The following is a 53,730-nucleotide window of genomic DNA, read 5'->3' on the forward strand; positions in this document are numbered from 1 at the left end:
TCGTGTCCAGTTGCCGTGCCGGTGGGCTGGCCAGCTGGATCTGCAGTGCCTCGGCCGGACCGCTCACCCGTACCGGCAGCAACCCCGCAGCGCATTGCTGCAGCAGGGCGCCGTCGCGCGGTTGCGCCAAGCCACAGCTCACCGCGGCCCAGGCGGCGCCGACGCTGGGGTGGCCAGCAAATGCCAGCTCGCGGGTCGGGGTGAAGATGCGGATGTGGTAGTCGGCACCCGGCGCGCTGGGGCGCAGGAAGAACACCGTCTCGGACAGATTCAGCCAGGCGGCCAGGGCCTGCATCTGGCGGCTGGAGAGCCCGTCGGCGTCCAGGATGACGCCCAGTGGGTTGCCGGTGCCGGGGCGGGGGGCGAAGACATCGAGCTGCAGGTAACGGAGGACGGCCATCTACGGGGATATTGCGCTTAGAATCAAAGGTTCCGCCCCCGAGGGCGGCTTCCCCACATTCTACATAGCCAATCCATGTCAGCTTCCCCCCTTGTCGATCGTTGGATCGTACTGAAGTTCGGCGGCACCTCGGTGTCGCGTCGTCATCGCTGGGACACGATCGGGAAGCTGGCGAAAAAACGTGCGGAAGAGACCGGCTCGCGCGTGCTGGTAGTGGTGTCGGCGCTGTCCGGGGTCACCAACGAACTGACCGCGATCGCCGATGGCGCGCCGGACAGCCGTGATCGCGTGGCGGCGCTGGTCGAGCGCCACGAGGGCTTCCTGGTTGAACTGGGCCTGGGCCGCGAAGTGCTGGCCGAGCGCCTGGCGGCGCTGCAGGGCCTGCTCGACGACGCGCGTGCGGCCACCCGTCCATTGGACTGGCAGGCCGACGTGCTGGGCCAGGGCGAGCTGTTGTCCTCCACCCTGGGCGCGGCCTACCTGCACGCCTCGGGCCTGGACATGGGCTGGATGGATGCCCGGCAGTGGCTGGATGCGATGCCGCCGCAGCCGAACCAGAGCGACTGGTCGCAGCGCCTGTCGGTGAACTGCCAGTGGCGTGCGGATGCGGAGTGGATGCAGCGCTTCCGCGCGCAGCCGACCCGCCTGCTGATCACCCAGGGCTTCATCTCGCGGCATGCCGATGGCGGCACCGCCATCCTCGGCCGTGGTGGCTCGGATACCTCGGCGGCGTACTTCGGTGCGCTGCTCGGCGCCAGCCGCGTGGAGATCTGGACCGACGTGCCGGGCATGTTCAGCGCCAACCCGAAGGACGTGCCGGACGCGCGCCTGCTGACCCGCCTGGACTATTACGAAGCACAGGAAATCGCCACCACCGGCGCCAAGGTGCTGCACCCGCGCTCGATCAAGCCGTGCCGCGATGCCGGCGTGCCGATGGCCATCCTCGACACCGAGCGCCCGGAACTGCCGGGCACCAGCATCGACGGCAGCGCCGCGCCGGTGCCGGGGGTGAAGGCGATCAGCCGCCGCAACGGCATCGTGCTGGTGTCGATGGAAGGCATCGGCATGTGGCAGCAGGTCGGCTTCCTGGCTGATGTGTTCAACCTGTTCAAGAAGCACGGGCTTTCGGTGGACCTGATCGGTTCGGCCGAAACCAACGTCACGGTGTCGCTGGACCCGTCCGAGAACCTGGTCAACACCGATGTGCTGGCCGCGCTGTCGGCCGACCTGTCGCAGATCTGCAAGGTGAAGGTGATCGTGCCGTGCGCGGCCATCACCCTGGTTGGCCGTGGCATGCGCTCGCTGCTGCACAAGCTGTCGGACGTGTGGGCCACCTTCGGCCGCGAGCGCGTGCACATGATCTCGCAGTCGTCCAACGACCTGAACCTGACCTTCGTCATCGACGAAGCCGATGCCGATGGCCTGTTGCCCGTGCTGCATGCCGAGCTGATCGACAGCGGTGCGATGCCGGTGGAAGAGGCCGAGGTGTTCGGCCCGCGCTGGCGCGAGATCGCCGGCACCGTGCGCCCGCGTGGTACGCCGTGGCGGCGGGGTCAGCGTGCGCACCTGCTGCAGCTGGCCGATGCCGGTACGCCGCGCTACGTCTACCACCTGCCGACCGTGCGCGCCCGCGCCCGCGCGCTGGCCGCGATCAAGCCGATCGACCAGCGTTACTACGCGATCAAGGCCAACAGCCACCCGGCCATCCTGCAGCTGCTGGAAGCCGAAGGTTTCGGCCTGGAATGCGTGTCGCACGGCGAGCTGAAGCATGTGTTCCAGCACCTGCCGGAACTGTCGCCCAAGCGCGTGCTGTTCACCCCCAGCTTCTGCCCGCGCAGCGAGTACGAGGCGGCGTTCGCGCTCGGTGTGACCGTGACCGTCGACAACGTCGAAGCACTGCAGCGCTGGCCGGACCTGTTCCGCAACCGCGAGCTGTGGCTGCGTGTCGACCTGGGCCGTGGCGAAGGCCACCATGCCAAGGTCCGTACCGGCGGCAAGGACTCCAAGTTCGGCCTGCCGATCGCCCGCGTCGACGAATTCGTGCGCGCGGCCACCGACCTGGGCAGCCGCGTGGTCGGCCTGCACGCGCACCTTGGCAGCGGCGTGGAGACTGCCCAGCACTGGCGCCTGATGTGCGATGAGCTGGCCGGTTTCGCCCGCCGCATCGGCAGCGTGCAGACCATCGACATCGGTGGCGGACTGCCGATTCCGTATTCCGCCGAGGACGAGCCGTTCGACCTGGATGCCTGGGCCGCTGGCCTGGCCGAGGTCAAGGCGCTGCATCCGGCGTTCCGCCTGGCGATCGAGCCGGGCCGCTACCTGGTGGCCGAGTCCGGTGTGCTGCTGACCCACGTCACCCAGGTGGTGGAAAAGGAGGGCGTGCGTCGCGTCGGCCTGGATGCCGGCATGAATGCACTGATGCGCCCCGCCCTGTACGACGCATGGCACGACATCGAGAACCTCAGCCGTCAGGGTGGTTATGCCGAGGCGGCATTCGATGTGGTCGGCCCGATCTGCGAATCCAGCGATGTGTTCGGCAAGCGCCGCAAGCTGCCGGTGTCGACCGCGCCGGATGACGTGATGCTGATCGCCGATGCCGGCGCCTACGGCTATTCGATGGCCAACACCTACAACCAGCGGATGCTGCCGCGCGAAGACGTGATCGAATGATCGCCGCGCGCGCCCTGCACCCGCCCACCGACACGTCCCGCGCCCTTGCGCGGGTCCGTGCCTGACCGGATACACCATGACTGCTTTCGACAAACACCAGGTTTCCCGCTTCCGCTTCGTCCGCTGCGAATTCGCTGCGGAGACCGGCGTGGCCAAGCTGGTCTACGCCTTCGATGACGGCCCGGAGATGGTGGAAACCATCACCGTGCCGGGCGCCCCGTTCGTGCTGGACGAGGCGCGTGCCGCCGCCGTGCAGCGTGCGCTGCAGCTGCTGCACCTGATTGCCGGTGTCAGCTACTACAAGGCCGGCGTGCCGGAGACGGTCAGCATCGACAGCTATGCCATCGATGCCGATACCGCGGCGCTGGTGGAGACGGTCTACCTCAATGGCCTGGGCGAGTTCGCCTACCGCAACGGCCTGAACCTGCGCGGGCGTTTCCGCCTGCCGGTGCAGGGCGAAGCGGTGCAGGCACCGGTGCTGGGCCTGCAGCCGCACGCACTGGTGGCGATCGGCGGCGGCAAGGATTCGCTGGTCAGCATCGAAGCGCTGCGCCGTGCCGGCGTGGACGAAACGGTGACCTGGATCGGTGGTTCGCAACTGATCCGTGCCTGCGCCGAGCGCACCGGCCTGCCGATCCTGAACCTGGGCCGCGCGCTGGCGCCGGAACTGTTCGAGCTCAACCGCCAGGGCGCGTGGAACGGGCATATCCCGGTTACCGCGGTGAACTCGGCGATCATGGTGCTGGCCGCGCTGTTGCAGGGCGTGGACCAGGTGGTGTTCTCCAACGAACTTTCGGCCAGCTACGGCAGCCAGATTCCGGGCACCGGCGAAGTGAATCACCAGTGGTCCAAGGGCTGGGCGTTCGAGCAGGCGTTCGGCAGCCATGTGCAGGCGCACGTCGCGGCGGACCTGCAGTACTACTCGCTGCTGCGCCCGATGTCGGAGCTGGCGGTGGCCCGCCAGTTCGCCAAGACCGATTTCTACGACGCGCATTTCTCCAGCTGCAACCGCAATTTCCACATCCTCGGCGAGCGCCCGGTGAACCGCTGGTGCGGCGTCTGCCCGAAGTGCCACTTCGTGTTCCTGGCGCTGGCCCCGTTCATGCCGAAGACGCGCCTGGTGCGCATCTTCGGCCGCAATCTGCTGGACGATGCCGAACAGGCCGGTGGCTTCGACGCGCTGCTGGAATTCCAGGACCACAAGCCGTTCGAGTGCGTGGGCGAGGGCCGCGAATCGCGTGCAGCGATGGCGACCTTGGCGCAGCGGCCGGAGTGGAAGGAAGATGTGCTGGTGAAGCGCTTCTGCAACGAGATCCAGCCGCAGCTGGATGCCGCCGAACTGGAACTGGCGCCGCTGCTGCAGCTGCAGGGCGAGCACCGCGTTCCGGCTGCGCTGTGGGAACGGGTCCGTGAAGATTTCGAAGCTTGAGGGAAAGCACGTTGCGCTGTGGGGCTGGGGCCGTGAGGGCCGCGCCGCGTTTGCGGTGCTGCGTGAGCGCCTGCCAACGCTTGGCCTGAGCTTGTTCTGCCCGGCCGCTGAAGCCGAAGCCGCGCGTGCGGAAACGCAGGGCGCGCTGGACGTGCGTGGCGAACCCTCGGCCGATGCGCTGGCCGCGTTCGATGTGGTGATCAAGTCGCCCGGCATCAGCCCTTACCAGCCGATCGCGCTGGCGGCGGCAGAGCAGGGCACCACCTTCATCGGCGGCACCGCGTTGTGGTTTGCCGAACACGCGGCCGACGACGGCATCGTGCACGACACCGTGTGCGTGACCGGTACCAAGGGCAAGAGCACCACCACCGCCTTGGTCGCGCACCTGCTGCGTGCCGCCGGTCATCGTACCGGCCTGGTCGGCAACATCGGCCTGCCGCTGCTGGAAGTGCTGGATCCGCAGCCGGCACCCGAGTATTGGGCGGTGGAACTGTCCAGTTACCAGACCGGTGAAGTGGCGCGCAGTGGCGCTCATCCGCAGGTGGCGGTGGTACTGAACCTGTTCCCCGAACACCTGGACTGGCACGGCAGCGAACAACGTTACATCGAAGACAAGCTGCGGCTGGTGACTGAAGCTGCGCCGCGCATCGCCGTGCTCAATGCCGCCGATCCGCACCTGGCGGCACTGTCGCTGCCCGATAGTGAGGTGGTCTGGTTCAACCAGCCGCAGGGGTGGCACATGCGCGCTGACATCGTGCATCGCGGCGAACAGGCGGTGTTCGATACCCGCAACACGCCGCTGCCGGGCCGCCACAACCGCGGCAACCTGTGCGCGGTGCTGGCTGCACTGGAAGCGCTGGGCCTGGACGCGGTGGCGCTGGCACCGGCGGTGCAGGATTTCCGTCCGCTGCCGAATCGCCTGCAGCGCATTGGCGTGGCCCATGGCCTGACCTACGTCAACGATTCGATCAGCACCACGCCGCATGCCAGCCTGGCCGCGCTGGAATGCTTCGCCGGGCAGCGCATCGCGCTGCTGGTGGGCGGGCATGACCGCGGCCTGGACTGGACCGATTTCATGCAGCACATGGCGCACGACGTGCCGCCGGTGGAGATTGTGACCATGGGCAGCAACGGCCCGCGCATCCACGCGATGCTGCAGCCGCTGGCCGATGCCGGCCGCTTCGGCCTGCACGCCGCCGGCGACCTGCCCGAGGCGATGGCGCTTGCACGCGCGGCGCTGGGTGCGCAGGGCGGGGTGGTGCTGCTGTCGCCGGGCGCGCCCAGTTTTGGTGCCTACCGCGATTACGTGGCGCGTGGTCGCCATTTCGCCGAACTGGCCGGATTCGACCCGGACAGCATCAGCGCGATTCCGGGGTTGGGCATCGCCTGAGGGTAGTGCCGGCCGCTGGCCGGCAACCCAGCGGGGAATTCATCCACACATGGCGTGGATCTACTGGTCTTCGTCGATGAACGCGTAAACGCCATCGATCAGCTGCTGCAGGTACGCATCGAAGCTCGGTGCGATCACCGCGTAGCTGTCCGGATCGTGCAGGTAGCGCACCACCTGGCCGACGGTGCCGCCCGGTGCCGGATCGAAATCCAGATACAGCATCGAGGTGCCACCGTTGTTCATGCAGTGCGAGAAACACAGCCGGCGGCTCATCGGCAGATCCGCATCGATGCCCTCGCCGAGAATCTCCGGCTCGTCATCCAGCCACTCTTCGTAGATGGAACGGATGCTGTCGTCCCACCGCTGCTGGTCCTCGAAGATCTGCGCGACCGATCGCAGGTAGTACGGATAGCCGCCGTCCTCGACATCCGAGCCGAGCATCAGCACGCAGACCTTGCCCGCGGGGTACTCCCGGTAGTGGGTGCCATCCACGCGCGACAGCAGCTCCACCAGGCTGCCCGGCACCTGCGGCCACTGCACACGCAGGCGCTGCAGGTCTTCGGCGCTGGCGCCCTGGACATGTGCCCACTGCGGGGCATCCTCGGCAGGCAAACGCGGGATCAGGCCAGACAGAAAGCGATCAACAAGATTCATGCGAAAAAAGGGGACGGAGGGGATTAAGTCGTATCCAACCACACCTGCGTCACGCCGCCAATGCAGAATGCGACGCGGGAGGGGCTATTACGGCTTAATCCCCTCCGTCCCCTTTTTCTTGCGGAGCAGGCGCATGAATCGTTGGCGATGCGGTGTGGCGGTGATCCTGGGGCTGGCGGCGATGCCGGCGTGGGCGGCGATGAAGACGCAGCCGGTGGAATGGAAACACCAGGGCACGACCTTCAGTGGCGTGCTGGTCTATGACGACGGCGAGCATGACAAGCGCCCTGGCCTGGTGATGGTGCCGAACTGGAAGGGCGTGAACGAATCGGCCATCGAGAAGGCCAAGCAGCTGGCCGGTGACGACTACGTGGTGCTGGTGGCCGATGTCTACGGCAAGGGTGTGCGGCCGAAGACCGATGCCGAGGCCGGGCCGGTGGCGACCAAGCTGCGCAACGACCGGCCGTTGCTGCGTGCCCGCGCGCTGGAGGCGGTGAACGTGCTCAAGGCGCAGGCCGGCAAGGTGCCGCTGGATGCCAGCCGGATCGGCGCGGTGGGCTTCTGTTTTGGCGGCACCACGGTGCTGGAGCTGGCCCGGGCCGGTGCGCCGCTGGCCGGTGTGGTGAGCCTGCACGGTGGATTGGGCTCGCCGTTGCCGGCGCAGGCCGGTGGCAGCCATCCGTCGGTGCTGGTGCTCAATGGCGCCGACGACAAGAGCGTGACCGCCGAGGACATCGCCGGTTTCCAGAAGGAAATGAACGCGGCCAAGGTCGATTGGGAGTTCACCAACTACAGTGGTGCGGTGCACTGCTTTGCCGAGCGCGATGCCAACAGTCCGCCGGGCTGCCAGTACAACGAACGGGCGGCCAAGCGCGCATGGAAGGCGCTGGATGAGTTCTTCGAGGAGCGGTTCCGGTAAACAAAGGCGTGCCGACCAAGGTTGGCACCCACCGATGTTCCAGTGCCGACCAAGGTTGGCACCCACCGATGTTCCAGTGCCGACCAAGGTTGGCACCCACCCATGTTCCAGTGCCGACCAATGGTCGGCATCCACCCACAGCCGCGGTAGGTGCCGACCGTTGGTCGGCACACCTCAATCGATCAATGCGAGCGCTGCACCGCGTAGCGGGCCAGGCCGCGCAGGGCGGCGACCGCGTCGTTGTCGCCCAGGCCATCGAGCGCGCGCTCGGCGGCTTCGGCGTATTCCTCCGCACGCGCGCGGCTGTACTCCAGGCCGCCGGTGGCGCGGATCGCAGCCAGCACTTCCGGCATCGCCGAGGCGTCGCCGTCCTGCACGATGGTGCGCAGGCGCTCGCGGGTGGCGTCGTCGGAGTGGGCCATCGCGTGGATCAGCGGCAACGTGGCCTTGCCCTCGGCGAGGTCGTCGCCCAGGTTCTTGCCCAGTTCCTCGGCGTTGGCCGAGTAGTCCAGCACGTCGTCGGCGATCTGGAACGCGTAGCCCAGGTGCATGCCGTAGTCGAACAGGGCCTGTTGCTTGGCTTCGTCCACGCCACTGGCCAGCGCGCCCAGGCGGGTGCCGGCGGCGAACAGCACCGCGGTCTTGCGCTCGATTACGCGGAGGTACGCGGCTTCGTCGGTATCGGGGTTGTGCACGTGCAGCAGCTGCAACACCTCACCCTCGGCGATGCGGTTGGTGGCATCGGCCAGGATCTGCATCACCGACATGCGCTCCAGTTCGACCATCAGCTGGAAGCTGCGCGAGTACAGGAAGTCGCCGACCAGCACGCTCGGTGCATTGCCCCACAGCGCGTTGGCGGTGCTGCGGCCACGGCGCAGGCTGGATTCGTCCACCACGTCGTCATGCAGCAGGGTGGAAGTGTGGATGAACTCGATGATTGCCGCCAGCTGGTGGTGATCCGGGCCGGCCTGGCCGACCGCATGGCCGGCCAGCATGACCAGCATCGGGCGCAGGCGCTTGCCGCCGGCGGAAATGATGTGGTCGGCGATCTGGTTGATCAGCACGACGTCCGAGGACAGCCGGCGCCGGATCACGGCGTCGACGGCGGCCATGTCGGCCGCAGCAAGCGACTGGATCTGGGGCAGGCCCAGGGCGGGACGGGTGTCTTCGGTGATGGTCATGCGATCAGGCTTTCAGGCTCGCCGTTGATTATAGGCGTTGCCCGTGAACTCCGGGCGCAAACCGGACTGGCACGCCGCTGCGGCGTGGTCACGCCAGCGGCCAGCGTGAATACGTATGCAGGCTGCGCCATGCCCTGGAGGCCACCGCTAAGCTTGCCGGAACAGGATTTCGGCCCGCTTCCGGTGGGCCCTGCATGCCCGGAGGGGGGCTGTCGATGTCGCACTATCCATGGTGGCGCGGAGCCGTCATCTACCAGATCTACCCGCGCAGCTACCTCGATGCCAACGGCGACGGGGTGGGTGACCTGCCGGGCATCATCGAGCGGCTGGACCACATCGCCGCGCTGGGCGTGGACGCGATCTGGATTTCGCCGTTCTTCAAGTCCCCCATGGCCGACTTCGGCTACGACATCGCCGACTACCGCGACGTCGACCCGCTGTTCGGCAGCCTGGACGACTTCGACCGGCTGCTGGCCAAGGCCCACGGCCTGGGCCTGAAGGTGATGATCGACCAGGTGCTGAGCCATACCTCGATCGAGCACGCCTGGTTCCGCGAGAGCCGCCAGGACCGCAGCAATCCGAAGGCCGACTGGTACGTGTGGGCCGATCCGCGCGAGGACGGCACTCCGCCCAACAACTGGCTGTCGCTGTTCGGCGGCGGCGCCTGGCAGTGGGAGCCGCGCCGTGAGCAGTACTACCTGCACAACTTCCTGGTCGACCAGCCGGACCTGAACTTCCACCACCCGGACGTGCAGCAGGCCACCCTGGACAACGTGCGCTTCTGGCTGGACCGCGGCGTGGACGGCTTCCGCCTGGACGCCATCAATTTCTGCTTCCACGACGCGCAGCTGCGCGACAACCCGCCAAAGCCCGCCGACAAGCGCGTGGGCCGCGGCTTCAGCCCGGACAACCCGTACGCGTACCAGTACCACTACTACAACAACACCCAGCCGGAGAACCTGCCCTTCCTGGAGCGCCTGCGCGCGCTGCTGGACGAGTACCCGGGCGCGGTGAGCCTGGGCGAGATCTCCTCGGAGGACTCGCTGGCCACCACCGCCGAGTACACCCGGGACGGCCGCCTGCACATGGGCTACAGCTTCGAACTGCTGGTGGACGACTACAGCGCGGCCTACATCCGCGACACGGTCTCCCGCCTGGAAGCGGCGATGACCGAAGGCTGGCCATGCTGGGCGGTTTCGAATCACGACGTGGAGCGGGCGGTCAGCCGTTGGGGCGGGCACCCGGCCGACCCGCGGCTGGCGCGGATGCTGGTGGCGCTGCTGTGCTCGCTGCGCGGCTCGGTGTGCCTGTACCAGGGCGAGGAGCTGGGCCTGGCCGAGGCCGAGGTGCCGTTCGAGGCCCTGCAGGACCCCTACGGCATCACCTTCTGGCCGAACTTCAAGGGCCGTGATGGCTGCCGCACGCCGATGCCGTGGACCGATGCGCCGCTGGCCGGTTTCACGTCCGGCCAGCCGTGGCTGCCGATTCCGGCCGAGCACCGGGCGGCGGCGGTGGCGGTGCAGGAACGCGACCCGCACTCGGTGCTGACCGCGTTCCGGGCATTCCTGGCCTGGCGGCGTAGTCAGCCGGCACTTCTGCATGGCAGCATCCGTTTCATCGAAAGTGCCGAGCCAGTGCTGCTGTTCGAGCGTATGCTTGCAGATGAAACCCTCCTGCTGGCCTTCAACCTGTCGGCCGAGGCGGTGAGCCATCCGCTGCCGCCGGGCAACTGGCAGCAGGTGACGGTACCGGGCCCGGATGCGGGCACGGTGCAGGGCAATGAACTCCAGCTGCCGCCGCGCGCGGTGTATTGCGCCCGACGCAGCTGACCGTTTTCTCCGGTGGCGGTACTTGCGGGGACGGGGCCGAAGCGCCCCGTCCCTTTTTTGTGGGTGGGCCTGGCCGACCAACGGCCGGCATCCGCGCAGAAGAAAACCCGCTGCCTGCGCAGCGGGTTTCCGGTCCTGCTCCCCATGTGTTGCCGGCCAGCGGCCGGCACTACCCGGTCGTGATCAGAACTTGTAGTTCACGCCCAGCATGTAGGTGCGGCCCCACTCGATGTACTCCAGCGGGCGGTCCTTGCTGCCGGCATAGGTGCGGTACGGCTCGTTGGTCAGGTTGCTGCCCTGCAGCAGCAGGGTCAGCCCGCGCAGGCTGCTGCTGTCGCTGAAGGTGTAGCTGACCTGTGCATCGGTCACGTTCTCGCCCACCACGTAACGCAGCGTGCGGTTGCCGTTGAAGTTGCCGATCTCACCAATGAAGTCCGAGCGGCGGCGCTGGCTCACGCGTGCTTCAAAGCCACTGCGCTCGTAGTAGGCGGTGAAGTTGTACACGCGCTTGGACAGGCCCGGCAGGCTGATCGGGCCACTGCCCACGCTGGAGGCGCTTTCCGGATCCAGGATGGTGATGTCGCTCTTGTTGAAGGTCGCGCTGGCCTGCACGCCGAAGCCGCGCAGGCTGTCGGTCAGCATCTCCAGCGGGAACGACCCGGTCAGCTCCAGCCCCTTCAACGTGCCGCCCTTGCCGTTCTGCGGCGTGGAGAAGATACCGGTGGTCAGCACCGGTGCGGTCATGCCCGGCGGCGGCACGTAATTGCCCAGCAGGCCGCTGAAGTCGTAGTTGTCCACCGACTGCGTGTAGACGTAGCTTTTCAGGTCCTTGTAGAAGATCGCCGCTGCGACGTAGGCCTTCTCGCCGAAGTACTTCTCATAGGACAGGTCCAGCGCGGTCGCGCGCCACGGATCCAGCAGCGGATTGCCGCCGCTGCCACCGGGGCGGCCGTTGTTGGTATCCACACCGAACTCCAGGCCGGCACGCATCTGGTCCACGCGCGGGCGCGCGACCTGCTTGGCGGCGGCGAAGCGCAATGTCTGCTGGTGCGGGAACATGAACACCAGGTTCAAGCTCGGCAACCAATCCTTGTAGGTCTTGCCGGCAGAGAAGGGCTGGATGTTGCTGCCCGCCGGCTGCGAGCTGTCCCAGTAGCGCGAATCCGAGCTCTGGTCGGTGTGCTGCATCTGTACGCCGATGTTGCCGCGCACGCCGACCACGCCGATGTCGGTGTTGATGTTCAGGCGTGCCCACGCGGTGGTGATCTTCTCCTCGACCGTCCACGACTTGGGAATCAGGTAGTCCAGGTTGTCGACCGGGTTGAAGGTCATGTAGCGACCCACCGCCGCCGGCACGTTCCACGAGGGGATGTAGCCGATGCCGGCGAAACCGAGGTTGACCGGGCGGTACTGCAGGTCCGGGGCGATGGTGGATTCACCCTGAGCACCGAGCAGGATGTTGCCTTCGGCCTGGGCCTTCTGCTTGCGGCGGTCGGCATAGTTCACGCCCACGTCCACATCCGAGAACCAGCTGGACATGGCTTCAGGAACCGGCAGCGTCGCCGCCAGCTTGGCGCCCTTCAAGCGGTCTTCAACTTCCGGCACCTTGCCGTAGCCGGAACCATAGATCGTATTGGTCAGGAAGAGGCTGTCCGGATTGGAATAGTCGCGCCCCGGCGTGATCTGCGAGAAGCTGTTGTTGTTCACCACCAGGCCGATCGTATCGAACTGCGGGCGCGGCACCAGCTGCAGGTTGTTTTCCAGGTTGATCTCGCGGCGGGTCGCCTTCGAGTAGTTCAGGTCGGCGACCAGTTTCACGCCGCCGACGTTGAACTCGTTGTTCCAGCCGAACGCGTCGATCTTGTCCTTGCGCTTGTTGTACATGCCGCGGACCAGCGGGTACGCATTGCTGATCGTGCCACCGGTGAAGCTGCCATCGGCATTGCGGCCGACATTGCTGAACACCGGCAGGATCGCGTTGGGATTGTTGCTGTCCTCGCCATTGCCACTGAGGCTCAGCTCGAACTGGTTGGCGGTGTCGATCTGCTCGGCTTCGGTGTGGAAGGCGTCGAAGGTGCTGGTCCAGCTGTTGCTCGGGCGGAACTGGATCGTCGCCATCACGCCGTCGCGCTTGTTGTTGCCGGTACGGCGCAGCGCCTTGATGCCATCGGTGAAGTAGGTGCCTGGCGCGATTCCGCGACGCTCGCCCTTGTCGGTGTGCTCGGTGGTCCAGGGCTCGTAGAGGCCGACCTGGTTCTCCTGGATCGGCATGTCGCTGTGCGCGTAACCGATGGCGATGCCCAGGGTGTTGTCGAAGAACTGGTCGATGTAGCTGGCACTGAAGCGGTTGCCATACGGATCGATGTTGGCGGCGCGGCCCAGGGAGCTCTTCTGGTAGCGGCCGCTGACCGCGATCACGCGCTCGCCGAAGCTGAGCGGGCGTGCGGTCTGCATGTCGATGGTGCCCGACAGGCCCTGGCCGACCAGGGCCGCGTCCGGGGTCTTGTAGACGGTCACGCCGTTGACCAGCTCGGACGGGTACTGGTCGAACTCGACACCGCGGTTGTCGCCGGTGCTGACCACTTCACGCCCATTGAGCAGGGTGGTGGCGAAGTCGGGTGACAGGCCGCGCACGCTGATCACCTGCGCACGGCCGGCAACGCGCTGGGCGGCCAGGCCGGGAAGGCGCGAGATGGATTCGGCGATGCTGACGTCGGGCAGCTTGCCGATGTCTTCGGCGGAAATCGCCTCGACCACCGAGGTGGCGTCCTGCTTGATCGCGATCGCGTTTTCGATGCCGCGGCGGATGCCGGTGACCTGCACCGTATCCAGGTTGGTGGCGGCGGTGGCGGCCGGCGTGGTGGTGCTCTGCGTGGACTGTGCAGACGCCAGCGTCGGCGCCAGGACAACGGCCAGCGCGATGCTCAGCGCGCTGCGCTTGTGGTTCAACATTTTCCCCTCCCAGGCAATGTTGCAGATCGATTCGTGAACGTCCCGGAGTGACCGTGGACGTGCGACGCGGTGGCCGCTGTCGTCGCCGCTATGGTAGGCAGCGCGTTCTTCGCGGGAATCACCCTGCATACGTATTCAATGCCGTTTGCAGGGGTGTAATCGCTTTCAGGTGCATCGTTCTGTAGAGCCGAGCCCATGCTCGGCTGCGTTCCGGTGCTGCGCACCGCCGCCCGAGCGTGGACTCGGGCGCTACAGCGGCGCGCAGGCAGGAAGACGTTCAACGGATAGGCGTGAAGCGAATGGCCTGCCCACCGCCCGGTGCCAGTACCAGCGTCACTGCATCGGCGCTGGTCACCTCGCGGGTTTCGCGTGCGAACGCGAACGGGTTGCTGCGGAAATCAGCGCCCTCGCCATCGCGGTAGATCTCGGCGCGATAGCGCACGCCGGGTTCCAGGAAGCCCAGCGACACCGGCAGCACGCGGCCGTGTTCATCGGTGATGCTGCCGAGGAACCAGTCGCGGCTGTTGCGGTCGCGGCGCACGATCGTCACGTAGTCGCCCACCTCGCCATCGAGCACGCGGCTCTGCTCCCAGTCCACCGCCACGTCTTCGATGAAGCGGAACGCCTCGCGATGCTGCAGGTAGTGCTCGGGCAGGTCGGCGGCCATCTGGATCGGGCTGTACAGCACCACGTACAGCGCCAGCTGGCGCGCCAGCGTGCTGGGAATGGCCTGGCCGTGGCGGCCCTTCAGGCTGAGGATGCCGGGGGTGTAATCCATCGGCCCGGCCAGCATCCGGGTGAACACCAGGTTGACCTCGTGCTCCGGCGGGTTCGGCGGCTGGCCCCAGGCGTTGTACTCCATGCCGCGTGCGCCTTCGCGCGAGATCCAATTGGGGTAGGTGCGGCGCAGGCCGGTATCCTTGATCGGCTCATGCGGGTTCACCGACAGGTGCCGGCGCGCGGCCTCCTGCACCACCTTCAGGTGATGGCGGGCCATGAACTGCCCGTCGTGCCACTCGCGCCAGAGCGAGCCGCCAGCCGGATTTCGCCGGTCGACCTGGCCATCGTCGCAGACGTAGCCGGTCTTGAACTGGTCCACCCCCAGCCGTGCGTACAGGTCCAGCGCGGCGCCCAACTGATCCTCGTAGTGCTCGATGGCACAGCCGGTTTCGTGGTGGCCGATCAGGTGCACGCCCTTTTTCAGGCCATACGCCGACAGCGCTTCGATATCGAAATCGGGCGTGGCGCGGGTGAAATCAAAGTTGTAGCCATTACCCACCCACATGCCGTCCCAGCCCGGATTCCAGCCTTCCACCAGCACGCCGCGGAAGCCGTGCGCAGCAGCGAAGTCGATCACCTTCTTCGTCCTGGCGGTGGTGGCCGCATGCTTCGGCCCGGTCGCCCAGCTCTCGTTGTCCAGGTGCATCGACCACCACACCCCGAGGTACTTGGCGGGCTTCACCCAGCTCACGTCGCCCAGCGCATTGGGTTCGTTGAGGTTGAGGATCAGGTCCGATTCGATCAGGCCACCCGCGCGGTCAGCAACCTGCAGCGTGCGCCAGGGTGTGGCGAAGGGGAGGGCACGGCGCACCTTCCAGCCTTCGGCCGAGGGCGAGAGCTGCGCGCGCAGGCGCTGGCCCTCGGTGCGGCGCAGCCACATGCCGGCGTAGTCCACCAGCGCAGCCTCGTGGATCGCCACGTGCAGGCCATCGCGGCTGCGCAGGGTCATCGGCGTATGCACCAGCGGCACTTCGCGCAGCGGGGTACGCTGGTACAGGTACTCGTAATGGATCGGTTCGCCGGCGGGAATCCACCAGGCGGTGGAATCCTGTGCGATGGCAAACTCGGTCAGCTCGTCATCGATGATCGCTTCGCGCAGGTTCGGCTGCTCGGGGAACACGTAGCGGAAGCCGATGCCGTCGTCGTAGACGCGGAACACCACATCCAGCCGCCGCTTGCTGCCCGTGGTCTCGGCCAGCTGCACGGTCAGCTCGTTGAAGTGGTTGCGGGTGACCCGGCGCTCGCCCCACGGCTGCTCCCAACTGTCGTCGACGCTGCGCCGCTGCTGGCCGAGCAGGGCGAAATCGCGGTCCAGGCGGCCATCGCGCAGGGCGAAGCCGAGCTTCGAATCCTCCACCACGGGCTCGCCGAAACGCTCGACGCGGTAGCGGGCGGTGCCGCCGTCCAGCACCAGGCTGACCTTCAGCACCTTGCCGGGTGATTCGACGCTGGCGACCTGTGGCGCGGCCTGTGCCAGCGTGGCCCAGGCCAACAGGGCCAGGCCGAGCAGGTGCGCGATTGCCGCGCGTACAGCAGTGGGTGACATCGGCAGTTTCCCTCCCAAGGCGCCGTTGGCAGACCCGGACCATAAGCCAGCACAGCAGGCGCGCTACCGCGTGGCGCCATGAATACGTATGCAGCTGGACGCAGCCGACAGCCCCGCGTCTACCATGGGGCCAAGGCACCTTGAGGGAGGGGCCGTGCCCGCCCGCCGGCAACGACGGTGCGGACCTACAACGCGTGCAGAGAGGGAGGGAGGCCGACGGGCGCAAGCCGGTCCGCCGCTTCGATGCTGAAGATCATTTGCCTGACCGCTGCCCTGGGGGCAGCGCTGGGATCGACCGCGCAGGCGGCCGACCTGCAATTCGACGGCCGCCATGCGCGTGCCGAAGCCGCTGCCAACGGCAGCTTCGTACTGCATGCGCCGAAAGGTGAGGTGCGTATCGCGCCCATGCCGATGCGCAGCCAGACCGGCAGCGTGATGTTCGACGCGCTGTTCGCGCTGGCCCAGCAGGAAATGGACCAGGACCGTGTGGACGCGATTCGCGATCCTGCGTTCGACGAAGGCCGGCCGGTGCCGTGCGAGTGCTTCCAGACCGGCGCGCGCTGGCCCTATGTGTGGACCCGCGATGTCAGCTTCGCCGCCGATCTGGCGCTGGCGCGGCTGGACCCGCAACGCACCCGGCAGTCGCTGCAGTTCAAGCTGTCGGCGGCCCGAGATGGTCACACGCCCGGCCTGTTCGTGGCGCAGGACACCGGGTCCGGCGGCAGCTGGCCGATCAGCAGCGACCGCGTGGTGTGGTTCCTGGCCGCGCGCCACCTGCTGGATGATCCGGCGTTTGCCGATCAGGTCTGGCAGGCGCTGCAGGGCACGCTGGCCCAGGACCGCGCGATGGTGTTCGACGCGCAGGTGGGCCTGTACCGCGGCGAGACCTCGTTCCTGGACTGGCGCGAGCAGACCTATCCGGACTGGACCCGCGAGGACGTGCGCTTCATCGGTGATTCCTACGCGCTATCCACCAACGTACTGCACTACCAGGCGCTGCGCCTGGCCGAACGCCTGGCCGGCCAGCGCGGCGATGCCCGCGCGGACGAGTACAAGGCGTGGGCCGATGCGTTGGCGCAGCAGATCGATGCGCGCTTCTGGCGGGAGGACATGGGCCAGTACATGAGCTACATCGGCGAAGCGGCGCACCCGGTGCCGTACGCCAAGGTCGATCTGCTGGGCCTGTCGCTGGGTATCCTGGCCGACGTGCTGCCGACCGGGCGTGCGCGCCGTGCGCTGGCGGCGTACCCGATCGGGCCGGCCGGCAGTCCGGTGGTCTGGCCGCAGGAAGGGCAGCAGCCGATCTATCACAACCGCGCCATCTGGCCGTTCGTCAGCGCCTATTCGCTGCGCGCGGCGCGCCAGCTGGATGATGTCCCGCGCATTGCCGCCGAGATCCGTTCGCTGATGCGCGGCGCCGCGCTGGCCGGTTCCAACATGGAAAACTACGAGCTTGTCAGCCAGGCCGTGCATGTGGACGAAGGCGCGCTGAGCGGGCCGGTGGTCAATTCCGAGCGCCAGCTGTGGTCGGTGGCCGGCTATCTGGCCATGGTCACCGAAGGCGTGTTCGGCGTGCAGGACGATGGCCGCGTGCAGCCCAAGCTGCCGGCCGCGCTGGTGCCGGAACTGTTCGGCACACATTCCCGTATCACGTTGGAAGCCAACGGCAAGCGCTATGTGCTGGAGCGCCCGCAGAACGTGGGCGATGGCCTGCTGGTGGCCGGCAGAGCCACCACGCGTGGCAGCACCACGACAGTGCAGCTGGTCGCCGCCCCGGCAGCAACCGGTTTAGCTGCCACGGCTGCGGATGCCAACGTGCGTGCGCCGGCCACGCCGGTTGCGCCGCAGGCCCCGCGCAAGGGCACGGGCTGGAACGTTCCGGTGGCAGCCGATCAGGTGCTGTGGAAGGACGGCAAGGCGGTCACCGCCAGCAACGGCGTGGCGCGCATCAACGACGATGGCCTGCAGCATTGCCTCAGCCTGACCCGGCGCGAAGGCACGTTGGAATCGCTGCACAGCCCGATGCTCTGCGTCGGTCCGCAGCAGGTGCTGAAGGGCGAGGAACGCTGGCAGTTCACCTCGGCCAAGGCCGGGCAGGTGCGCCTGCGCCTGCAGTACCGCAACCCGAACGGGCCGATCAACACCGGCGTCACGGCTGCAGTCAAGCAGCTGGTGCTGCAGTGCCCGGGCCAGCCTTTGCAGCGGCATACGGTTGCGATGCCGCACAGCGTGGCCGTGCAGGACTCGACCTCGGCAACGTTCACCGTGCCCAAGGGGCCGTGCACGGTCGCGCTTGAAGAAGGCTTCAACATGAGCGCGCTGCAGCATTTCGCGCACTACACCGGCGGAAAGGGCGGGCGCGACGGCGTGCTCAACCAGGCGCAGGTGCAGGCGTTGAAGGTGACGCAGGTGGCGGCGGAAGAGGACGCACGATGAATCGTCCCGCCAAGCCACAACTGTCGTTCTGGCAGATCTGGAACATGTGTTTCGGCTTCCTCGGCATCCAGTTCGGGTTCGCCCTGCAGAACGCCAACGCCAGCCGCATCTTCGAGACGCTGGGCGCGGACATCGACGCGGTACCTGGATTGTGGATCGCCGCGCCGCTGACCGGCCTGCTGGTGCAGCCGGTGATCGGTTACCTGTCCGACCGCACCTGGACCCGCTGGGGGCGCCGTCGTCCATACTTCATGATCGGTGCGGTGCTGACCACGCTGGCCCTGCTGGTGATGCCGAATTCGCCAACGCTGTGGATCGCCGCCGGTACGCTGTGGGTGCTGGATGCCTCGATCAACGTATCGATGGAGCCATTCCGCGCCTTCGTCGGCGACCAGCTGGCGCCACGCCAGCGCCCCACCGGCTATGCCATGCAGAGCTTCTTCATCGGCGTGGGCGCCATCGTCGCCAGCTTCCTGCCGTTCATCCTGGCCCACTTCGGCGTCGCCAATACGGCCGCCGCAGGTGAAGTGCCGGACACCGTGCGCTATGCGTTCTACTTCGGCGCGGTGGTGCTGCTGGCGGCGATCACCTGGACGGTGGTCAGCACCCGCGAATATTCACCGGCGGAGCTGGCCGGGTTCGATGATGCCGAGCCGCCGGCACATTACGCGGCGGCGACGATCAGCGGTCCGGCGCCCTGGACGCAGGTGGCCGTATGGCTGGGGCTGGGCGTGCTGCTGGCGCTGCTGATCGCGTGGCGGCAGGGCGACCGGATGCTGTACGTGCTGGCCGGCCTGTGTGCCGGCTACGGCCTGCTGCTGGCCGTGGCCGGCGCGTTGCCTGGCACGCATATGCTGGCCGCCATCGTGGGCGACCTGCGGGCGATGCCGGTCACGATGCGGCGGCTGGCCTGGGTGCAGTTCTTCTCGTGGTTCGCGCTGTTCGCCATGTGGATCTACACCACTGCCGCAGTGGCCGGTGTCCACTTCGGTTCGGACGACCCGAAGACGGCGGCCTACAACGAGGGCGCCAACTGGGTGGGCGTACTGTTCGGCGCCTACAACGGCTTCGCTGCGCTGGCCGCGGTACTGATTCCACCGATGGTGCGTGCCATCGGCCTGCGCTGGAGCCACCTGCTCAACCTGTGGTTGGGTGGCGCCGGTCTGGTATCGCTGATGTTCATCCGCGACCCGCACTGGCTGCTGCTGTCGATGGCCGGCGTCGGCTTCGCCTGGGCGTCGATCCTCTCACTGCCCTACGCACTGCTGTCCGACAGCGTGCCGGCGTCGAAGATGGGCGTGTACATGGGCATCTTCAATTTCTTCATCGTGATCCCGCAGCTGGTCGCGGCCAGCGCGCTCGGTTTTGCCCTGCGCGCCTGGCTGGGTGGTCAACCGATGCATGTGCTGGTGCTGGGCGGCTGCAGCCTGTTCGTCGCCGGCCTGTGCGTGCTGCGGGTTCCGTCCCGTCCGGAGGTGGTGTGATGCGTGGTGTGCTGTCTGTTGCTGTTTCCCTGGTGCTGGCTGGTCAGGCGGTGGCCGCGCCGCGTCCGGACTACGTCGGTACCACCGAACCGTTCGCCAGTGATGCGGTGTATTTCGTGGTCACCGACCGCTTCGTCAACGGCGATCCGTCCAACGATCACCGCGACCAGGGCGGCAAGCACCGCACCTTCGATATCCCGGTGCCGTGCCCGGACAAGGTGGACGGCAACATCGGTTACCTCGGTGGTGATTTCCGCGGCGTGCTCGACAATGCGCAGTACATCCGCAATCTGGGGTTCGGCGCGGTGTGGATCACGCCGATCGTGGACAACCCGGACGAAGCCTTTACCGGCAGCAAGCCGATCAGCTGCACCAGCACGCTGACCGACCGTGGCAAGACCGGCTACCACGGCTACTGGGGCATCAATTTCTACAAACTCGATGAACACCTGCCCAGCAAGGACCTGGACTTTGCCGGATTGACCAAGGGCCTGCACGGTGCTGGCTTGAAGGTGGTGCTGGATATCGTGGGCAACCACGGTTCGCCGGCCTGGACCATGCCGACGCGGCAGCCACAGTTCGGCCAGATCTTCGACCGGGATGGAAAACTGATTGCCGACCACCAGAACCTGCCCCCGCAGAAACTGGATCCGAAGCACAACCCGCTGCACGCGTTCTACAACAACGTTGGTCCGGTCGACAGCAAGGATGGCTCGATCTTCGATGGCAACCTGGCCGAGCTGTCCGACTTCAACCAGGACAATCCGGCGGTGATGGAGTACCTGGTCGGCGCCTACCTGCAGTGGACCGCGCAGGGCGTGGACGCGTTGCGCATCGACACCATCGGCTGGCTGCCGCACCCGTGGTGGCATGAATTCGTCAAGCGCATCCGCGCCGAGCATCCGGGCATGTTCATGTTTGGCGAAGCCTTCGACTACAACGCGGCGACCATTGCCGAGCACACCTGGCCGGCCAACGCCAATGTCAGCGTGCTCGACTTCCCGCTGCGCGGTGCACTGGAGCAGACCTTCGGCACCGCCGGCAAGGGCTTTGAAACGCTGGCCGAGCCGCTGCACCTGAGCGGGGGGCCGTACGCCAACCCGTACGAGCTGATGAGCTTCTACGACAACCACGACATGCCGCGCCTGCAGGCCAGCGACAGCGGTTTCATCGATGCGCACAACTGGCTGTTCACCGCGCGCGGCATTCCGGTGGTCTATTACGGCTCGGAGACCGGTTTCATGCGTGGCCGCGCCGAGCACGCCGGCAACCGCGCCTACTTCGGCCAGCCGCGTGTGGATGCGGCGCCGAAGAGCCCCATCTTCGCGCCGCTGCAGCGTATCGCGCGACTGCGTGAAGCCACCCCGGCGCTGCAGCGCGGCCTGCAGGTGAACGAGCGCCTGCAGGGTGATGAGGCGGTGTTCTTCCGTGTGCTGCAGCAGGGCGAGGTGGCGCAGACCGCGCTGGTGCTGCTGAACAAGGGCGACCAGGCCAGGAGCTTCACCGTGGCGCGTTACGTCCAGGCTGGCCGCTGGCGTGATGCGCTGGACGGCGGTTCGTTGCAGGTGGATGCCTCCCTGAAGGCCGAAGTGCCTGCGCATGGCGTGAAGGTGTACGTGCTGGATGCCGCCGTGCAGCAGCCAGCGCTGCAGGTCGAGCTGGACAAGGCGATGACCGACCAGAAGGCTCGGGACCAGCGTCTGGGACGGTGAGGGCGCCGCCGGGCATGGCCCGGCGCTACCGCTCTGGTGGGTGCCAACCTCGGTTGGCACGCTCTTCGAGCAGTCGAGCAGGCTCGACCCTACAATAGGCCCCCCTCACGCCCTGCCGTACCGCCATGACCGACCTCGCCCCGCAGACCCCGATCGAAACCCTGCTGAAGGCGGCGATGGACGGGGCGGTGCCGATCCGCGCCTTCATGGAGGCCTTCGTCGCTTCCGAGGTCGTGCTGCTGACCGGCAGCCTGGTCACGCCCGACGGCAGCGGCTTCGACCCGCTGCTGTTCGACAAGCAGGGCATCCTGCACGTGGCCGTGTTCACCGATCCATCGCGGGTGGGCATCTACAGCCAGCAGGCCCAACACCAGATCCGCTGGTTGATGCTGGACGTTCTGCGCCGCGTGCCGGGGGGCTACGGCGTGGTGATCAACCCAGGCACTCCGCTGGGCTTCGAGATCTCGCCCAGCGGCGTCGGCGAGATCCTGAAGGACTTCGCGCAGGGCTGATTGTCCTGTAGAGCCGAGCCCATGCTCGGCTGCCGTTCGCGCAATGCCGGATCAGTCGAGCACGGCCCGACCCTACAGAACGCTTCCCTTCGGGTGCCGTACGTGATCCCCTTTGGTTGACACCAGGATCGAGGCTCTGCCATGGAATTGAGGGAACTACCTGCCGGCTCACCAGCACGATCACGCCATTCCCGCTCCGCACTGATCTTCCTGATCTCAGCGATCGCTGCCGCGCTGGTGTCCATGCCCCTGCTGCGCGCGGTGGGCATGGTGCTGTGGCCGGTGTTCGTCATTGCCTGGCTGATCAACCTGGGCGCGGCCTGGCATCTGGCCCAGTGGGCACGCCAGCAGGGCCGTTCGGCGTGGGCGTTCGGGTTGCCGGCAGCGTTCGGCACCGTCGCCTCGATCGTGGTCTATGTGCTGCTGGCATTGCTGGGGCCGAAGGCCGGGCCTCAGCCGGAAATCACCGGCTGAGTGCTTCGTTCCACTCGTTCCACAGGACACCGTCCACGGCGGTGAGCAATGTCTGCTGGACCTCGATCAGCGTGTTCATCTCATCCAGCACCGACTCCAGGTCGGTGATTGAGATCTCGAATCTGGCCATGCACTGGCTCATGGCATGTACGTGTTCGGTGCCATGCGCTAGCTCGATGGCTTCCTGGAGGACATGGGGCGCGTCGTTGAGAGAGAGCCCCAGACGAACGTCTTCATCGCCCGTAATGAGAACGCTGTTCTCACCCACCTCCAATTCGAGCTCAAGACCACAGTCAGCCAGTACCTTGGCTGCCCAGTTCAGTGATGCGGAAATCCTGTGTGCATCGAAGTAGATATGGCTGGATGTCATCGCGGCTTCTCGAAGGTTCGCGGAGAGTATCGTTTGCCTTCAAATGGATCCTGTTGGTGCTCCCGCATCTCTGGTCAACCAGGTCTTCAAATGACGCAATTGGTCGCGGCATGTCGCTTTTGTCTGCAGTAGTGATGCCAGCCATTTGACCGGCACCACCGCATACCTCACATCGTTACCTTGCGCCGATTGTCATCGCTCACCCGGTCGATCAGCTTGTTGTAGGGATCGAAGCCTGCTTCGTCGGGCTTTTCATCCACCGTCACCGTGATCTTCGGCGCGGCGCTGGTGATGTGGTGGCGCTGCAGGTACAGCACCTTCTGGTCGCGCTCCTTGCCCGACGGCCCATTGGCGAACACGCCGATCTCGATCCAGTCATCCATCTTCCCGTCGCTTTCCTGGCCCTTGCCGTCGGCATATTGCTTGGCAGCATGCAGGTCCAGGGTCACGTCGTAGCGGCCGTCATCGCGCTTGCGGGCGCTGGCGGCCATCACCCGGTTGTCGTAGAAACTGATCTTCTCGAACAGGTCGGTAACCAGCTGCTGGCGGTCGGCCGGGGTCTCGGCACGGATGTAGCCCAGCAGCTCGCGTGAGGTGGTGTACGGGGGCTGCTGGTATCCCTTGTCCTGCAGGAAACGCTTCAATGCCCGGTTAAGCGCCTGCTCGCCGATCTCCTCGCGCAGCCGGTAGAACACCAGCGAACCCTTCTGGTAGTGGATGTACTGCTGGTTCTCCACACGTTCCAGCGGCTGTTCCTCGATGGCCTCGCCACCACGCCCGGACAGGTAGCCGTCCAGTTCGCGCTTGAGGAACTGGCGCATGTGCTGGCGGCCGTACTCCTGCTCCATCACCATCAGTGCCGAATACTGCGAAAGCGATTCGGACAGCACCGTCGCGCCCTGCACGTTGGCACCGATCACCTGGTGCGCCCACCACTGGTGTGCGATCTCGTGCGCGGTCACATAGAACACGTAGTCCACGTTGTCCGGGTCACGCAGGTCGGCGATGAAACCGATGGCCTCGGAGTAGGGGATGGTGTTGGCGAACGACTGCGCGAAGCGCGCATAGCCCGGGAACTCGATGATGCGTACCTGGCGGTGCTGGTACGGGGTGAAGTTCGCTCCGTAGTAGGCCAGCGACTTCTGCACCGCCTCGATCATCCGGTCCACGTTGTAGCCGTGCGCCGGGTCGAAGTAGACCTCCACCGGAATGTCCTTGTACTTCGCCTTGCGCACCTCCCAGCGTGCCGACAGATAGGCGTAGAAGTTCAGCATCGGCCGGTCCATGGCATAGCTGAAGCAGCGCCGGCCGTTGACCGTGGTCTCATGCTGGAGGTAACCCGGGGCCAGCGCCACCTGGTCCGGTGCCGTGCAGACCGTGGTGCGGAAGTCGAGCCAGTCGGCATCGTTGGAGATGTAGGTGTTGGCGCGTGCGGCTTCGTCTTCCAGCTTGGGCATGCGCCGCGGCTCGCCCAGGTCGCGCTTGCGGCGTTCGTTGCGGTCGCTGATCTCGGCGCCTTCGTTGTAGCCGAAGGAAGGCAGCACGCGGCTGTTGAAGAAGGTGCCGTTGTCGACGATGTTGCTTGGTGCCTGGCCGGCGGTGATGCCGTTGGGCTTCTGCACCACCCGGAAATGCACGCTGCGGGTTTCACCCGGTTGCAGCGGTTTCTGTAGGCGGTAGATGCGGTAGCCGAGATCGGCGTCATGCATCGAAAGTGTCTGCCCACCCAGGTCGACCGCGATCAGCTGCTTGTCATCGCCCATCGAGACGTGCACGTCCTGGATCGGCGTGGCGTGGGTGTTGCGTACCGTCCAGTTCGCATCGATCACCATCGACTGCGATTCCGGGAACAGGTCCACGCGGTTGTCCACGGCGACAATGCGTGGTTGCGGCAGGTTGCGGTATTTCGACAGCTCGCGCTCGTGGCGGGCCTGCAGATCCAGCTGCTGGTCCGGAGAAAGGAACTCGTTGCGGATGTTGGTGCTCCAGTACAGCCAGCTCCCCACGCCAACGAACGCCAGCGCGGCCACCGCGGCGAAGGCGCCGGTCGGACCACGCAGGCGGCGGCCGGCCAGGGCCAGGCGCTGGCGCAGGCCCTGGCTGACACCCCGTACCCAGAAGGCCGACGCCAGGCACATCAAGGTCAGCAGGAACAGGGCCCAGTAGCCCTGGAATGCCAGCTGCCCGGTCAGGAAGTGGCCGTAGCCGTTCATGTCCGAATAGGGTGCGTTGGGCCAGCTGCCGAAGTTGTACAGGTTCTGCGTGTAGTCGAGCATGCCCAGCACACCCTGACCGATCATCACCACGATCAGCAGCGCGTAACCGACGAACTTGTTGTTGGTGAGCACCTGCAGCACCAGTGCCAGGCCCCCCATCAGGATGTAGACCACCGAATCCAGCGCCAGGCTGCGCAGGTACAGCAGCGGCTCCAGATGCGTGTAGCCCTTGGCCAGCTGCACGGCCATCGCGGCCAGCGCGCCGGCGGCCTGGAAACAGACGATCACGGCCAGCAGTGCGGTGAACTTGGCCAGCAGCGGCACCCAGTTCGGCACCGGCATGGCATCGGTCACTTCATTGATGCGCGCACTGCGTTCCTTCCAGACCAGCTCACCGGCGAAGAACAGCACGATGATCACCAGCAGCCAGCTGAAGGCCCCCTGCAGGCCCATGATCATCTGCGAGGTGACCGGCCAGATCGAGGTGCCGTACAGGGTCTGCCGGAACAGCGCGCTGGGCAGGAAGTTGGCCAGGCCCAGTACCAGCAGCACGATGAACGGCACGCTGCGCAGGACGCCACGCGTATCGAAGCGGACCTGGCGCAGGAACTGCTGCCACGCGGTGGTGGCGGTGAACGCCGGTACCACGCGCGGCAGTGTCGCGCGGGTGGGGCGGGCGCCGGCGGCATCGGCAACCGGTTGCGCTTGCCTGCGGCCCGAGCGACGGCGGCCGCTACCGCTGCGCTCGGTGCGGAACAGCGCGAAGGTAGCGGCGAACAGCGCCGCCGCCACAGCCAGCCACAGGACACGGTTGGCCAGCAGATAACCGGCCAGCTCGGGAATCCCGTTGTTGCGCTCGGCGGTGGACCAGTAGCGGATCGTGCGGCCCAGTGCGCGCATGCCCAGCGGTTCGCTCAGCACCGCGATCCACGTGTTGTCGATGTCGCGCAGCAGGGCCGCGCTTGCGCCATACAGCACCAGGTAGGCCACCAGGCCGATGTAGACCCACAGGATCGAGCGGGTCAGCGCCGCCAGCAGCGACAGCAGCGCGGTGGTGAACAACAGGTTGGGAATGACGATGACTGCGAACGTCCACGCATAGCCCTGCCAGCTGATCGGGCCCATGCGTTCGGGATCGACCCACGGCATGAATGGTGCCAGCCATAGGCCGAACGCGATCAGCACGTAGACCAGCAGGCCTGCCGCCAGGGCGGCGGCGATGCGCCCGGCCAGGTAGTCGCGGCGTTTCACCGGGCTGGCGAAGATCAGTTCAGCGGTACCGAGTTCGAAGTCACGCAACAGCGCGTTGCTGACGAACAGCGCGGTGACCAGCATGCCGAGCAGGGTGAAGATGCCCAGCATCTGTGCGATCACGGTGGGCGCGTTGCTGTGCACGTTGCCGGCGCCACCGCCGATCTGCACCGCGTCGCTGGACGCGGCGGCGAAGGCAAGCAGGGCGAACAGCCCGGCCAGCAGCCACAGCAGCGGGGAGCGCAGCTGCTCGCGCAGCTCGAAGCGGAAGAAGTTGAGGATCATGGCGTGCTCCGCTCAGGCTGCCGCGCGGGCACGGGCCTGCAGGCGCAGGCGCTGGAAGTACACGTCCTCGAGGTCGGGGGCTACGGCGGCGAAGCCGTCGCCGGGGTCATTGGCGCTGTGTACGTGAATCACCGGGCGACCACCGACCAGGCGGGTGGACAGCACCACGTAGCGTGCCTCGTGGTCGGCCAGTTCCAAAGGATCGACCTGCTTGCGCCAGACCTGGTGCTGCAGGGCGTCGATCGCTTCGCTGGGGCGGCCGGTCAGCAGCACCTGGCCCTTGTTCATGATCGCCATCGTCGGGCACAGATCGGTCACGTCTTCGACGATGTGGGTGGACAGGATCACCGCCACGTTCTCGCCGATGGCCGCCAGCAGGTTGAGGAAGCGGTTGCGTTCTTCCGGGTCGAGGCCGGCGGTGGGCTCATCGACGATCACCAGCCGCGGGTCTCCCAGCAGCGCCTGGGCGATGCCGAAGCGCTGGCGCATGCCGCCGGAGTAGGTGCCGAGCTTGCGCTTGCGCGCGTCCCACAGGTTCACCTGTTGCAGCAGTCCATCGACCACCTCGCGGCGCTGCGCGCGCTGGGTCAGGCCCTTGAGCACCGCGAAATGTTCCAGCAGGTCCAGCGCGCTGACTTTCGGGTACACGCCGAAATCCTGCGGCAGGTAGCCCAGCCGGCGGCGCACCGCGTCCTTGTCGCGCAGTACGTCGATCGGCGCCTCGCCTGGAATGGTGAGGGTGGCCGTGCCGCTGTCGGCTTCCTGCAGGGTGGACAGCGTGCGCATCAGCGACGACTTGCCGGCGCCGTTCGGACCGAGCAGGCCGAACATGCCGCGCGGGATGTCCAGGGTGACGTTGTTGAGGGCATGCACGCCGTTGGCGTACGTCTTGGACAGCGAATCGATCTTCAGCATGCGACGTACACCTTTCCATGGGCGATGTCTGCGCGTTATCCGCGCGTCGGCTTCCGTGCGCATCCGCCGTTGGTCATGGGGGGAGAATTCCGCCGTCGCACGTTGAGGCGTGGCGGGAGGTCTGGTGGCGCTTACCGGCGCAGCGACGATTCCCGCACCACCAGCTTCACCGGGATGCTCTGGCCCTCCACCGGTTGCCGGCCGATCAGCGTCAGCAGGCGCTCCACCAGCAGCTGGCCGGCCTGCTTGGTGTCCTGCTGGACCGTGGTCAGCGCCGGAGACACCGAGGCCGCCAGCGGGATGTCGTCGAAGCCGGTCACCGCCACGTCCTGCGGCACCCGTAGCCCGGCCTCGCGCAGGGCGCGCATCGCACCGATGGCGATCAGGTCGCTGGCGGCGCAGATCGCATCGATCGGTTCGCCGCGCGCCAGCAGCGCCTGGCAGGCCTCCTGGCCGGAAGCCTCGGTGGTGATCGCATCGTGCTGCAGCGCCGGTTCGGCGGCCAGGCCGTGGTCCTGCAGGGCCGCGACATGGCCGCGGTAGCGCTCCTGGAATTCGGGGTAATGGCTGGAGGCATGGCCGAGGAAGGCGATGCGGCGGCAGCCCTGCTGCAGCAGGTGGGTGGTGATGTCATGCCCGCCCTGGAAGTTGTCGCTGCCGATCGAGACACCGGGCTGGCCGGGCAGGGCGGCGCCCCAGCGCACGAAGTGCGTGCCCTGTTCGACCAGCCGCTGCAGGCGGTCGCGCGATTCGTGGTAGTCGCCGTAGCCGAGCAGGATGATGCCGTCGGCCTTGTTGCTGTCCTCGTAATCGGCCTGCCAGTCGGTGGACAGTTGCTGGAACGAGACCAGCAGGTCCTGCCCGTGCAGCGCGCAGGCGCGGGTGATCGAGCCCAGCATCGAATGGAAGAACGGGTTGATCAGCGAGTCGTCGTTGGTCGGGTCCTCGAAGAACAGCAGGGCCAGGGTGCCGGCGTTGCGCAGGCGCAGGCTGGAGGCGTTCTTGTCGACCTTGTAGTTCAGCTCGCGGGCGATGCGCAGGATGCGCTCGCGGGTCTCGGCATTGACCATCGGGCTGCCCCGCAGGGCCCGCGACACGGTGGGCTGGGAGACCCCGGCCAAGTGGGCGATGTCCAGGGAGGTGGCTTTGCCTTTGATCGTCATGGGCGCGCGGAAGGGGCTGGGGAAAAGGTGCCTGGGCATGATGCCATGGGGGGGCTGCAGGCAGTCCCGCCCGATGCTGCTTGTGGTCAAGGTCGCAGGCATGCGACGGTCAGTGCCACAGCCTGATGGAGCCAAGCGGTGTCTTTTCGCCTGTACCCGGATGTTCCGGATGATTTCGAGGCGCGGATCCGTATCCTCGCGCCGGAGGAGGGCGGGCGACGCAGCCCGGCCCGGAACGGTATCCGCTGGGACTTCGCCTACGCCGCTGTCGCCGGGGCGCCAGAGCTGTTCATGATCTGGCCCGACTTCCGGCACGCCGAGGGCGACAGCTGGGCGACCGAGCTGCCGCTGCCGGTGGGCGAGCCCCTGTTGGCCGGCCTGACCGTGGTCAATGAGGTGCTCAGGGCGGGGCTACACCGGGAGCGTATCCGGCCCGGCGTGCGCTTCCACTGCCATGAAGGGCCCAGGGTGGTGGCGGTGGGGGAGGTCACACTGGTCACCGGCTTGCTGCTGGATCGCCCCCTGCTTCGTTGAGGTCGGTTCCGACCCGGATCGGCCGGATTCCCGACGGGCCGGGGGCGAAGGGAATGGTAAGATGCCTCGTTCCGATATCCCCCATTCGCAACCGTGGGAGGTCCAGCGTATCGGCACCCCGTCGGGTGTGCTATCACTGGTCCAGCCCCGGACAACGGAAGAATCCATCTATGGCGCGCGGCATCAACAAAGTCATCCTGGTCGGCAACCTCGGCAACGACCCGGACGTGAAGTACACCCAGAGCGGCATGGCGATCACCCGCATCAGCCTGGCCACCACCAGCGTCCGCAAGGACAAGGATGGCAACCAGCAGGAACGTACCGAATGGCACCGCGTGGTGTTCTTTGGCAAGCTCGGCGAGATCGCCGGCGAGTACCTGCGCAAGGGCAGCTCGGTCTACGTCGAAGGCAGCCTGCGCTACGACAAGTACACCGGCCAGGACGGCGTTGAGAAGTACTCCACCGACATCGTTGCAGATGAAATGCAGATGCTGGGCGGCCGCGGTGAAGGCGGCGGCGGTGGCGGTGGTGGCAACTACGGCGGCGATCGCCCGCAGCGTCAGCAGGCGCCGCGCCAGGAGTACGGCGGCGGTGGCGGTGGCCAGCGTGGCGGCCAGGGCGGTGGCTATGGCAACCAGGGCGGCAACCAGGGCGGCGGTTACGGCAACCAGGGTGGCAACCAGCGCCCGCAGCCGCAGCAGGCTCCGCCGATGGACGACTTCGCTGACGACGATATTCCGTTCTAAGCGCACCTTCGGTGCATCCCGACAAGGGCTCCTGGCATGCCTGCCTGGGGCCCTTGTCGTTTTTGAGGCCCTGCCGGGATCCTGTTGTCCGACGGCCGCCGATGCGGACGTTCCTCGATGTTGTCACCGATTGCAGAACACGCCCTGGTCCAGCAGGCAATCAATGAACGCCCCCAGCAGGGCGGGGCGATGCCGCCTGTTCGGGTAGTAGAGAAAAAGCCCGGGGCGCGAGACCGACCAATCCGCCAGTACCCGCACCAGCAATCCCTGGGCCAGCAGTTCCCCCACGCGATCCTGCTCGAAGTGATAGGCGATTCCAAGGCCGGCCAGTGCCGCCGCAATCCCGACGTCAGCGTGATTGGTGACGACAGGACCGTCCACGGCGACCTCCAGGTGGCGGCCTCGCTTCTTGAACTCCCATCGGTACTGCCTGCCGTCACTCTGCAGCCGCCAGTTGATGCATGCATGGTCCTGCAGTTCCGTTGGAGATCGCGGCGTTCCACGGCGTGCGACGTAATCCGGTGACGCCACGGCGACCATGTTCAGGTCGGGAGTGAGGCGGATGGCCACCATGTCCTTCTCGAGCTGCCCGCCCACACGGATGCCTGCATCAAACCGCCCACTGACGATGTCGCTGAGCGCGTCGTCGACCACGATGTCGACAACGACATCAGGGTAGGCCTGGTGGAAGCGGGCAAGCCGCGGGGCAATCAGTGTTCTCGCGGCGATGCCCAGCGTATTGATGCGCAGCGTCCCATTCACCCGCCCGGTCGCCTCGCGGGTTTCAGCGACCGCTACGGCCAACTCCTCGAACAGCGGCGCTATGCGCGCGTACAGTCGCCCGCCACTTGCTGATGGCGCGACGCTTCGGGTCGTGCGATTGAGCAGGCGGGTGCCGAGGCGGCCTTCCAGTTGGCGGATGGTCTGGCTCAGCGCCGAGGGCGATACCCCCAGATGTTCCGCAGCCCGCGCGAAGCTCTGGCGTTCCACCACCGCCACGAAAGCCTTCAGTTCAGTGAACTCGGATCCGCGCATTAGGTAGACTTTTCGACATAACCCATTCGGATTATAGGGCATTCACTTAACTGGCCTGCGTGCACATCCTGAGCGCCTCACCACTGCAGGAGCCCAGCAATGAATGCACTGACCCTCCCAGAGCCCATTGCCGCGTACTTCGCGGCCGAGCATGACCCCGAAGCCCTCGGGCGTTGCTTCACCACCCAGGCGATCCTCAAGGACGACGGGCGCACGCTCACCGGCGTCAACGCGATCAAGGCCTTCCTGGCCGAGGCATCGGCCAAGTACCGTGCTACCAGCGTGCCATGCGCCATCGCGCGGCAGGAACACTGTCACGTTGTCCGCGCCACTGTCAGCGGCAATTTTCCAGGCAGCCCGATCCTGCTGACCTACCGTTTCGAACTGCAACGAGGCCTGATTGCAGCGCTGGAGATCACTGCATGAGCTTCGATCTTCAACTCGGTGGCCTGCGGGCCGTGGTAACCGGCGGCACGTTGGGTGTGGGGGCTGCGGTGGTCAGGACCCTGGCCGAGGCCGGGGTCCGGGTGATGACGTCTGCGCGCAGCTTGCCGGCACGGCCGGTCGAAGGGGTCGCGTACGTGGCAGCCGATCTGTCGACGGCCGAGGGCACCGGCATCTTCGCCCAGGCCGTTCTGCAGGCGTGGGACGGTGCCGACATCCTGATCAATGTGCTTGGGGGATCAAAGACACCAGGCGGCGGCTTCGCGGCGATCAGTGATGCGCATTGGTTTGCCGAACTGAACCTCAATCTGATGCCGGCGGTTCGTCTGGATCGCGCCTTGCTGCCGGCCATGCTCGCGCAGCGCGCTGGCGTGATCATCCATGTCAGTTCGATCCAGCGCATGCTGCCTCTGCCGGAGTCCACCACCGCGTACGCCGCGGCCAAAGCGGCACTTACGACGTACAGCAAGTCACTTTCAAGAGAGGTCACCGCCAAGGGCGTGCGCGTGCTGAGCGTTGCGCCGGGCTGGATCGAGACAGAGGCTTCCCGGGAATTTGCAGAACGGATCGCGGCAGAAGCGGGAACCGATTATGAAGGGGGCAAGAGGCTGGTCATGGACTGGCTCGGGGGGATCCCGGTGGGGCGCCCCGCGGCACCGCAGGAGGTGGCCGATCTGATCACGTTCCTGGCGTCTCCCCGGTCTGCCTCGATTTCCGGAACGGAGTATAGGATCGACGGCGGCACGGTCTCGACGCTGTAGCCAACAGGCGTCGTCCCGCTGCCACCGCCCAGAAAGAAAGCCCCGCTCATGCGGGGCTTTCCTTTGTCCGCGATTCCTGCGGAGTTGTGCCCCGCAGCATCAGCTTTCGTGCACCGCGACTTGCAAACAGACAATTTCCTCCCCTATGGTGCAATCGATTGCATTGCAGTGAATCGTTGCGTTTGATACCGGTTGGGAGGCCGGCAGGTGGATGTCCGTCCATTCGATCAGACCGGCCCCGCCGACGGGGCTCACGCGGCGCGATGCGCTGCGCATCGCAGTTGCCGGCAGCATTGGCCTGGGGGCCGCGACAATCGCGGGCACGCTGCCCGCATCCGCCGCCACCGCGCCGCTCAAAGGCAACCTGAAGCACTCCGTCGCCCGCTGGACCTTCCCGCAGCTGTCCGTCGCCCAGCTCTGCGCGACGGTGAAGGACATCGGCTTCGCCGCGATCGACCTGGTCGGCCCGGAAGACTGGCCGACGTTGAAGGCCCATGGCGTGTACAGCTCGATGTGCAACGGCGCGGAGCTGGGCCTGACCAAGGGCTTTGCCGGGCGCCAGTTCCATGACCAGTTGGTGGAGCGCTACACGCGGCACATCGATCTGGTCGCCGATGCCGGCTATCGAAACCTCATCTGCTTTTCCGGCAACCGCAACGGCATGGACCCCGCCGAAGGCATGGCCAATGCCGAGGCTGGCCTCAAGCGCATCCTCGGGCATGCCGAGAAGCGCGGCGTGGTGCTGGTGATGGAGCTGCTCAACTCCAGGGTCGATCACCACGACTACCTGTGTGACCACTCTGCCTGGGGCGCGGAGCTGTGCCAGCGGCTCGGCTCGGACAACTTCGGCCTGCTCTACGACATCTACCACATGCAGATCATGGAAGGCGACATCATCGCCACCATTGGAAAACACCACGCCTGCTTCAAGCATTACCACACCGCAGGCGTGCCAGGCCGGAACGAGATCGGAGACCAGCAGGAGCTCCACTATCCGGCCATCTGTCGCGCGATCCGCGACACCGGTTTCAAGGGGTATCTGGCGCAGGAGTTCACGCCTGCAGCGCCCGATCCCGTTGCCTCATTGCGCGAGGCGATCCGCCTCTGCGACGTCTGAAACGATATCCACCCAGGTGAGAAACCCATGGCAGATAATCACTACGACGCCATTGTTGTTGGCTCGGGAATCAGTGGCGGTTGGGCGGCGAAGGAGCTGACCGAAAAGGGCCTGAAGGTCCTGATGCTGGAACGCGGTCGCAACATCGAGCACGTCAAGGACTACGTCAACGCGATGAAGGAGGCGTGGGATTTCCCGCACCGCAATCGGCCAACGCAGGCGATGAAGGCCGAGTTCCCGGTGCTGATGCGCGATTACGGCCTGGCCGAAAATCTGGAAGGAATGTGGGCCAACGAACAGGACTCACCCTACATCGAGACCAAACGGTTCGACTGGTTCCGTGGCTACCACGTCGGCGGCCGCTCGCTGCTGTGGGGGCGGCAGAGTTATCGCTTCTCCGATCTGGATTTCGAGGCGAACCTCAAGGATGGGATCGCTGCTGACTGGCCGATCCGCTACGCCGACATCGCGCCGTGGTACGACCATGTGGAAAAGTTCGCCGGCATCGCCGGCACGCGCGAAGGACTGGACGTGCTGCCGGACGGCGAGTTCCTGCCGCCGATTCCCTTGAACATCGTCGAGAAGGATGTGGCCGCACGTATCAAGAAGGCCTTCGGCGGAACGCGCCACATGATCCACTCGCGCACCGCCAACATCACCCAGCCGATGCCCGAGCAGGGGCGCGTCAACTGCCAGTACCGCAACAAGTGCATCCTGGGCTGTCCCTTCGGTGCCTACTTCTCGACCCAGGCGGCGACGCTGCCAGCGGCGATGAAGACCGGCAACCTGACCTTGCGTCCGTTCTCGATCGTCAAGGAAGTGCTCTATGACAAGGATCGCAAGCGTGCGCGTGGCGTGGAGGTCATCGACGCCGAAACCGGCCAGACCTACCAGTACACCGCCAAGGTGATCTTCCTCAATGCGTCGTCGTTCAACTCGACGTGGCTGCTGATGAATTCGGCGACCGATGTATGGGACGGCGGGCTGGGCTCTTCGTCCGGTGAGTTGGGGCACAACGTGATGGATCATCATTTCGGTGCGGGTGCCTCGGGCCGGGTCGAGGGCTACGAAGACAAGTACTACTTCGGCCGCCGTCCCTGCGGTTTCTACATTCCGCGCTTCCGCAACGTCGCAGCCGACAAGCGTGGCTACCTGCGCGGGTTCGGCTACCAGGGCGGTGCCAGCCGAAACGGCTGGTCGCGCGAGATCGCCGAGCTGAACATCGGCGCCGACCTGAAGGAAGCGCTGACCGTGCCGGGTGACTGGCGCATCGGCATGACCGGGTTCGGTGAAATGCTGCCGCACCACGACAATACAATCCGCCTGGACCACGACCACAAGGACAAGTGGGGGCTGCCGGTGCTGGCGATGGACGTTGCCATGCGTGCCAACGAACTGGCGATGCGCAAGGACATGGCCGCCGATGCTGCCGAGATGCTGGAGGCGGCCGGCGTCAAGGACGTGAAGATGCACGACAACGACTATGCCCCGGGCAAGGGCATCCACGAGATGGGGACCGCGCGCATGGGACGTGATCGCAAGAGCTCGGTACTGAACCAGCACAACCAGGTCTGGGATGCTCCCAACGTCTATGTGACCGACGGTGCCTGCATGACCTCCAGCGCCTGCGTGAATCCCTCGCTGACCTACATGGCGCTGACCGCGCGCGCGGCCGACCACGCGGTACGCGAACTGAAAGCGGGGAACCTCTGATGGATCGTCGCGAACTGCTGAAGATGATCGTCGCCGCCACCGGCGCGGCCATGGTTGGATTGCCTGCGCTTGTGCAGGGGCAGGCACCGGCGGGCGCCACGAAGATCCATTTCTCCGATGCCGATGTCGGCACGCTGGACGAGATCGCCGAGACCATCCTGCCGCGGACCCGGACACCTGGCGCGAAGGACGCCGGTGCCGGGTTGTTCATGGCGACATTCGTCAGCGATTGCTACACCGCCCGGCAGCAGGCGGCGTTTCGCGCCGGCCTGGCCGACATCGACAAACGCGCAGGTGGCCGCTTCGTATCGCTCACACCGGAAGCCCGCGCCGGGTTGCTGCGAACGCTGGACGCTGAAGCGAAGGCACGCCCTGCCGACGTGACCGAGACCGGCACACCAGAAGAGGGCGAGGCGATGCCGCACTACTTCACGATGCTCAAGCAGTTGGCCATCTTCGGCTTCTTCACCTCCAAGGTCGGCGCGACAGGGGTGCTGCAGTACGTCGCGGTGCCGGGTCGTTACGACGGCGACCTTGCCTATGTTCCCGGCACGCCGGCGTGGGGAACCAGCTGATGGACGATATTCTGATGATCCGCTCTCTGTTGATGGCCACCGGCCTGCTGGCCGCAGTACCTGCCTTCGCGCAGAACGGTGCCGACGCTGCGCGTGACCCGAAGAAGACCGAGGTGTGGACGCCGGTGCCTGCAGTCGTGGAAACGCCCGCGGGCAAAGCGCCGTCCGACGCCATCGTGCTGTTCGATGGCAAGGATGTCTCGGCGTGGGAGGCAGAGCAGGGCGGGCGCGTGCCCTGGACCGTCGCCGATGGCGCGATGACCGTGGTGCCGGGCAGCAAAGGCATCCGCACCCGACAGCGCTTCTGCGATGTCCAGGTGCATGTCGAATGGCGTACCCCCACCGAGACGAAGGGCTTCGACGGCCAGAACCGCGGCAACAGCGGTATCTTCCTGCAGGAACTGTATGAACTGCAGGTGCTCGACAGTTACAACAACCCGACGTATGCCAACGGCCAGGCGGGTTCGATCTACAAGCAGGCCATGCCACGGGTGAACGCCTCGCGCGCACCGGGCCAGTGGCAGGTTTACGACATCATCTGGAAGGCGCCGCGGTTCTCGCAGGGCGGCGGCCTGACGTCGCCCGCGCGCATCACCGTGCTGCATAACGGCGTGCTGGTCCAGGACGACACCGTGCTGGCAGGCAAGACCGAGTACATCGGTGCGCCTTCGTACGCGCCCCATGCGTGCGCGCCGCTCTATCTGCAGGAGCATGACTCCAAGGTCAGCTACCGCAACATCTGGGTGCGCGAACTGTAGCGCCCACCCACTATTTCGCTAGGTAGCTGGCGATGTCATCGATTTCCTGTTGCGACAGTTGCGGAAAGGGCGGCATCAATCCGCCGCCCTTCCTGATCTTGTCCTTGATCTGCGCGGGCTGCAGTCGTTTGCTGATGTCGGTGAGCGCGGGAAACGCGCCCGGCATGCCAGCGCGATCGGCACCGTGGCAGGCCGTGCAGTTTGCGCTGTAGAGCTTCGCACCCGCAGCAGGGTCGTCCTTGCACCAGGCCGTGGTCGCAAGCATCGCGCCGCACAGGGCCGCGGTCAGGGTGAAGCTCAATTTCAGGCGAGTGTTCAAGCGAGGCTCCTTCGCATCAGCGCGGTGCGCGAGCAGGTTGGTCGATGGCCAGGTGTTCACGCAGGTAGTCCGCGCCGGTCTTGATGATCTTGGCCGGGTTGCGCGGCTGGTCGTGCTCGATGATGTACCAGTGCACGCCCGCGGCGGCCGCGGCTGGCAGGATCGCGTTCCAGTCCAGTACGCCCTTGCCGACGGCGGCGAATCCGCCTTCGTCTTCAGCCTGGCCCTTGGGCGCATTGTCCTTGGCGTGCACCGCGAACACGCGATCACGGAATTTTCCCAGCATCACGGCCGGGTCCAGGCCCGCACGTGCGACCCAGGCCAGGTCCAGCTCGGTCTGCAGGTCGGGGCCGGCCGCTGCGAACAGCAGCTCCAGTCCGGTGCTGCCATCGAAGTCGACCAGCTCGAAGTCGTGGTTGTGATAGGCCAGGCGCATGCCCTTGGCTCGTACCTGTTTCGCGATCCTGCCCAGCTCCTGGCCCAGTGCGGTCCAGCCCGCGGCGTCTGTCGGCCGATCCTTCGCATCCAGGTACGGCACCACCAGCGTGGTGTTGCCGATCGACCGGTTGAACGTCACCACGCCGTCCAGATCATTGCGCAGCTCGGCCAGCGGCACATGCGACGAAACCGCCTTGATCGAATACCGGTCCAGCAGCCGCTTGAGCTCCGCAGCGCTGGCGTTCTGCGTGCCGACCGTCTCCACTGCGTGCACACCGGCGTCGTGGACGATCTTCAGCTGCTGGTCGAGCGACCCGGCGTTGCGCAGGGTATACATCTGCACCGCGATCGGTTTCTGCGTGCTGGCGGCTTCGTCCGCGAAAGCGGGCAGGGTGGCGAACAGCAGGATGAGACTCGCACTTCTACGGAAAAGAGCTTTCATCAACAGATCCTCCCGGGATTCAACCGATGGTGGTCCAGGCACGCGACCTGGCCGATGCAATGACACGGTCAACGATCTGCGCCGAGCGCAGGCCGTCCTCGAAGGTCGGCAGGCCCTGCGGCCGCTCGCCTTCAATGGCGCGATAGGTGTCGGCGACAAACGCCTCGAAACACTGGGCGTAGCCCTGTGCATGCCCGGCCGGCAGCACGGAAAGGCGGCGCTGATCGTCACTGCCGGCACCGGGGCCGCGTACGAAGATCTTCTCGCGCTGGTCGGGCAGGCCGATCCACAGTCGTTCGGCATCCTCCTGGTTGAAGGCCACACTGGCCTTGGCGCCATCGATCTCGAACCAGAGGCGGTTGTGGCGTCCGGCCGAGACCTGGCTGACCGTCAATGACGCCAGCGTGCCGGCGTCGGTCCTGAACATCGCCGCAGCCACGTCTTCGCTCGTGACGGCCTGCATCGCGCTGGCGGCCGTTGGCGTGCTGAAGCTCTGCCCGCTGACGGCGCCGCGCTCGGCGATTACCGTGGAGAACGCCGCGCTGACCTCGGCGAAACGCTCGCCGCTGATCCATTCCACCAGGTCGCACCAGTGCGAACCAATGTCGGCGAACACGCGCGAAGTGCCCCCCAACGCGGGGTCCACGCGCCAGTTGTTGCTGGCCGGGTCCAGCAGCCAGTCCTGCAGGTAGCTGCCGTGGATCAGGTGCAACGGCCCCAGATCGCCCTGGGCGATGCGTGCGCGCGCCTCGCGGACCACGGGGTGGTAGCGGTAGACGAAGGGTACCGTGGCCACAAGGCCGCGCGAGGCCGCCAGCGCAGCCAACGCCTGTGCATCTTCCAGCGAGGTGGCCAGCGGCTTCTCGCAGATCACGTGCTTGCCGGCTTCCAGCGCAGCCTGGGCCATCGCGCGGTGCAGGTGATTGGGCGTGCAGACGTGCACGACCTGCACCTGCGGGTCGGTGATCACCTCCTCGATATCCCGATAGGCACGCGCGACATTCCAGGACTGCGCCGCCTCATGTGAACGCTGCGGTGACGAGGCGGCCACGCCGCGTACCTCGGCACCCGCCAGCAGTGCCGCACGACGATGCACTGCGCCGATCATGCCGGCGCCGACGATGGCGATTCCAAGCTTGGGCATCGACTGGGATCCTCAGGGCGTGGAGGGCGCGGCCGTGGCCGCCGGCCGGTCGCGGAACAGCAGCAGGAAGGCGACCAGCACCGCCAGTGCAACGCCTGCCGGGAACAGCCAGATCTGCTGCCAGTCGGGGCCGGCCGCAGTGGTGAAGTGCTCCACCACCGCGCCGGACAGGAAGGTGCCGATCAGCATGCCCACGCCGTAGGTGGCCAGGGTGATGAACCCCTGCGCGCTGCTGCGCGCGGCGGGGCCGGCATGTGCATCGGTGTAGATCTGACCGGTGACGAAGAAGAAGTCGTAGCAGATGCCGTGCAGCACGATGCCGATCACCAGCAGGGAGAAACCGCCGCCCGCATCGCCGAAGGCGAACATGGCGTAGCGCACCACCCAGGCGGCCATGCCCACCGCCAGCATCGTCTTCACCCCCAGCCGGACGAACAGGAACGGCATGGCCAGCATCAGCAGCACTTCGGAGACCTGGCCCAGCGACTGCAGGCCCGCAGCGCCGCGCACGCCCAGGTCGTTGAGGTACGGATTGGTGAAGTTGTAGTAGAACGACAGCGGGATGCAGATGGCGATGGAGGCCAGGAAGAACACCAGATAGGCGCGCGACTTCAGCAGCCGCAGCGAATCCAGCCCGAGGATCTGCCCGAGGCCGGCATCGCGCTGCTGCGCCAGCGGCGGCGTGTGCGGCAGCGTGAAGGCATACAGGCCCAGCAGCAGTGATGCCAGCGCCGCCATCCGGAACGTCAGTTCAAGCCGATGCGCCTGTTCCCAGCCCAGCCAGCCGATCAGCACACCGGCCACGATCCAGCCGACGCTGCCGGCCACGCGCACCAGCGGGAACTGCTTCTCCGGCGACTGCATGTGCCGCATCGCCACGCTGTTGGCCAGTGCCAGCGTCGGCATGAACAGCAGCATGTAGCCCATCACGCAGGCGGAGAACGTGCTGAAGCTGTCTGCTGTGGAGGCCAGCCACAGCAGCACCGCACCGGCCAGGTGCAGCACCGCCAGGATGCGCTGCGCGGCGAAGTAGCGATCCGCGATCAGGCCGACCAGGAACGGCGCGACGATGGCGCCGATGGACTGGCTGAGGAACGCCGTCGCCACCTGGCTGGCGCTGGCCTGCAGCGGGCCCTGCACCAGATAGGTACCCAGGGTGACGAACCACGCCCCCCAGATGAAGAACTGTAGAAACATCATCGCGCCCAAGCGCGACATGGCGTGCGTCATGGCTTGCCCTCCCGGGGCGGTGTCGGCTCAGATTCCCAGCATGCGGTGCAGTGATCCGGCGTCCGTGCCGCTGTCGGCAAAGTCGTCGAAGGCGCGCTCGGTCACGCGGATGATGTGGTCGCGGATGAAGGCGGCGCCCTCGCGTGCGCCGTCTTCCGGGTGCTTCAGGCAGCACTCCCATTCCAGTACCGCCCATCCGGGGAAGTCGTACTGGGCGAACTTGGAGAAGATCGCCTTGAAGTCGATCTGGCCGTCGCCGAGTGAACGGAACCGGCCCGGGCGATCGATCCAGTCCTGGTAGCCGCCATACACGCCACTGCAGGCGCTGGCGCGGTACTCCGCGTCCTTGACGTGGAAGATGCCGATGCGCGCGTGGTAGCGATCGATGAACCCCAGATAGTCCATCTGCTGCAGCAGCAGGTGGCTGGGGTCGTACAGGATCTTCGCGCGCGGGTGGTGATCGACCACGTCGAGGAAGCGTTCGAAGGTCGCACCGTCGTGCAGGTCCTCCCCCGGGTGGATCTCGAAGCACAGGTCCACGCCGCAGGCGTCATACGCATCGAGGATGGGGCGCCAGCGGCGGCCGAGTTCGGCGAAGGCTTCTTCCACCAGGCCGGGCGGGCGCTGCGGCCAGGGATAGAAGTAGGGCCAGGCCAGTGCGCCGGAGAAGGTGGCGTGTGCGGTCAGTCCCAGCCGCTGGCTGGCCTTGGCTGCCAGCAGCAGCTGCTCCACTGCCCAGGCCTGGCGCGCGGACGGGTCGCCGCGCTTTTCCGGCGGTGCGAATCCGTCGAACAGGCTGTCATAGGCGGGATGGACGGCGACCAGCTGCCCCTGCAGGTGGGTGGACAGTTCGGTGATCTGTACGCCATGCCCGGCCAGCATGCCGGCAAGGTCGTCGCAGTACGCCTGGCTGCGTGCGGCCTCGGCCAGGTCGAACAGGTGGGGCGCGCTGGTCGGCACTTGTACGCCAGAATAGCCCAGGCCTGCGGCCCAGCCGGCCAGCGTGTCCAGCCGATCAAAAGGAGCTGTGTCGCCGATGAACTGCGCCAGGAACAGCGCTGGACCCTTGAGCGTCTTCAACGTGATTCGCCCTCGATGCAATCGATTGCATTATCCTAGCAGGGGCTCACGCAGGACCTGTTGTGCAGTGCACAGCGGGCAGGAGATCTAACGCCATGGCCACCATCTACGACATCGCAAAGCACGTCGGCGTCTCCGCAGGCACAGTGTCGCGGGCGCTTTCGCGGCCGGACAAAGTCCTGCCGGCGACCCGCGCGCGTATCGAGCAGGCTGCCGCCGCGCTGGGCTATGTGCCCAACACGGTGGCCCGCACGCTCAAGACCCAGCGCAGCGGCAAGATCCTGGTCACCGTCCCGGACATCGCCAATCCGTTCTTCGCCCAGATCCTGCAGGGTGCGGAGGACGCCGCGCAGGCCGTTGGCTACGCGGTCCTGCTGGGGGACACCCAGCATCAACCGGATCGCGAGGAGCGCTATGCGCAGATGCTCCGGCGCAACGAGGCCGACGGCATGATCGTGCTGGGGCATCGCCTGCCACCGACGGCGCGTGACATCGTCGAACAGCGGGGTGCAGCCGCGCCGGTGGTCAACGGCTGCGAGTTCGATCCTTCGCTGGGCATCCCCAGCATCCACATCGACAATGCCGCCGCCGCGCGCGCGGTGATGGAACACCTGTATGGGCTGGGACACGAACGCATTGCGGTGGTCGGTGGCCCCCCCGACAATCCGCTGCACCAGCAACGGCTGGAAGGGGTGCGGGCGGCCGGCAAGGCGCGTGGACGCCTGCGCCAGCTGAACATCGTGCCGGGTGACTTTTCGGTGGAGTCCGGCCATGCCGCCGCGATGGCGATGTTGGCCGCCGCGCCGGTACCGACTGCCGTCTTCTGTTTCAGCGACCAGATGGCGCTGGGCACCCTGGCGGCCTGTCGGGAGCTGGGCCTCCGAGTGCCGGAGGATCTGTCCATCGTCGGCTTTGACGACCTGGCCTCCTCGCGCTACCTCACGCCGCCACTGACGACGATCAGACAGCCGATGCGGGAGATTGGTGAGCGCGCGGTCAACCTGCTGCTTGCCATCATCGAACACGTGGATGTGCCGCTGCAGCAGACGCTGGATTTCAGCCTGATGCTGCGGGGCTCGACGGCTGCACCCAGGGCCGGGTGAGGGCAGGACAGAGCGCGCTGCCTCACTGATTGTCGCCAGATGGCTTCTGCAACCTTGATCCCGAATTGACGCAGAGCTGTCAGACTCACCGCAGGCAGCCCGGCAAGGGCCTTGGTGGCAGCTGCGATCGCTCAAGGGGGTCGGCAATGCCGTTCTTGACGGACTCGACCGAGGTCTCGGTCGAAGGCATCGGCGCGGCACGGCGCATCGGCTGGATGCGTTTCGTGGGCAACGGGTTGGGGGCGATCCCCATTGCTTCGATCATGCTCGAACGCCAGGACGGTGCGCTGGCGTGGAGCCTGCTGCTGCTCAATGCGCTGGCCTGGCCGGCGCTCGCCCTCGTGCTGACCCATCGCTCACGGCAGCCCGCGGTGGTCCAGTTCCGCTGCATGGTGATCGATTCCTTCTTTGGCGGTGGCTGGATCGCCTTCATGGGACTCAGCGTGGTGCCCAGTGCGTTGTTCGCCGCGCTGCTGGTCGCCGACAAGATCGCCGCCGGCGGGGTGAAGCTGGCGGTACGGGCCACACTGGCGCTGGCAGTTGGGTTCGCGCTCACCTGGTGGGTACTCGGGTTTCCCTATCAGCCGGTGTCATCGCAGCGCACGATCGTACTCAGTGTGCCGTTCCTGTTCGTCTACGGCATCGGCCTCAGCATCCTCAGCTGGCAGCTGGCGCGGCGGGTGAAATCGCAGAACCGCCAGTTGAAGCGGCTGAGCCGGATGGACCCGCTGGTGGAGCTGGCCAACCGCGGCTTCCTGATCGTCCGTGCGCAGCAGGCACTGGACAAGGCGCAGGGGCAGGGTGGTTTCGCCTGCCTGCTGATGCTTGATGTGGATGACTTCAAGCGCATCAATGACTCGCATGGTCATCGTGCCGGGGACGAAGTGCTGCGCCATATCGCCTCCACCTTGCGCGCCTTCGCCCGGCCCGGCGATACCCCTGCGCGGCTGGGAGGCGACGAGTTCGTCGTGCTGCTGCAGGACTGTGCGCCCATCGATGCGATGCATGTGGCAGAGCGGGTTCGTCTGCAACTTCTGGAAGCAGCACGGCAGGCAACGCCGGGCATCGAGTTCAGCGTCAGCATCGGCATTGCTGCCACCCCGCGGGGCGGCAGCGTCGAGGACTGGCTGGCATTGGCCGACCGCGCGCTCTACCACGCCAAGCGCCAGGGCAAGAACAACGCCAGCTATGGCGAATGAGTCGACGCGGGCTGCAGCAGTGCTGTCGCAGCACGAGGCCTGATGCCCGTTCATCCTGCACCCGGAATCGTCGTCGCCAATCCTCTACCATGGGCCACCCCGCCCGGACGCGCCGCCCATGCAAGACGCCCTCGTTGCCCAGCCCAAGCCCCCCGTTCCGAGGATCGCGGCCTGGCTGATGATGCTGCTGGGCATGTGGCTGGCGTTGAAGCTGGGCCTGGTGGTGACCCTGCTGTCGGGGCTGCTGGTGTTCCAGCTGACCCACGTGCTGGCGTCGACCGTGGAAGGCAGGCTGCCGCCGGGAAGGGCGCGGGCAATCGCGGTGATCGTGCTGTCGGCGATCATCATCAGCGGACTGGTGCTGGCCGGCATTGGCGTGGCGTCGTTCTTCCGCAACGAGACCGGCGGGCCGGACGCGCTGCTGGCGCGGCTGATGGACATCCTCAATTCGTCGCGCCACCAGGTACCGGCGCTGCTGCAGCCGTATATCCCCGAAGACATGCCGGCGCTGCGTGCGGCGCTGAATGACTGGGCCGCCGAACACCAGCGCCAGCTGGGCGTGGCCGGCACGTCGGTGGTGCAGGTGGGCGTGCGCGTACTGATCGGCATGGTGCTGGGGGCGATGATCGCGCTGTACGATGAACTTCCGCTGCCGAAAATGGGGCCGCTGGCGCAGGAACTGATCGGGCGCACCAGCCGCCTGGCCACCGCGTTCCGCCAGGTGGTGTTCGCGCAGGTGAAGATCTCGCTGCTCAACACCGTGTTCACTGCCATCTTCCTGCTGGGCGTGCTGCCGTTGTTCGGCGTGCACCTGCCACTGTCCAAGACGCTGGTATTGATCACCTTCATCGCCGGCCTGCTGCCAGTGGTGGGCAACATCATCTCCAACACGATCATCACCATCGTCGCGCTGTCAGTCTCGTTCTACGTGGCCGTGGCCGCGCTGCTGTACCTGATTGTGATCCACAAACTGGAATACTTCCTCAACGCGCGCATCGTCGGCGGTGAAATCCAGGCCCGCGCATGGGAGCTGCTGCTGGCCATGCTGGTGATGGAAGCGGCGTTCGGCCTGCCCGGCCTGGTGGCGGCGCCGGTGTTCTACGCTTACGTGAAACGCGAACTGGTCGACCAGCGCTGGATCTGACCCGGCGTGACCTGTCGCATCTGACCGGCTGGACGGGGGGCGCCGGCGTTGTCGGCGCGTTCGCGCGCGCTGCGCTATATCCACCCCGGCGGATCGTACGGCGCTGGCTTGGCGCCGCCGGAGCCGCTCGCTACAGTGAGCCGCACTTCAGGGGAATTCTGCATGGCCGGCAAGGCATCGCCCATCAGGTTGCGGACCTGGGTCTGGATCCTGGCTGGGCTGTTCGTGGTGTGCACGCTGCCGTTGATGGCCATCGCCCTGGTCCAGGGCACGCTGCGCTACACCGGCGCCGAAGACAACCTGGCCAGCCTGCGCCAGCTGCGGCAGACCTTCGATCTCGCCAACCTGGCTTCGGCCGAGCGCGGTCCGGCCAACAGCCTGCTGGGGGCTGACCCGGCCGACGCCGCCGAACAGGCGCGCCTGGCCGCGCAGCTGGCGGCCGCGCGCAAGCGGGTCGACACCGCCATGCTGCAGCTGGAGACCGTGTTCAAGAACGACCCGGGCGTGCTGGATGAGCGTGGCCTGCTGGCCGACGCGCAACGTCGCCTGCAGTCGGCGCGGGCTGCGGTGGACCGGGTGGTGGCGCAACCGCACGATGCGCGCCGGGTGGAGGCGGTGGAGCGTGCGATCAGTGGCATGTTCGCCGTGGTTGATCGCCTGCACCTGCTGACCTCGGCACAGATCAACGTGCTGGTCAGCGCCGACCGTGAAGCGGCGATTCCGGCGATGCAGGGCCAGGTGCTGATCGATCTTCGCGAACATGGCGGCCGCCTGGCCTCGAACGTGATGGCGCCGGTCGCGGTACCGGGGGCATGGCGCGAGGAGCAGGTACGCGCTGCACTGCAGACCGAGGGCCGCCTGCTGGAGCTGTGGCGGTTGGCGGGCAGCCATGAGTCGGTGTTCCGCAGCGACCCGGAACTGTCATGGCACTGGGACATGGCACGACGGCAGTTCTTCGGCGAATCGCTGCCGATGATCGAGCAGTTGATCGAGGATGGCCGCCGTGGTGTACCACCGCCGTGGACCGCTGCCGAGTTCACCACGCGCTACGTGCCTACCCTGCAGTCGCTGGAAGCCCTGCGTGATGGCTACCTGAGCGTGTCCATCGCCCGATACGAACGCACCCGCAACCGCGAGGCCATGCGCCTGGCTGTGCTGGTGGCGACCGCGCTGGGCACGCTCGTGGTGCTGGGCGTGGCCCTGCGCATCGCCCACCTGCAGATCCTGCAGCCACTGCTGCAGGCGCAGAAGCAGGTGATCCAGCTCGCCACGGATGCACCTGGCCCGGAGCAGCATGTCACCCATCCGCTGGCCGAGATGCAGCGCCTGTTCGACGCCATCGAAGTACTGCGTGAGAAATCGCGCGAGCGCTCGGCACTGACCAGCGAGCTGCGCCAGCTCGCCGGCACCGACGAGCTGACCGGACTGTTGAACCGGCGCGCGCTGGATGAGGTGGTGCAGCAGAGGCACACCGGAGGCGATGCAAGCGCCGTGGTGATCCTGCTGGATGTGGATCGCTTCAAGGCGATCAACGATGGCCATGGCCATGAAGCTGGCGACGAAGTGCTGGTGCAGGTGGCGCAGTTGCTGCAGCGCCACCTGCGCCGCAGCGACAGCATCGCCCGCTATGGTGGTGAGGAGTTCCTGGTGCTGCTGGCCGACGGTGATCTGGCCGGTGGCCGCCAGCTGGCCGAGTCATTGCGATTGGCCCTGCAGCAGATGGACATCACGCTGGCCGGCGGCACCGTGCTGCGGGTGACCGCCAGCTTCGGCGTGGCCGAGGGCGGCACCGACGCGCTGGGCTGGCGCACCCTGCTGCGTGCCGCCGATGCGGCCATGTACCGGGCCAAGGCGCAGGGGCGCGATCGGGTACGGGTGGCGGGGGGCGGTCGCATCACGCGCTGATGGCACGCGTCAGCCAATGCGTGCATGCACCCGTCGCAGCGTCTGCAGGATCGCCCGGCGCGCGATGGGGCGTGCAGCTGCTGCAAACGCAGGTGGGGTGGTGAGCAGCGCGTCACGCACGCGCCACGCGCCCTATCTCGCTTTCTGTGAAGAAGCCGACATTGACCTTCCACGCTTCGGTCACCACTCTGCGCAGACGCTGGGATTCCACTTGATGAAGGACGACACCATGACCCAGCTCACACTGCCCGAACTGGCCAAGAAGATGGCCGACATCGATTTCACCATGCTGCAGACCCGCGCCGGCGGAGAAATTGCCGGTCGTCCGATGAGCAACAACGGTGACGTGGACTACGACGGTGACAGCTGGTTCTTCACCACAGAAGACACCGACATGGTGCACGAGATTGAGGCTGACCCCGCCGTTGCGCTGGGTTTTTCCGGCAGCAGGTCACTGCTGGGCAAGCCGCCGTTGTTCGTGCACGTGCAGGGAAGGGCGGCGCTGGTGCGCGATCGCGCTGTGATGCGCGAGCACTGGGTGAAGGATCTTGAGCGCTGGTTCGAGCAGGGCGTGGATACACCGGGGCTGGTACTGATTCACGTGCGCGCCAGCCGCATCCACTATTGGGATGGCGAGGACCAGGGCGAAATGGCAGTCTGACCCGGCAGCGGGAGGCTGGTGGCCATCGCGGCCATTGCGCGGCGCGCCCGGGCTTTGCCATCCTCCCTGCTGTTTTCCGTAGCGTGGAGTCCCGATGCGTCCTGCGTTCTGGCTGGCTTTGGCCCTGCTGCCCACCCTGGCGGTGGCGCAACCCGCGCGTACGCCCAAGGCCAAGGCCCCGGCGCAGGATCCCTTCAGCGAGCTGTTCGACACCGCCTGCATGCAGCACATCGGTGCCCCGGCGCGGTTGCAGTCGCTGATGGAATCCAATGGGCTGTCGCCGCTGCAGCCCGCCGAAGCCGCCACGCTGTTGCAGGGGCAATCGGGCGTGGCGTGGATGGTGCCTCTGGCCAGTGGCCGCTATGCGGTGAGCTGGGCTGACGATGGCACGTGTACGGTCTACGCCGAAAAGGCCGACGCGGCGGTCGTGCAGAAGGGATTCGCCCGGTTGGTGCAGGCCGCACCCAGGCCGTTGCAGGTGCGATCGCTGCCAGGGCGTGGGCCACTGTCGGCCGATCAGGTGGCCATCCAGTACGGCTGGGCCACGCCGGGGCAGGGCAAGCTGCAGGTGCGCTTCCGCCTGGTCACGCGGCAGGCGGCCGATGCAGGGGTGCAGGCGATGGCCTCGGCGGCCCCGGGCGAAGCGATGCTGGAGCAGGGCGCGCCTGGGCCCTGACAGGGGCCACGCGCGCGATTCAGCCTTTCACGCGGCGTGTGGTATATCGTTTATCGATAAATCCACTCCGGGGCGGCGAGGCCACCCCAATGCCGGAGGCCGCTTGACCGCTCGTCCCGCCCGCGCCAGTCCCGCGCGAGGCCTGTTCACCCTGGCCCAGGCCGCCGTACAGGCCGTCCGGGCGATGTGCTGGCTGGGCATCCTGGCCGCACTGCTGGCCGTGCCGCTGGTCGCCCATGACCGCCGCTGGCTACTCGACAGCGTCCATGATGCCGGTGCTGTTGCCGCGCACGGCAACGACCTGTTCCTGCACTTCTGCCTCGGCCTGGGCGCGATCGTCGCGCTGCTGGTGCTGTGCCTGCTGTTCCTGCGCCATCTGCTGCGGCTGCTGAAGTCGGCGGCGCGCGAGCGGCCGTTCACCCACGCCAACGCGCAGCGCCTGCAACGCATGGCGTGGTTGATGCTGGCGATGGAGCTGCTGTCGATCCTGATCGGCGCTTACGCGGCCTGGATGGGGCCCGACTTCACCTGGATGGAGGTGGGCGGCGGCATGTCGATCACCGGCCTGGTGGCGGTGCTGATGCTGTTCGTGCTGGCGCGCGTGTTCGCCGTGGGCGCAGCGATGCGCGATGACCTCGATGGTGTCATCTGATGGCGATTGTCATCACCCTGGACCGCATGCTGCAGGAACGGGGCATGACCCTGTCCGAGCTGGCCGGGCGCATCGACATCACCCTGGCCAACCTGTCGATCCTGAAAACCGGCAAGGCGCGTGCCATCCGCTTTTCCACCCTGGATGCGATCTGCCGTGAGCTGCAGTGCACGCCCGGTGATCTGCTCGGGCATGACCCGACGCAGGCGCAGGACGCTGACTGAGTGCTTTCCCTTTTTCCCTCCCTACTGACGAAACGGACCTGAAATGGAATGGTTGGCTGACCCCTCGATATGGATGGGCCTTGCAACCCTGGTCGTGCTGGAGATCGTTCTCGGCATCGACAACCTGGTGTTCATCGCGATCCTTGCCGACAAGCTTCCGCCGCACCAGCGTGACCGCGCGCGGGTGATCGGCCTGGCGCTGGCCCTGCTGATGCGGCTGGTGCTGCTGGCCGCGCTGGCCTGGATCATGAAGCTGACCGAGCCGCTGTTGACGCTGTTCGACCACAGTTTCTCCGGACGCGACCTGATCCTGCTGGGTGGCGGCCTGTTCCTGCTGTTCAAGGGCACCATGGAACTGCATGAGCGGCTGGAAGGCCGCCAGCACGAGGACAATGGCAAGAAGGTCTACGCCAGCTTCGCGATGGTCGTGGCACAGATCGTGGTACTCGACGCGGTGTTCTCGCTGGACTCGGTGATCACTGCGGTCGGCATGGTCGACAACCTGGGCGTGATGTACGCCGCGGTGACCATCGCGATGGCATTGATGCTGGTGGCCAGCAAGCCGCTGACCCGCTTCGTCAACAAGCATCCCACGGTGGTGGTGCTGTGCCTGGGCTTCCTGCTGATGATCGGTTTCAGCCTGGTGGCCGAGGGCCTGGGCTACAAGATCCCGAAGGGCTACCTGTACGCGGCTATCGCCTTCTCGATCCTGGTCGAGGCATTCAACCAGTGGGTACGTTTCAACCGCGAGCGCAACGAGCGCCGCCAGCCGTTCCGCCAACGTACTGCGGATGCGGTGCTGCGCATGCTGGGCGCGCGCCCGACCAATGGCCACGACGACGAAAGTGCTGACGAACACGTCGATGCCGAAGAGCGCCTGCAGCCGGCCGAGCACGAGATGATCCGCAGCGTGCTGGGGCTGGCGGATCGCCCGGTGTCGAGCGTGATGACTGTGCGCGCCGACGTGCAGTGGATCGACCTGGCGCGTGGACAGGACGACGTGGTGGCACGCCTGGTGGCATCGCCGCACACCCGCCTGCTGGTCGGCGATGGTGATCTGGACAGCCTGTGCGGTGTGGTGCAGAGCCGCGACCTGCTGGCCGACCTGCTGCAGGGCAAGCCGCTGCAGCTGGAAGGCAACCTGCGTGAGCCGCAGTACGTGCTGTCCAGCGCCAGTGCGCTGCAGGCGCTGGAACTGATCCGCCAGCACCCGGTGCCGCTGGCGGTGGCGGTGGACGAGTACGGCAGCGTGGAAGGCCTGGTGACCGCCAACGACCTGTTGGCGGCCATTGCCGGTGACCTGGTCGACACCCAGGACGAGCGCTATGGCGTGGTCATGCAGGGGGAAGGCCAGTGGGAGGCCGACGGTGCGCTGACCCTGGACGATCTGCAGCGCCTGGCGGGCGTATCGCTGCCGCGCAGTGCCGACTACATGACCATCTCCGGCCTGGTGCTGGAGCGCCTGGGACGCCTGCCGGACATCGGTGACGCAGTGGAGATCGCGGATGTACGCATCACCGTACTGGCGATGGAGAAGCGTCGCATTGCCCGCCTGCGCGTGCAGCGCCTCGACGGAATGGCCTGACCCACCTGTTGCTGTACAGCCGAGCCCATGCTCGGCTGCATGTTGAGAAGCCGAGCATGGGCTCGGCTCTACACAACACGGCCCGCAACCGTCACCATGGCGGGCCCGCTTTCCTTCCCGGATGGTTGCAGTGCTGAGTACGATCGGTTTGTTGATGGGCCTGTATGTGGCCTGGCGCCTGTTCTGGCCGCTGCGCATGCCCATCTGGATGAAAGTCGTGCTGTCACTGCTGTTGGTGGGCGTTGCCGTGCAGCTGCGCATCGTCGCCATGTTCTGGGGCACGATGGCCTCGCCCGAGATTCCGAAACTGGCCATCGCCACGCTGGCCACCGGCTCCACGGCGGTGTTGCTGCTGGCGTTGCTGATGCTGGCGCTGGACGTGAGCCTGCTTGCTTCCCGCCTGCTGCGCTGGCCACGCGCGGTAGCCGCATTGCGCACGCGGAGTCTGCGACCGGCGGCCGGCATGCTGGCCCTGCTGGTCAGTGGCTACGGCGTCAGCCAGGGCATGGCGGTACCCAAGCCCCGGCAGATCGAGGTGAGCATCGCCGGATTGCCGGCTGCGTTCGACGGCTATCGCGTGCTGCAGTTGACCGACATCCATGCCAGCCGCCTGCTGACCGGTGACTGGGTGCGCAGGGTGGTGGACCAGAGCAACGCACTGACGCCGGACCTGATCGTGATCACCGGCGACCTGATCGACGGCAGTGTCGAGGCCCGCCGTGACGACGCGCGTCCACTCGTGGACCTGCGGGCGCCGGACGGCGTCGTCGCCATCACCGGCAACCACGAGTATTACGCGCAGTACCAGGCGTGGATGCAGGCGTTTCGCGCGCTGCACATGCAGGTGCTGGAGAACAGCCACATGCAGGTGCGGCGTGGCGATGCGGCGCTGACCATCGCCGGTGTCACCGACCCGGTGGCGGCACGCTACGGCCTGCCGCTGCCGGATATGGACGCTGCATTGGCTGGCGCCGATCCCTCCGCGCCGGTGATCCTGCTCGATCATCGCCCACGCAATGCGCGTGAGGCCGCTGCGCGCGGTGTGAAGCTGCAGTTGTCCGGGCATACCCACGGCGGCCAGATCATCGGCATGGACCAGCTGGTGAAGCGGGCCAACGGTGGCTATGTCTCCGGGCGTTACGAGGTGGACGGGATGACACTGTACGTGAGCAATGGCGCTGGCCTGTGGGCCGGATTCCCCGCGCGCATCGGCGTGCCGTCGGAGATCACCCTGATCACCCTGCGCCGCGCCCCGTGACCTGAAGTGGGGTCAGATCCCTTTCCGCAGGGAATTCGCTGCCTTTCGTGCTGTGATCCCTCTGTAGAGCCGAGCCCATGCTCGGCTGAACCAGAGGCAGCCGAGCATGGGCTCGGCTCCAAAGGTAACCGCCTCCTCAAGAACTCCGCAGCGGCGGCCGCGCATGCGCATCGCGCCGCAGCGACTGCGCCCGCTTGGCGATCGCACGCACCACGACGGCGGTGAAGAGCAACGCGGAGGGCACCGCGTACCAGAAGTTGCCGGGCACGCGCTTGAAGTACGAATAGGTGAACACTGCGGCGATGATCCACATGCCGGTCACGTGCAGGCGACGCCACGCAGTGGGACCCATGCGGCGGGCGATGCCACGATGCGAGGTGATGGCCAGGGCGAGGATGGCTACATAGCCGATCGTGCCCGGCAGGTTGGCCAGGGCTGAGCGCGCCGGCCAGAACGCGGGGTTGAGGATGCCGAAGGCGGTGATCGCCACCGCATGCAGCAGGTGCGAGAACGCGAACGACAGGCCGACGATGCGACGCTCGCGCAGCAGGAAGCGGGTGAACGGGCCGGGCAGCAGGCTGGCGAACGAGGATGCGGTGAAGGCGACCAGGAACAGCAGGAACGATGTGCGTGCCGTCACCCGGATCGCCGCGCGGCTGCCCTCGACCACGTCGGGCTGCAGGGTGAACGCCGCCAGTGCGAAGGCGATCAGGACCACGGCGATGGCCACGAACAGGCGCCAGCCGTGCAGGGAGGACGTATTGGAAACAGCCATGATCAAACCTCGAATCAGGAAATGGGTGGCACCGGCCTCTGGCCGGCCAAGGAATGGGGAGTGCCGGCCGCTGGCCGGCGCCTTCAACAGTCGTTCGGCACAACCAGCACGCCGGCCGCGCACAGCTCGCCCAGCAGCGGAATGCAGGCTGTGCGTAGTTCGTCGGCGGCCACGCCATGCAGATCGGCCAGTACCTGCAGCGCGTCTTCCGCACGGGCGCCGTCATCGCCGAACGCCGACAGCAGCGCATATGCCAGCGGTGAAAGTTCCTGCACCTGCAGGCTGAAGTCACCCAGGCGTCGCAGCAGCAACGTCGGCATCGCGGTAGGCGCACCGTTCTGGCCGGCGTCCTCATGCACAGGCCACTGGTAGCCCAGCACCCGCACCAGTGGAGACAGCGCCAGCACGCTGCCTGCCTGTGGCGCATGCAATGGCTGCTGGCCGGTGTCCCGCGCTTCAATGTGCAGTGCCTGCTGCGTGCTTTCGTAATGCGCCAGTTCCGCCACCCAGCCCGGCAGCGCGAGGTCTGCCTGCACGCCCAGCCACGCGGCGAATTCGCCGGCGATCTGCGGGAACAACGGGGTATGGCAGGCATGCCGCGCGTAGTAGTGCTCCACGGTGTCGCGCCAGCAGGCATCACCCAGTTGCGCCTGCAGGCGCGGCAGGCTGCCTGCCAGCAGGCTGTCCAGGCTGTCGATGCAGAGGCGGCGGTAGACCGCCATCCGCCGTGCATCGATGCCCTCAGGCGCGGGCATCGATGGGTCGCGTACATGGTCGGCCCAGCGCTGCTGCAGGGTGGCCAGCGGCTCAGCCATGGGCCACCTCGGGCGGCAGCACATCGGCCTGCGCGTGGCGGATCTGCTCCACCTCGGCCAGCAGCTCGGCCAAAGGCGGGAAGTTGAAATCGCGCTCCAGCAGGGTGGGGCGCACGCCGACACGCACATAGGCCTCACCCAGCAGCGCCCAGACCACGCCCTTCACCGGCGCGCCGTGGGTGTCGATCTTGAAGCCATCGTCTTCGTCGAAGTGGCCGGCCACGTGCAGCGAGGCGACGCGATGCGCCGGCACGCGTGCCAGGAAATCGAAGGCGTCGTAGCCGTTGTTGCAGGCGTTGACGAAGACATTGTTGACGTCCAGCAGCAGGTCGCAGTCGGCCTCGGCCAGCACTGCAGTGATGAAGTCGATCTCGCTCATGTCCGCGCCTGGCACGGCGTAGTAGGAGATGTTCTCCACGGCGATGCGCCGGCCCAGTGTGTCCTGCACCTGGCGGATGCGACCGGCAACGTGATGCACGGCCTCGGTGGTGAACGGCAGCGGCAGCAGGTCATAGACATGGCCGCCGGCGGCGCAGTAGCTCAGGTGTTCGCTGTACAGCTGCACCTGGTGCAGGTCGAGGAACGCGCGGGTCTGCGTCAGCAGGGTGCGGTCCAGCGGGTCCGGCCCTCCCAGCGACAGCGACAGGCCGTGGCAGGTCAGGCGATGGCGCTCACTCAGCTGGCGCAGCGCGGCGCCGTGGGCACCGCCAACTCCGATCCAGTTGTCCGGCGACACTTCGAGGAAGTCGATGGCATCGGCCGGCATCGCCAGCAGTTCATCGATCAGGCCACGGCGCAGGCCGAGACCGGCACTGGCGGAAGGCAGGGG

Annotated in this window: 46 protein-coding genes (1 of these 46 running past the window's edge); 28 read left to right on the top strand and 18 right to left on the bottom strand. The window is 66.6% G+C overall.

The genetic code is table 11. The annotated features are described in order from the left end of the window. Positions 1-400 carry the beginning of a PhzF family phenazine biosynthesis protein gene (locus N5D45_RS12435; RefSeq protein ID WP_043396944.1) on the bottom strand. 473 nt of this gene lie to the left of the window's left edge, so the window shows 400 of its 873 coding nt (coding positions 1-400); its start codon is at positions 398-400; the stop codon falls past the left edge of the window. Positions 401-475: 75 nt separating this feature from the next. On the opposite strand from N5D45_RS12435, the gene N5D45_RS12440 reads away from it, so the two are divergent. From N5D45_RS12440 to murD, 3 genes are all read left to right on the top strand, one after another. Further along, on the top strand, positions 476-3,070 hold the full coding sequence (locus N5D45_RS12440) for a bifunctional aspartate kinase/diaminopimelate decarboxylase (protein WP_279939032.1): 2,595 nt from the start codon (positions 476-478) through the stop codon (positions 3,068-3,070). A gap of 76 nt (positions 3,071-3,146) precedes the next feature. Further along, positions 3,147-4,499: a UDP-N-acetyl-alpha-D-muramoyl-L-alanyl-L-glutamate epimerase gene (murL, locus tag N5D45_RS12445; RefSeq protein WP_057502968.1), complete on the top strand. Its 1,353-nt coding sequence runs from the start codon at positions 3,147-3,149 to the stop codon at positions 4,497-4,499. Beyond that, the gene (murD, locus tag N5D45_RS12450) at positions 4,480-5,889 is read left to right on the top strand and encodes a UDP-N-acetylmuramoyl-L-alanine--D-glutamate ligase (RefSeq protein WP_134957952.1); all 1,410 of its coding nucleotides are present in this window, start codon (positions 4,480-4,482) and stop codon (positions 5,887-5,889) included. The genes murL and murD overlap by 20 nt, the downstream gene beginning before the upstream one ends. Positions 5,890-5,949: 60 nt before the next feature. Here murD and N5D45_RS12455 read toward each other — a convergent pair whose 3' ends face one another. Further along, positions 5,950-6,543, bottom strand: coding sequence for an SMI1/KNR4 family protein (locus tag N5D45_RS12455; protein WP_197657244.1), 594 nt, complete (start codon positions 6,541-6,543; stop codon positions 5,950-5,952). A gap of 133 nt (positions 6,544-6,676) precedes the next feature. Here N5D45_RS12455 and N5D45_RS12460 point away from each other — a divergent pair, with 133 nt between their 5' ends. Next, a complete protein-coding gene (locus N5D45_RS12460; RefSeq protein ID WP_049434513.1) occupies positions 6,677-7,462 on the top strand; it encodes a dienelactone hydrolase family protein in 786 nt (261 codons plus the stop codon). Between the two features lie 182 nt (positions 7,463-7,644). Here the strand turns inward: N5D45_RS12460 and N5D45_RS12465 are convergent, their stop codons facing one another. Next, positions 7,645-8,643, bottom strand: coding sequence for a polyprenyl synthetase family protein (locus N5D45_RS12465; protein WP_197657245.1), 999 nt, complete (start codon positions 8,641-8,643; stop codon positions 7,645-7,647). Between the two features lie 215 nt (positions 8,644-8,858). On the opposite strand from N5D45_RS12465, the gene N5D45_RS12470 reads away from it, so the two are divergent. Beyond that, a complete protein-coding gene (locus N5D45_RS12470) occupies positions 8,859-10,472 on the top strand; it encodes an alpha-glucosidase family protein (RefSeq protein WP_197657246.1) in 1,614 nt (537 codons plus the stop codon). A 183-nt stretch (positions 10,473-10,655) separates the two neighbouring features. Here the strand turns inward: N5D45_RS12470 and N5D45_RS12475 are convergent, their stop codons facing one another. Then, positions 10,656-13,424, bottom strand: coding sequence for a TonB-dependent receptor (locus tag N5D45_RS12475; protein WP_279939033.1), 2,769 nt, complete (start codon positions 13,422-13,424; stop codon positions 10,656-10,658). A 277-nt stretch (positions 13,425-13,701) separates the two neighbouring features. Then, positions 13,702-15,756, bottom strand: coding sequence for a glycoside hydrolase family 97 protein (locus tag N5D45_RS12480; RefSeq protein ID WP_197657148.1), 2,055 nt, complete (start codon positions 15,754-15,756; stop codon positions 13,702-13,704). Positions 15,757-15,993: 237 nt separating this feature from the next. On the opposite strand from N5D45_RS12480, the gene N5D45_RS12485 reads away from it, so the two are divergent. From N5D45_RS12485 to N5D45_RS12505, 5 genes are all read left to right on the top strand, one after another. Continuing rightward, positions 15,994-18,186 (top strand): Six-hairpin glycosidase-like protein, encoded by a 2,193-nt coding sequence (locus tag N5D45_RS12485; protein ID WP_228355128.1) that lies wholly within the window; start codon positions 15,994-15,996, stop codon positions 18,184-18,186. Next, a complete protein-coding gene (locus N5D45_RS12490) occupies positions 18,183-19,670 on the top strand; it encodes an MFS transporter (protein ID WP_279939034.1) in 1,488 nt (495 codons plus the stop codon). Before N5D45_RS12485 ends, N5D45_RS12490 begins: the two co-directional genes overlap by 4 nt. Further along, on the top strand, positions 19,670-21,382 hold the full coding sequence (locus N5D45_RS12495) for an alpha-amylase family glycosyl hydrolase (RefSeq protein ID WP_057502974.1): 1,713 nt from the start codon (positions 19,670-19,672) through the stop codon (positions 21,380-21,382). The genes N5D45_RS12490 and N5D45_RS12495 overlap by 1 nt, the downstream gene beginning before the upstream one ends. 125 nt (positions 21,383-21,507) lie before the next feature. Then, entirely contained in the window at positions 21,508-21,894 is a 387-nt protein-coding gene (locus tag N5D45_RS12500) for an SseB family protein (RefSeq protein WP_010483507.1), read from the top strand. Positions 21,895-22,035: 141 nt separating this feature from the next. Further along, positions 22,036-22,368, top strand: coding sequence for a hypothetical protein (locus N5D45_RS12505; protein WP_197657146.1), 333 nt, complete (start codon positions 22,036-22,038; stop codon positions 22,366-22,368). Here N5D45_RS12505 and N5D45_RS12510 read toward each other — a convergent pair. The 4 genes from N5D45_RS12510 to N5D45_RS12525 all read right to left on the bottom strand — a co-directional run bounded on the left by N5D45_RS12510 (position 22,358) and on the right by N5D45_RS12525 (position 28,568). Then, a complete protein-coding gene (locus tag N5D45_RS12510) occupies positions 22,358-22,738 on the bottom strand; it encodes a hypothetical protein (RefSeq protein ID WP_197657145.1) in 381 nt (126 codons plus the stop codon). The genes N5D45_RS12505 and N5D45_RS12510 overlap by 11 nt on opposite strands. Positions 22,739-22,905: 167 nt before the next feature. Further along, positions 22,906-26,490: an ABC transporter permease subunit gene (locus tag N5D45_RS12515; protein ID WP_279939035.1), complete on the bottom strand. Its 3,585-nt coding sequence runs from the start codon at positions 26,488-26,490 to the stop codon at positions 22,906-22,908. 12 nt (positions 26,491-26,502) lie between these two features. Next, on the bottom strand, positions 26,503-27,405 hold the full coding sequence (locus tag N5D45_RS12520; protein ID WP_134957963.1) for an ABC transporter ATP-binding protein: 903 nt from the start codon (positions 27,403-27,405) through the stop codon (positions 26,503-26,505). A gap of 131 nt (positions 27,406-27,536) precedes the next feature. Continuing rightward, a complete protein-coding gene (locus tag N5D45_RS12525) occupies positions 27,537-28,568 on the bottom strand; it encodes a LacI family DNA-binding transcriptional regulator (protein ID WP_010483499.1) in 1,032 nt (343 codons plus the stop codon). A 138-nt stretch (positions 28,569-28,706) separates the two neighbouring features. On the opposite strand from N5D45_RS12525, the gene N5D45_RS12530 reads away from it, so the two are divergent. Next, positions 28,707-29,102 (top strand): hypothetical protein, encoded by a 396-nt coding sequence (locus N5D45_RS12530; RefSeq protein WP_228355130.1) that lies wholly within the window; start codon positions 28,707-28,709, stop codon positions 29,100-29,102. Between the two features lie 170 nt (positions 29,103-29,272). Then, entirely contained in the window at positions 29,273-29,848 is a 576-nt protein-coding gene (locus tag N5D45_RS12535) for a single-stranded DNA-binding protein (protein WP_010483495.1), read from the top strand. 123 nt (positions 29,849-29,971) lie between these two features. Here N5D45_RS12535 and N5D45_RS12540 read toward each other — a convergent pair whose 3' ends face one another. Beyond that, the gene (locus tag N5D45_RS12540; protein ID WP_231298580.1) at positions 29,972-30,925 is read right to left on the bottom strand and encodes a LysR family transcriptional regulator; all 954 of its coding nucleotides are present in this window, start codon (positions 30,923-30,925) and stop codon (positions 29,972-29,974) included. 57 nt (positions 30,926-30,982) lie between these two features. Between N5D45_RS12540 and N5D45_RS12545 the strand changes: the two genes are divergently transcribed. From N5D45_RS12545 to N5D45_RS12570, 6 genes are all read left to right on the top strand, one after another. Then, a complete protein-coding gene (locus N5D45_RS12545) occupies positions 30,983-31,309 on the top strand; it encodes a nuclear transport factor 2 family protein (RefSeq protein WP_057502653.1) in 327 nt (108 codons plus the stop codon). Then, positions 31,306-32,088 (top strand): SDR family oxidoreductase, encoded by a 783-nt coding sequence (locus tag N5D45_RS12550; RefSeq protein ID WP_057502654.1) that lies wholly within the window; start codon positions 31,306-31,308, stop codon positions 32,086-32,088. The genes N5D45_RS12545 and N5D45_RS12550 overlap by 4 nt, the downstream gene beginning before the upstream one ends. A 211-nt stretch (positions 32,089-32,299) precedes the next feature. Beyond that, on the top strand, positions 32,300-33,205 hold the full coding sequence (locus N5D45_RS12555; protein ID WP_228355131.1) for a TIM barrel protein: 906 nt from the start codon (positions 32,300-32,302) through the stop codon (positions 33,203-33,205). A 27-nt stretch (positions 33,206-33,232) separates the two neighbouring features. Then, entirely contained in the window at positions 33,233-34,918 is a 1,686-nt protein-coding gene (locus N5D45_RS12560; protein ID WP_197657141.1) for a GMC family oxidoreductase, read from the top strand. After that, a complete protein-coding gene (locus N5D45_RS12565) occupies positions 34,918-35,493 on the top strand; it encodes a gluconate 2-dehydrogenase subunit 3 family protein (protein ID WP_043396891.1) in 576 nt (191 codons plus the stop codon). Before N5D45_RS12560 ends, N5D45_RS12565 begins: the two co-directional genes overlap by 1 nt. Beyond that, complete coding sequence (locus tag N5D45_RS12570; RefSeq protein WP_043396888.1) at positions 35,493-36,251, top strand: DUF1080 domain-containing protein; 759 nt, start codon at positions 35,493-35,495, stop codon at positions 36,249-36,251. The genes N5D45_RS12565 and N5D45_RS12570 overlap by 1 nt, the downstream gene beginning before the upstream one ends. A 10-nt stretch (positions 36,252-36,261) precedes the next feature. On the opposite strand, the gene N5D45_RS12575 is transcribed toward N5D45_RS12570, so the two are convergent. The 5 genes from N5D45_RS12575 to N5D45_RS12595 form a co-directional block, all read right to left on the bottom strand. Continuing rightward, entirely contained in the window at positions 36,262-36,516 is a 255-nt protein-coding gene (locus tag N5D45_RS12575; protein WP_049480174.1) for a cytochrome c, read from the bottom strand. A 70-nt stretch (positions 36,517-36,586) separates the two neighbouring features. Further along, on the bottom strand, positions 36,587-37,450 hold the full coding sequence (locus tag N5D45_RS12580) for a sugar phosphate isomerase/epimerase (RefSeq protein ID WP_053442650.1): 864 nt from the start codon (positions 37,448-37,450) through the stop codon (positions 36,587-36,589). Between the two features lie 19 nt (positions 37,451-37,469). After that, positions 37,470-38,594 (bottom strand): Gfo/Idh/MocA family oxidoreductase, encoded by a 1,125-nt coding sequence (locus N5D45_RS12585; RefSeq protein WP_057502658.1) that lies wholly within the window; start codon positions 38,592-38,594, stop codon positions 37,470-37,472. A gap of 12 nt (positions 38,595-38,606) precedes the next feature. Further along, positions 38,607-39,824, bottom strand: coding sequence for an MFS transporter (locus N5D45_RS12590; RefSeq protein ID WP_057502659.1), 1,218 nt, complete (start codon positions 39,822-39,824; stop codon positions 38,607-38,609). Between the two features lie 27 nt (positions 39,825-39,851). Continuing rightward, positions 39,852-40,904, bottom strand: coding sequence for a sugar phosphate isomerase/epimerase family protein (locus tag N5D45_RS12595; RefSeq protein WP_010483474.1), 1,053 nt, complete (start codon positions 40,902-40,904; stop codon positions 39,852-39,854). Between the two features lie 95 nt (positions 40,905-40,999). Here N5D45_RS12595 and N5D45_RS12600 point away from each other — a divergent pair, with 95 nt between their 5' ends. The 10 genes from N5D45_RS12600 (at position 41,000) to N5D45_RS12645 (ending at position 51,311) form a co-directional block, all read left to right on the top strand. Then, positions 41,000-42,007, top strand: a complete 1,008-nt coding sequence (locus N5D45_RS12600; RefSeq protein ID WP_019337059.1) for a LacI family DNA-binding transcriptional regulator — start codon at positions 41,000-41,002, stop codon at positions 42,005-42,007. Between the two features lie 146 nt (positions 42,008-42,153). Continuing rightward, on the top strand, positions 42,154-43,206 hold the full coding sequence (locus N5D45_RS12605; RefSeq protein ID WP_099560407.1) for a sensor domain-containing diguanylate cyclase: 1,053 nt from the start codon (positions 42,154-42,156) through the stop codon (positions 43,204-43,206). 118 nt (positions 43,207-43,324) lie between these two features. Next, the gene (locus N5D45_RS12610; protein WP_019337057.1) at positions 43,325-44,350 is read left to right on the top strand and encodes an AI-2E family transporter; all 1,026 of its coding nucleotides are present in this window, start codon (positions 43,325-43,327) and stop codon (positions 44,348-44,350) included. Positions 44,351-44,512: 162 nt separating this feature from the next. Beyond that, positions 44,513-46,255: a GGDEF domain-containing protein gene (locus tag N5D45_RS12615; RefSeq protein WP_134957978.1), complete on the top strand. Its 1,743-nt coding sequence runs from the start codon at positions 44,513-44,515 to the stop codon at positions 46,253-46,255. Between the two features lie 229 nt (positions 46,256-46,484). Beyond that, complete coding sequence (locus N5D45_RS12620) at positions 46,485-46,916, top strand: pyridoxamine 5'-phosphate oxidase family protein (RefSeq protein WP_029379872.1); 432 nt, start codon at positions 46,485-46,487, stop codon at positions 46,914-46,916. A gap of 94 nt (positions 46,917-47,010) precedes the next feature. Beyond that, positions 47,011-47,592 carry a hypothetical protein gene (locus tag N5D45_RS12625; RefSeq protein WP_164190747.1) on the top strand — a complete coding sequence of 194 codons (582 nt, stop codon included), beginning with the start codon at positions 47,011-47,013 and terminating at the stop codon, positions 47,590-47,592. 184 nt (positions 47,593-47,776) lie between these two features. Next, a complete protein-coding gene (locus N5D45_RS12630) occupies positions 47,777-48,244 on the top strand; it encodes a DUF2975 domain-containing protein (RefSeq protein WP_010483460.1) in 468 nt (155 codons plus the stop codon). After that, entirely contained in the window at positions 48,244-48,468 is a 225-nt protein-coding gene (locus N5D45_RS12635; RefSeq protein ID WP_010483459.1) for a helix-turn-helix transcriptional regulator, read from the top strand. The genes N5D45_RS12630 and N5D45_RS12635 overlap by 1 nt, the downstream gene beginning before the upstream one ends. Before the next feature lie 43 nt (positions 48,469-48,511). Further along, positions 48,512-50,053 carry a TerC family protein gene (locus N5D45_RS12640; RefSeq protein WP_049455585.1) on the top strand — a complete coding sequence of 514 codons (1,542 nt, stop codon included), beginning with the start codon at positions 48,512-48,514 and terminating at the stop codon, positions 50,051-50,053. A 121-nt stretch (positions 50,054-50,174) separates the two neighbouring features. After that, a complete protein-coding gene (locus N5D45_RS12645) occupies positions 50,175-51,311 on the top strand; it encodes a metallophosphoesterase (protein WP_057502668.1) in 1,137 nt (378 codons plus the stop codon). Positions 51,312-51,447: 136 nt separating this feature from the next. Here N5D45_RS12645 and N5D45_RS12650 read toward each other — a convergent pair whose 3' ends face one another. The 3 genes from N5D45_RS12650 to N5D45_RS12660 all read right to left on the bottom strand — a co-directional run. After that, the gene (locus N5D45_RS12650; RefSeq protein ID WP_049413541.1) at positions 51,448-52,086 is read right to left on the bottom strand and encodes a ferric reductase-like transmembrane domain-containing protein; all 639 of its coding nucleotides are present in this window, start codon (positions 52,084-52,086) and stop codon (positions 51,448-51,450) included. Between the two features lie 83 nt (positions 52,087-52,169). After that, entirely contained in the window at positions 52,170-52,901 is a 732-nt protein-coding gene (locus tag N5D45_RS12655) for a putative DNA-binding domain-containing protein (protein WP_164190750.1), read from the bottom strand. Next, positions 52,894-53,730, bottom strand: an 837-nt coding sequence (locus N5D45_RS12660; protein WP_279939039.1) for a DUF692 domain-containing protein, incomplete at its 5' end; no start/stop codon positions are given. The genes N5D45_RS12660 and N5D45_RS12655, both read right to left, overlap by 8 nt.

Origin of the sequence: Stenotrophomonas sp. GD03819, assembly GCF_029841665.1 — a bacterium.
In the GTDB taxonomy this organism is placed as follows: Bacteria; Pseudomonadota; Gammaproteobacteria; order Xanthomonadales; family Xanthomonadaceae; genus Stenotrophomonas; species Stenotrophomonas geniculata.

Bases quoted from the DNA above. Each gene is read 5' to 3' on its own strand.
- N5D45_RS12440 (WP_279939032.1), top strand. From the start codon at position 476: ATGTCAGCTTCCCCCCTTGTCGATCGTTGGATCGTACTGAAGTTCGGC.
- murL (WP_057502968.1), top strand. From the start codon at position 3,147: ATGACTGCTTTCGACAAACACCAGGTTTCCCGCTTCCGCTTCGTCCGC.
- N5D45_RS12455 (WP_197657244.1), bottom strand. From the start codon at position 6,543: ATGAATCTTGTTGATCGCTTTCTGTCTGGCCTGATCCCGCGTTTGCCT.
- N5D45_RS12460 (WP_049434513.1), top strand. From the start codon at position 6,677: ATGAATCGTTGGCGATGCGGTGTGGCGGTGATCCTGGGGCTGGCGGCG.
- N5D45_RS12465 (WP_197657245.1), bottom strand. From the start codon at position 8,643: ATGACCATCACCGAAGACACCCGTCCCGCCCTGGGCCTGCCCCAGATC.
- N5D45_RS12470 (WP_197657246.1), top strand. From the start codon at position 8,859: ATGTCGCACTATCCATGGTGGCGCGGAGCCGTCATCTACCAGATCTAC.
- N5D45_RS12475 (WP_279939033.1), bottom strand. From the start codon at position 13,424: ATGTTGAACCACAAGCGCAGCGCGCTGAGCATCGCGCTGGCCGTTGTC.
- N5D45_RS12485 (WP_228355128.1), top strand. From the start codon at position 15,994: ATGCTGAAGATCATTTGCCTGACCGCTGCCCTGGGGGCAGCGCTGGGA.
- N5D45_RS12490 (WP_279939034.1), top strand. From the start codon at position 18,183: ATGAATCGTCCCGCCAAGCCACAACTGTCGTTCTGGCAGATCTGGAAC.
- N5D45_RS12495 (WP_057502974.1), top strand. From the start codon at position 19,670: ATGCGTGGTGTGCTGTCTGTTGCTGTTTCCCTGGTGCTGGCTGGTCAG.
- N5D45_RS12500 (WP_010483507.1), top strand. From the start codon at position 21,508: ATGACCGACCTCGCCCCGCAGACCCCGATCGAAACCCTGCTGAAGGCG.
- N5D45_RS12505 (WP_197657146.1), top strand. From the start codon at position 22,036: ATGGAATTGAGGGAACTACCTGCCGGCTCACCAGCACGATCACGCCAT.
- N5D45_RS12510 (WP_197657145.1), bottom strand. From the start codon at position 22,738: ATGACATCCAGCCATATCTACTTCGATGCACACAGGATTTCCGCATCA.
- N5D45_RS12515 (WP_279939035.1), bottom strand. From the start codon at position 26,490: ATGATCCTCAACTTCTTCCGCTTCGAGCTGCGCGAGCAGCTGCGCTCC.
- N5D45_RS12520 (WP_134957963.1), bottom strand. From the start codon at position 27,405: ATGCTGAAGATCGATTCGCTGTCCAAGACGTACGCCAACGGCGTGCAT.
- N5D45_RS12525 (WP_010483499.1), bottom strand. From the start codon at position 28,568: ATGACGATCAAAGGCAAAGCCACCTCCCTGGACATCGCCCACTTGGCC.
- N5D45_RS12535 (WP_010483495.1), top strand. From the start codon at position 29,273: ATGGCGCGCGGCATCAACAAAGTCATCCTGGTCGGCAACCTCGGCAAC.
- N5D45_RS12540 (WP_231298580.1), bottom strand. From the start codon at position 30,925: ATGCCCTATAATCCGAATGGGTTATGTCGAAAAGTCTACCTAATGCGC.
- N5D45_RS12545 (WP_057502653.1), top strand. From the start codon at position 30,983: ATGAATGCACTGACCCTCCCAGAGCCCATTGCCGCGTACTTCGCGGCC.
- N5D45_RS12550 (WP_057502654.1), top strand. From the start codon at position 31,306: ATGAGCTTCGATCTTCAACTCGGTGGCCTGCGGGCCGTGGTAACCGGC.
- N5D45_RS12555 (WP_228355131.1), top strand. From the start codon at position 32,300: ATGTCCGTCCATTCGATCAGACCGGCCCCGCCGACGGGGCTCACGCGG.
- N5D45_RS12560 (WP_197657141.1), top strand. From the start codon at position 33,233: ATGGCAGATAATCACTACGACGCCATTGTTGTTGGCTCGGGAATCAGT.
- N5D45_RS12565 (WP_043396891.1), top strand. From the start codon at position 34,918: ATGGATCGTCGCGAACTGCTGAAGATGATCGTCGCCGCCACCGGCGCG.
- N5D45_RS12570 (WP_043396888.1), top strand. From the start codon at position 35,493: ATGGACGATATTCTGATGATCCGCTCTCTGTTGATGGCCACCGGCCTG.
- N5D45_RS12575 (WP_049480174.1), bottom strand. From the start codon at position 36,516: ATGCTTGCGACCACGGCCTGGTGCAAGGACGACCCTGCTGCGGGTGCG.
- N5D45_RS12580 (WP_053442650.1), bottom strand. From the start codon at position 37,450: ATGAAAGCTCTTTTCCGTAGAAGTGCGAGTCTCATCCTGCTGTTCGCC.
- N5D45_RS12585 (WP_057502658.1), bottom strand. From the start codon at position 38,594: ATGCCCAAGCTTGGAATCGCCATCGTCGGCGCCGGCATGATCGGCGCA.
- N5D45_RS12590 (WP_057502659.1), bottom strand. From the start codon at position 39,824: ATGACGCACGCCATGTCGCGCTTGGGCGCGATGATGTTTCTACAGTTC.
- N5D45_RS12600 (WP_019337059.1), top strand. From the start codon at position 41,000: ATGGCCACCATCTACGACATCGCAAAGCACGTCGGCGTCTCCGCAGGC.
- N5D45_RS12605 (WP_099560407.1), top strand. From the start codon at position 42,154: ATGCCGTTCTTGACGGACTCGACCGAGGTCTCGGTCGAAGGCATCGGC.
- N5D45_RS12610 (WP_019337057.1), top strand. From the start codon at position 43,325: ATGCAAGACGCCCTCGTTGCCCAGCCCAAGCCCCCCGTTCCGAGGATC.
- N5D45_RS12615 (WP_134957978.1), top strand. From the start codon at position 44,513: ATGGCCGGCAAGGCATCGCCCATCAGGTTGCGGACCTGGGTCTGGATC.
- N5D45_RS12620 (WP_029379872.1), top strand. From the start codon at position 46,485: ATGACCCAGCTCACACTGCCCGAACTGGCCAAGAAGATGGCCGACATC.
- N5D45_RS12625 (WP_164190747.1), top strand. From the start codon at position 47,011: ATGCGTCCTGCGTTCTGGCTGGCTTTGGCCCTGCTGCCCACCCTGGCG.
- N5D45_RS12630 (WP_010483460.1), top strand. From the start codon at position 47,777: ATGTGCTGGCTGGGCATCCTGGCCGCACTGCTGGCCGTGCCGCTGGTC.
- N5D45_RS12635 (WP_010483459.1), top strand. From the start codon at position 48,244: ATGGCGATTGTCATCACCCTGGACCGCATGCTGCAGGAACGGGGCATG.
- N5D45_RS12640 (WP_049455585.1), top strand. From the start codon at position 48,512: ATGGAATGGTTGGCTGACCCCTCGATATGGATGGGCCTTGCAACCCTG.
- N5D45_RS12645 (WP_057502668.1), top strand. From the start codon at position 50,175: ATGGTTGCAGTGCTGAGTACGATCGGTTTGTTGATGGGCCTGTATGTG.
- N5D45_RS12650 (WP_049413541.1), bottom strand. From the start codon at position 52,086: ATGGCTGTTTCCAATACGTCCTCCCTGCACGGCTGGCGCCTGTTCGTG.
- N5D45_RS12655 (WP_164190750.1), bottom strand. From the start codon at position 52,901: ATGGCTGAGCCGCTGGCCACCCTGCAGCAGCGCTGGGCCGACCATGTA.